The 57,671-nt window shown below is 60.9% G+C and carries 47 protein-coding genes, 1 tRNA gene and 1 pseudogene (1 of these 49 only partly in view); 33 read left to right on the forward strand and 16 right to left on the reverse strand.

The genetic code is table 11. The features are described 5' to 3' along the window. Positions 1 to 2,880: the 3' portion of a LamG-like jellyroll fold domain-containing protein gene (locus tag ACILSO_RS18850; protein WP_395738998.1), read on the forward strand. 294 nt of this gene lie to the left of the window's left edge; only the last 2,880 of its 3,174 coding nucleotides appear in the window; the start codon falls outside the window, past its left edge; its stop codon occupies positions 2,878 to 2,880. A 144-nt stretch (positions 2,881 to 3,024) separates the two neighbouring features. On the opposite strand, the gene ACILSO_RS18855 is transcribed toward ACILSO_RS18850, so the two are convergent. From ACILSO_RS18855 to ACILSO_RS18865, 3 genes are all read right to left on the reverse strand, one after another. Next, a complete protein-coding gene (locus ACILSO_RS18855) occupies positions 3,025 to 3,678 on the reverse strand; it encodes a hypothetical protein (RefSeq protein ID WP_395738999.1) in 654 nt (217 codons plus the stop codon). Between the two features lie 66 nt (positions 3,679 to 3,744). Further along, a complete protein-coding gene (locus ACILSO_RS18860) occupies positions 3,745 to 3,894 on the reverse strand; it encodes a hypothetical protein (protein WP_395739000.1) in 150 nt (49 codons plus the stop codon). Between the two features lie 85 nt (positions 3,895 to 3,979). After that, positions 3,980 to 4,054, reverse strand: a tRNA-Val gene (locus ACILSO_RS18865). 71 nt (positions 4,055 to 4,125) lie between these two features. On the opposite strand from ACILSO_RS18865, the gene ACILSO_RS18870 reads away from it, so the two are divergent. The 4 genes from ACILSO_RS18870 to ACILSO_RS18885 all read left to right on the forward strand — a co-directional run bounded on the left by ACILSO_RS18870 (position 4,126) and on the right by ACILSO_RS18885 (position 5,952). Then, entirely contained in the window at positions 4,126 to 4,545 is a 420-nt protein-coding gene (locus ACILSO_RS18870; RefSeq protein ID WP_395739001.1) for a hypothetical protein, read from the forward strand. A gap of 241 nt (positions 4,546 to 4,786) precedes the next feature. After that, a complete protein-coding gene (locus ACILSO_RS18875) occupies positions 4,787 to 5,296 on the forward strand; it encodes a ferritin-like domain-containing protein (RefSeq protein ID WP_395739002.1) in 510 nt (169 codons plus the stop codon). Between the two features lie 108 nt (positions 5,297 to 5,404). Continuing rightward, complete coding sequence (locus ACILSO_RS18880) at positions 5,405 to 5,680, forward strand: DUF2892 domain-containing protein (RefSeq protein ID WP_395739003.1); 276 nt, start codon at positions 5,405 to 5,407, stop codon at positions 5,678 to 5,680. Between the two features lie 29 nt (positions 5,681 to 5,709). Beyond that, positions 5,710 to 5,952, forward strand: coding sequence for a hypothetical protein (locus ACILSO_RS18885; protein WP_395739004.1), 243 nt, complete (start codon positions 5,710 to 5,712; stop codon positions 5,950 to 5,952). Between the two features lie 332 nt (positions 5,953 to 6,284). Here ACILSO_RS18885 and ACILSO_RS18890 read toward each other — a convergent pair whose 3' ends face one another. Beyond that, complete coding sequence (locus ACILSO_RS18890; RefSeq protein WP_395739005.1) at positions 6,285 to 6,590, reverse strand: hypothetical protein; 306 nt, start codon at positions 6,588 to 6,590, stop codon at positions 6,285 to 6,287. 128 nt (positions 6,591 to 6,718) lie between these two features. Continuing rightward, positions 6,719 to 7,456: pseudogene (locus tag ACILSO_RS18895) on the reverse strand (manganese catalase family protein); the annotation flags it as partial. A 317-nt stretch (positions 7,457 to 7,773) separates the two neighbouring features. Between ACILSO_RS18895 and ACILSO_RS18900 the strand changes: the two are divergent. The 3 genes from ACILSO_RS18900 (at position 7,774) to ACILSO_RS18910 (ending at position 10,050) form a co-directional block, all read left to right on the forward strand. Next, a complete protein-coding gene (locus ACILSO_RS18900) occupies positions 7,774 to 8,190 on the forward strand; it encodes a BON domain-containing protein (protein WP_395739006.1) in 417 nt (138 codons plus the stop codon). 34 nt (positions 8,191 to 8,224) lie between these two features. Beyond that, positions 8,225 to 8,749 carry a hypothetical protein gene (locus ACILSO_RS18905; protein WP_395739007.1) on the forward strand — a complete coding sequence of 175 codons (525 nt, stop codon included), beginning with the start codon at positions 8,225 to 8,227 and terminating at the stop codon, positions 8,747 to 8,749. 215 nt (positions 8,750 to 8,964) lie between these two features. Beyond that, positions 8,965 to 10,050 carry a hypothetical protein gene (locus tag ACILSO_RS18910; protein ID WP_395739008.1) on the forward strand — a complete coding sequence of 362 codons (1,086 nt, stop codon included), beginning with the start codon at positions 8,965 to 8,967 and terminating at the stop codon, positions 10,048 to 10,050. 299 nt (positions 10,051 to 10,349) lie between these two features. On the opposite strand, the gene ACILSO_RS18915 is transcribed toward ACILSO_RS18910, so the two are convergent. Together ACILSO_RS18915 and ACILSO_RS18920 are read right to left on the reverse strand one after the other, a co-directional pair. Continuing rightward, a complete protein-coding gene (locus ACILSO_RS18915) occupies positions 10,350 to 11,405 on the reverse strand; it encodes a sugar phosphate isomerase/epimerase family protein (RefSeq protein ID WP_395739009.1) in 1,056 nt (351 codons plus the stop codon). 275 nt (positions 11,406 to 11,680) lie between these two features. After that, positions 11,681 to 12,334, reverse strand: a complete 654-nt coding sequence (locus tag ACILSO_RS18920) for a hypothetical protein (RefSeq protein ID WP_395739010.1) — start codon at positions 12,332 to 12,334, stop codon at positions 11,681 to 11,683. Between the two features lie 629 nt (positions 12,335 to 12,963). Here ACILSO_RS18920 and rsmH point away from each other — a divergent pair. Genes rsmH through murG form a run of 10 tightly spaced genes read left to right on the forward strand, consistent with a single transcriptional unit; the run spans position 12,964 to position 25,079 of the window. Continuing rightward, entirely contained in the window at positions 12,964 to 13,896 is a 933-nt protein-coding gene (rsmH, locus tag ACILSO_RS18925; protein ID WP_395739011.1) for a 16S rRNA (cytosine(1402)-N(4))-methyltransferase RsmH, read from the forward strand. Continuing rightward, entirely contained in the window at positions 13,893 to 14,282 is a 390-nt protein-coding gene (locus ACILSO_RS18930; RefSeq protein ID WP_395739012.1) for a hypothetical protein, read from the forward strand. Before rsmH ends, ACILSO_RS18930 begins: the two co-directional genes overlap by 4 nt. Continuing rightward, complete coding sequence (locus ACILSO_RS18935; protein ID WP_395739013.1) at positions 14,279 to 16,141, forward strand: peptidoglycan D,D-transpeptidase FtsI family protein; 1,863 nt, start codon at positions 14,279 to 14,281, stop codon at positions 16,139 to 16,141. The genes ACILSO_RS18930 and ACILSO_RS18935 overlap by 4 nt, the downstream gene beginning before the upstream one ends. Then, the gene (locus ACILSO_RS18940; RefSeq protein ID WP_395739014.1) at positions 16,138 to 17,715 is read left to right on the forward strand and encodes a UDP-N-acetylmuramoyl-L-alanyl-D-glutamate--2,6-diaminopimelate ligase; all 1,578 of its coding nucleotides are present in this window, start codon (positions 16,138 to 16,140) and stop codon (positions 17,713 to 17,715) included. The genes ACILSO_RS18935 and ACILSO_RS18940 overlap by 4 nt, the downstream gene beginning before the upstream one ends. Beyond that, positions 17,712 to 19,076: a UDP-N-acetylmuramoyl-tripeptide--D-alanyl-D-alanine ligase gene (gene murF, locus ACILSO_RS18945; protein WP_395739015.1), complete on the forward strand. Its 1,365-nt coding sequence runs from the start codon at positions 17,712 to 17,714 to the stop codon at positions 19,074 to 19,076. The genes ACILSO_RS18940 and murF overlap by 4 nt, the downstream gene beginning before the upstream one ends. Then, positions 19,073 to 20,221: a phospho-N-acetylmuramoyl-pentapeptide-transferase gene (mraY, locus tag ACILSO_RS18950; protein ID WP_395739016.1), complete on the forward strand. Its 1,149-nt coding sequence runs from the start codon at positions 19,073 to 19,075 to the stop codon at positions 20,219 to 20,221. The genes murF and mraY overlap by 4 nt, the downstream gene beginning before the upstream one ends. Before the next feature lie 7 nt (positions 20,222 to 20,228). Beyond that, on the forward strand, positions 20,229 to 21,533 hold the full coding sequence (gene murD, locus ACILSO_RS18955) for a UDP-N-acetylmuramoyl-L-alanine--D-glutamate ligase (RefSeq protein WP_395739017.1): 1,305 nt from the start codon (positions 20,229 to 20,231) through the stop codon (positions 21,531 to 21,533). A 49-nt stretch (positions 21,534 to 21,582) separates the two neighbouring features. Then, positions 21,583 to 22,767 (forward strand): LysM peptidoglycan-binding domain-containing protein, encoded by a 1,185-nt coding sequence (locus ACILSO_RS18960; RefSeq protein WP_395739018.1) that lies wholly within the window; start codon positions 21,583 to 21,585, stop codon positions 22,765 to 22,767. Positions 22,768 to 22,785: 18 nt separating this feature from the next. Continuing rightward, positions 22,786 to 23,949, forward strand: coding sequence for an FtsW/RodA/SpoVE family cell cycle protein (locus ACILSO_RS18965; protein ID WP_395739019.1), 1,164 nt, complete (start codon positions 22,786 to 22,788; stop codon positions 23,947 to 23,949). A 14-nt stretch (positions 23,950 to 23,963) separates the two neighbouring features. Continuing rightward, entirely contained in the window at positions 23,964 to 25,079 is a 1,116-nt protein-coding gene (gene murG, locus ACILSO_RS18970; protein WP_395739020.1) for an undecaprenyldiphospho-muramoylpentapeptide beta-N-acetylglucosaminyltransferase, read from the forward strand. A 24-nt stretch (positions 25,080 to 25,103) separates the two neighbouring features. Here the strand turns inward: murG and ACILSO_RS18975 are convergent, their stop codons facing one another. Next, complete coding sequence (locus ACILSO_RS18975; protein WP_395739021.1) at positions 25,104 to 26,258, reverse strand: YhcG family protein; 1,155 nt, start codon at positions 26,256 to 26,258, stop codon at positions 25,104 to 25,106. 141 nt (positions 26,259 to 26,399) lie between these two features. On the opposite strand from ACILSO_RS18975, the gene ACILSO_RS18980 reads away from it, so the two are divergent. The 3 genes from ACILSO_RS18980 (at position 26,400) to ACILSO_RS18990 (ending at position 30,369) form a co-directional block, all read left to right on the forward strand. After that, positions 26,400 to 27,518 (forward strand): aldo/keto reductase, encoded by a 1,119-nt coding sequence (locus ACILSO_RS18980; protein WP_395739022.1) that lies wholly within the window; start codon positions 26,400 to 26,402, stop codon positions 27,516 to 27,518. A gap of 47 nt (positions 27,519 to 27,565) precedes the next feature. Further along, on the forward strand, positions 27,566 to 29,170 hold the full coding sequence (gene nadB, locus ACILSO_RS18985; protein ID WP_395739023.1) for an L-aspartate oxidase: 1,605 nt from the start codon (positions 27,566 to 27,568) through the stop codon (positions 29,168 to 29,170). Positions 29,171 to 29,382: 212 nt separating this feature from the next. After that, positions 29,383 to 30,369 carry a hypothetical protein gene (locus ACILSO_RS18990; protein ID WP_395739024.1) on the forward strand — a complete coding sequence of 329 codons (987 nt, stop codon included), beginning with the start codon at positions 29,383 to 29,385 and terminating at the stop codon, positions 30,367 to 30,369. A 36-nt stretch (positions 30,370 to 30,405) separates the two neighbouring features. Here the strand turns inward: ACILSO_RS18990 and ACILSO_RS18995 are convergent, their stop codons facing one another. Both ACILSO_RS18995 and ACILSO_RS19000 read right to left on the reverse strand, forming a co-directional pair. Then, positions 30,406 to 33,753, reverse strand: a complete 3,348-nt coding sequence (locus ACILSO_RS18995; protein ID WP_395739025.1) for a protein kinase domain-containing protein — start codon at positions 33,751 to 33,753, stop codon at positions 30,406 to 30,408. Positions 33,754 to 33,819: 66 nt separating this feature from the next. After that, positions 33,820 to 35,556, reverse strand: a complete 1,737-nt coding sequence (locus ACILSO_RS19000) for an Hsp70 family protein (RefSeq protein WP_395739026.1) — start codon at positions 35,554 to 35,556, stop codon at positions 33,820 to 33,822. A gap of 61 nt (positions 35,557 to 35,617) precedes the next feature. On the opposite strand from ACILSO_RS19000, the gene trpD reads away from it, so the two are divergent. From trpD to ACILSO_RS19025, 5 genes are all read left to right on the forward strand, one after another. Next, complete coding sequence (gene trpD / locus ACILSO_RS19005) at positions 35,618 to 36,655, forward strand: anthranilate phosphoribosyltransferase (RefSeq protein ID WP_395739027.1); 1,038 nt, start codon at positions 35,618 to 35,620, stop codon at positions 36,653 to 36,655. A gap of 67 nt (positions 36,656 to 36,722) precedes the next feature. Beyond that, entirely contained in the window at positions 36,723 to 37,613 is an 891-nt protein-coding gene (locus ACILSO_RS19010) for a hypothetical protein (RefSeq protein WP_395739028.1), read from the forward strand. A gap of 84 nt (positions 37,614 to 37,697) precedes the next feature. Beyond that, on the forward strand, positions 37,698 to 39,167 hold the full coding sequence (gene gatB / locus ACILSO_RS19015) for an Asp-tRNA(Asn)/Glu-tRNA(Gln) amidotransferase subunit GatB (protein WP_395739029.1): 1,470 nt from the start codon (positions 37,698 to 37,700) through the stop codon (positions 39,165 to 39,167). A gap of 87 nt (positions 39,168 to 39,254) precedes the next feature. Further along, positions 39,255 to 39,407 carry a small basic protein gene (locus ACILSO_RS19020; protein WP_395739030.1) on the forward strand — a complete coding sequence of 51 codons (153 nt, stop codon included), beginning with the start codon at positions 39,255 to 39,257 and terminating at the stop codon, positions 39,405 to 39,407. Between the two features lie 9 nt (positions 39,408 to 39,416). Beyond that, positions 39,417 to 40,424, forward strand: a complete 1,008-nt coding sequence (locus tag ACILSO_RS19025; protein WP_395739031.1) for a pseudouridine synthase — start codon at positions 39,417 to 39,419, stop codon at positions 40,422 to 40,424. Here the strand turns inward: ACILSO_RS19025 and ACILSO_RS19030 are convergent. Beyond that, positions 40,306 to 41,196, reverse strand: coding sequence for a diacylglycerol/lipid kinase family protein (locus ACILSO_RS19030; protein ID WP_395739032.1), 891 nt, complete (start codon positions 41,194 to 41,196; stop codon positions 40,306 to 40,308). The two genes, ACILSO_RS19025 and ACILSO_RS19030, sit on opposite strands and share 119 nt — an antisense overlap. A gap of 139 nt (positions 41,197 to 41,335) precedes the next feature. On the opposite strand from ACILSO_RS19030, the gene ACILSO_RS19035 reads away from it, so the two are divergent. The 4 genes from ACILSO_RS19035 (at position 41,336) to ACILSO_RS19050 (ending at position 49,630) form a co-directional block, all read left to right on the forward strand. Continuing rightward, positions 41,336 to 43,072 carry a molybdopterin-dependent oxidoreductase gene (locus ACILSO_RS19035; RefSeq protein WP_395739033.1) on the forward strand — a complete coding sequence of 579 codons (1,737 nt, stop codon included), beginning with the start codon at positions 41,336 to 41,338 and terminating at the stop codon, positions 43,070 to 43,072. Positions 43,073 to 43,108: 36 nt separating this feature from the next. Continuing rightward, entirely contained in the window at positions 43,109 to 43,645 is a 537-nt protein-coding gene (locus ACILSO_RS19040) for a hypothetical protein (RefSeq protein WP_395739034.1), read from the forward strand. Between the two features lie 56 nt (positions 43,646 to 43,701). Next, positions 43,702 to 47,124, forward strand: coding sequence for a tol-pal system YbgF family protein (locus tag ACILSO_RS19045; protein ID WP_395739035.1), 3,423 nt, complete (start codon positions 43,702 to 43,704; stop codon positions 47,122 to 47,124). Positions 47,125 to 47,194: 70 nt separating this feature from the next. Next, a complete protein-coding gene (locus ACILSO_RS19050; RefSeq protein WP_395739036.1) occupies positions 47,195 to 49,630 on the forward strand; it encodes a DUF3656 domain-containing protein in 2,436 nt (811 codons plus the stop codon). Positions 49,631 to 49,663: 33 nt separating this feature from the next. Here the strand turns inward: ACILSO_RS19050 and ACILSO_RS19055 are convergent, their stop codons facing one another. Beyond that, positions 49,664 to 49,954 (reverse strand): hypothetical protein, encoded by a 291-nt coding sequence (locus ACILSO_RS19055; RefSeq protein WP_395739037.1) that lies wholly within the window; start codon positions 49,952 to 49,954, stop codon positions 49,664 to 49,666. A gap of 151 nt (positions 49,955 to 50,105) precedes the next feature. On the opposite strand from ACILSO_RS19055, the gene ACILSO_RS19060 reads away from it, so the two are divergent. Further along, positions 50,106 to 52,049: a hypothetical protein gene (locus ACILSO_RS19060; RefSeq protein ID WP_395739038.1), complete on the forward strand. Its 1,944-nt coding sequence runs from the start codon at positions 50,106 to 50,108 to the stop codon at positions 52,047 to 52,049. Between the two features lie 8 nt (positions 52,050 to 52,057). Here the strand turns inward: ACILSO_RS19060 and ACILSO_RS19065 are convergent, their stop codons facing one another. Further along, complete coding sequence (locus ACILSO_RS19065; RefSeq protein ID WP_395739039.1) at positions 52,058 to 52,627, reverse strand: Maf family protein; 570 nt, start codon at positions 52,625 to 52,627, stop codon at positions 52,058 to 52,060. Continuing rightward, the gene (locus ACILSO_RS19070; protein WP_395739040.1) at positions 52,624 to 52,905 is read right to left on the reverse strand and encodes a DUF903 domain-containing protein; all 282 of its coding nucleotides are present in this window, start codon (positions 52,903 to 52,905) and stop codon (positions 52,624 to 52,626) included. Before ACILSO_RS19070 ends, ACILSO_RS19065 begins: the two co-directional genes overlap by 4 nt. Positions 52,906 to 53,003: 98 nt before the next feature. Between ACILSO_RS19070 and mtnP the strand changes: the two genes are divergently transcribed. Beyond that, complete coding sequence (gene mtnP / locus ACILSO_RS19075; RefSeq protein WP_395739041.1) at positions 53,004 to 53,876, forward strand: S-methyl-5'-thioadenosine phosphorylase; 873 nt, start codon at positions 53,004 to 53,006, stop codon at positions 53,874 to 53,876. A 63-nt stretch (positions 53,877 to 53,939) separates the two neighbouring features. Continuing rightward, positions 53,940 to 55,286, forward strand: a complete 1,347-nt coding sequence (locus tag ACILSO_RS19080; RefSeq protein ID WP_395739042.1) for a tetratricopeptide repeat protein — start codon at positions 53,940 to 53,942, stop codon at positions 55,284 to 55,286. A gap of 15 nt (positions 55,287 to 55,301) precedes the next feature. Here the strand turns inward: ACILSO_RS19080 and ACILSO_RS19085 are convergent, their stop codons facing one another. Then, entirely contained in the window at positions 55,302 to 56,126 is an 825-nt protein-coding gene (locus ACILSO_RS19085) for a transglutaminase-like domain-containing protein (protein ID WP_395739043.1), read from the reverse strand. 66 nt (positions 56,127 to 56,192) lie between these two features. Continuing rightward, complete coding sequence (gene purT / locus ACILSO_RS19090) at positions 56,193 to 57,374, reverse strand: formate-dependent phosphoribosylglycinamide formyltransferase (protein WP_395739044.1); 1,182 nt, start codon at positions 57,372 to 57,374, stop codon at positions 56,193 to 56,195. Positions 57,375 to 57,671: the final 297 nt, after the last annotated feature.

The raw sequence follows: 57,671 nt of genomic DNA on the forward strand, positions 1-57,671 counted from the left end.
CTGGAGATGTGGATCAAGCCGAAGGCGGAGTTCAAACCGGAGCTGCGATGCTTCCTGCTGGACAAGAAGTATGTGGATCACACGGACTACCAGTGGCAGATCGGAGAGGCGGACAAGGGCGGGCTGCGGCGGATGTGGGTGACGCTGGGGTTCGGTGCGGAATCAAAGACGATTTATTCGCTGCCGTTCAAGCTGGAGCCGGAGGTGTGGCAGCATGTCGCATTTACGTATGATGGCGCAGGAGAGGGCAAATTCTACCGTAATGGCACCTATGGGGGCGGGATGAGGCTTGAAGGGTATGGGGCGGTAAGGGTGGGGACGAAGGCGCTGAGCATCGGTGACAGGCTGGGGAGCAACTATGGCGGGTTTCCGGGGCTGATGGATGAGGTGCGGGTTTGTGACGGGGTGCTGAGCTTTGAGCGCATTTCGTTGCAGATTGTGGCAGGACGGAGCGTGTGGCGGCGGATGGAGACGGCGAAGCCCGTGGAGATCGTGGTGACGAATCTGAAGCGGGAGACGCTGAAGGGGGCGGCGTTGAAGGTGAATTTTGGGGGGCGGACGGAGGAGTTTCTTGTGTCGGATTCGGCAATGGGGAAGAGTTTTACGGCCAGGTATTCCCTGAACACAGCGCTCAAGGCGGGTGATTATGAATTGAAGGTCAGGTTTGAGGCGGGTGATTATGCGACCGAGCAATCGGCGGCCCTGAAAATCGTGGCGCGTGGACCGGAGCGCATGCCGGTGATCATGTGGGGCGGGGGCGGGGACGAGATGGAGAGGATGAAGGACATTGGCTTCACGCATTTCATCGGGCTGGGGGCGGACTATGGAGAGATGTGGAAACAGAAGAAGATCGCGCCGCCGGCGAAGCCGGAGGTGATTGCCAAGAACCGCGCGATGCTGGACCGGGCGTTGGAGAACGGACTGGCGGTCATTGCGGGTTTGTCGCCGGCTGCTGCGCTGGAGAAGGAGGAGAAGAATCTGAGAGTGGGGCGTGATGGGAAGCCCTATGCGCGGCAGGACATCTGTGCATTGCTGCCGGACTTTTCTTCTTTTTTTCAGGTGGTGGGCATGAGTGTGGCAAAGGCGTATGGGGACCATCCGGCCTTCACGACGGCGCTGATTGACACGGAGGTGCGGGACAACACGCAGGTGAGTTTCAATGCGGTGGATGTGGAGGCCTACCGGAAGTTCGCAAAGGCGGAGATTCCCGCGGAGGTGTCGGCGAAGTGGGGCGTGGACTGGACGAAGCTGAAGGATTTCCCGGCAGACCGGGTGATCGCAGATGATGATCCGATTTTAAAATACCTGCGGTGGTTCTGGACGGTGGGGGATGGATGGAACGGACTGCACACGGCGCTGCACAAAGGAGTGAAGAGCAGCAAGGTGTGGACGTTTTTTGATCCGGCGGTGCGGCAGCCGAGCATCGGTGGTGCGGGAGGCGGTGTGGATGTGATCTCGCACTGGACATACACGTATCCGGATCCGCAGAAGATCGGGATGTGCGCGGATCAGCTGTTTGCGATGAGTGCGGCGACGGGGAAGAACCAGCGGGTGATGAAGATGACGCAGCTGATCTGGTATCGCTCACAAACGGCGCCGATGGGCAGCAAGGCGCCGGGGGAGGTGGTGGCGTGGGAGGACCATGATCCGGAGGCGGCGTATATTACGATCGCGCCGATGCATTTGAAGGAAGCGCTGTGGACGAAGATTGCGCGGCCGGTACAGGGGATCATGTACCATGGGTGGCAGTCGCTGGTGCCGACGGACAGTCCGGGGGCGTATAAGTTCACGAACGCGAACACCGCGCCGGTGCTGAAGCAGCTGCTGCATGAGGTGATTGAGCCGCTGGGGCCGGCGCTGATGGCGATTCCTGATGAGCGGAGCGAGGTGGCGTTTGTGGAGAGTTTTACCTCGCAGATGTTTGCGCGTCGCGGTGGTTACGGAAACAACTCGGACTGGGCGGCGGATGTGTGGCTGGCGCTGCAGCATGCGCATGTGCAGACGGACATCGTGTATGAGGAGACGCTGCTGAAGAGCGGGCTGAGCGGCCGCAAGGTGCTCGTTATGCCGTATTGCGATGTGCTGACGAAGTCAGTCGTGACGCGGATTCAGGACTGGCAGAAGAAGGGCGGGAAGATCGTGGCGGATGAGTTTCTGTGTCCTGCGCTGAAGGCGGACTTTGTGCTGCCGAGCTTCAGGCGGGCGAAGAAGGCGGACGAGGACAAGGCGAAGGTGCTGGCGATGGCGCAGGTGGTGGGCGGCTTTGCGCTGCCGCAGAAGGCAGGGTGCGACAACGCGGAAATCATTGTGCGCACGCGGAAGTTTGGCGATGCCACGTATGTGTTTGTGGTGAACGACAAACGGGAGTTTGGCAGCTACGTGGGACAGCACGGGCTGGTGATGGAGAACGGTGTGCCTGCAAGCGGGGTGGTGAGCCTGAAGGGCGATGCGGCGAATGTGTATGAGCTGACGGGGACGCAGTTCATCGTGCCGAAGCGTGGCGATAATGGTACGGTGAGCTGGCCGGTGGATCTGGGGCCAGGGGATGGACGCATCTTCATGGTGCTGCCGAAGCCGCTGCTGGGCCTGAAACTGGATGTCCCAGATAATGCCGTGATGGGCAACTCCGCCAAGATCGCCGTCAACATCACCACCACTCAAGAGGCTCCAACGAAAGCGGTCATCCCCTTGCGCGTGGACATCCGCGATGCCAGCGGGAAAACTGCCGAAGGCAGCGGCTTTTACGCAGCTGAAAACGGCATCGTCGAACTCAAACTGGATCTCGCACCGAATGAAGAACCAGGAACGTGGGAAGTACGCGTGAAGGAACTGGCGAGCGGGATGGAAGCCCGGAAGTGGATGCGCGTGACCTCCAAGTGACCATCGTAAAAGACGGTGCGCGGAGAGGGATTCGAACCCCCGACCAACTCGGTGTAAACAAGAAGTGGCCATTCATCTGCTGTGCTTTATTTCAGCAATGTAGCTGTGCGCAGCTCGGGTGATCTCGTGGTCGGCTTTCAGAAGTCATTTTTTGTTTTCGGGAAATAAAAACGTCAGAAGGTCTCGAACCGCAGGGGCATATAGGGGAGCGCCCGGCCCCGACCATCCACTGAAGAAGCAATACGTGCGGCTCAGCCGCTTCGTCTCGACATCATAGAAGGTCAGAAAAAAAGTCTCGTTGCGCGATTCATAGCTACCTGCCCCGCGGCGGCCCTCCCGCCATTCGCTTGCAAATGATCTTAAGAGAACCAGTGTTTTGCACTCGTTTGCATGCTTCGGTTTGAGGTGTTTGGGTATATCTGCGGTGAAGCCCAATCCCATTGGGTCGTAGCCGAGATCTGTAACTGTAAAGTGATCCGACGCACCGGAGGTCTTTTCCGATATGACAATGGCGCAAAACGGCGACTGAAAGGTGCGGAGTTCCGCGGCAATGTCCGGGTTCTGTCGCACGCCCTCCACACCAAGCGCCTGCTTAAATGGCGACATTCCGGTGCCCTGAGGCTGTCGGCTGAGCATATTGACGCCCGAGGGGATTTCGGATTTGACCCTCTCAATCCAAGATGCGGCTTCGCGCTGTGCGCTGCAATTTCGCAGTATCAGCGCCAAAGGTACCACGATCACCAGAGCAAGGAGGCTCCACCCTTGAAGTTTGTCGAAATTAATCCGTCGAAGATTCATGTTGGGGACAAGCTTGGGTTGAGCGGCATGGATTAGGCAGTAATCGCGACAGCCTGGATGAAATTGTCACGTCCAAAGCTCATCGCGCAGGTGAGAGAGGAAGGGCCAGATGCTCGGCATGAGGAAAAGGGAGCCGATTAAAAGCAGGATCAAAAAAGCGACGCTCCCATGGAGCACGCGATCTGTCACTCCTCCGGGCAGGGATTTGGCATTCATGGAATGCGATGATGGCGATGAGGCGTGCGGTTGGCGATGAAAATCGCGGCGAACATCGACGGCCACCTTTTCAGCTCTTCAAACATGGTGCGCGGAGAGGGATTCGAACCCCCGACCAACTCGGTGTAAACGAGCCGCTCTACCACTGAGCTATCCACGCGTTTGATTGCTACTGCATGGTTCTTGCCGACAAACTCGGTGCTGTCAAATGCTGTTGAGCATGCGAGGCGTTTGAAAACACACCCTCCAGGGAACATCTCCTCCACCGATTTCAATGACCCCGGAGAAATCATCAGCGGCACAGCGGAAGCGCCCATGCGGACCGGCATGGCAGTTTTTCGCGATGCTGAAGACCGCCGCACCGCGCTGGTGGAAGGAATGCGCGCCTGCGGAGTGATGCTCAAAAACTGCCGGAGCGCCGTGACCGTGAAGGGGATGGTGGAGGACGCACGCTTCCTCAAAAATCGCGTTCATGCGCAGCGGCAATTTTTCAACATCGAACCGCCATGCAAGAGCCAGGTGACCGAGGAGCGAAATGAGTGCCAGATGTCCGGCAGCGAAAGCGGGCAAGCAAGAGACGGCCCGGTGAAGGCAACCCTCGAAGAGCGTTGCTTTCCGAAGCAGGCGCTGGTCACGTGCAGCCGCGCATGAGGAAAAGAATCAGGAGAATGGGAACAGGAACGCCGATCAGCCACAGCAGCGCCCAGCCAGCTTTTCCGGAGGTCCAACGATTGAGGTTAAGCGATTTCATGCCTCCAGTTCGGTGTGGGAAAGGTGCTCACGTTTATGAAAGGTCCATGAAAAAACGCCCGAGGCATGGATGCTCCGGCAACCTGATCCCATGGTGTGTGCCTGGCACATCCAATGACGCATGGTGGACGATGTGTTCTGCATGAAACTCGCAACCATCGAAGACCTCTTCCACCACGAAATCACTGATCTTTACAGTGCCGAAAAACAGCTGATCAAGGCGCTCCCGAAGATGGCCAAAGCGGCGACGAACGCCGACCTCAAGGCTGGGTTCGAGCAGCATCTTGAAGAGACCAAGGTGCATGCCGAACGCCTGGAACAGGTGGCTGAGGAATTTGGCAAGGCGCTTGGACGCCACAAATGCAAAGCCATGGAAGGACTTGTGGAAGAAGGGGCGGAACTGATCAGCGAAGATGCCCAGGACAATGTGCGTGACGCCGGCCTGATCGGGGCCGCCCAGCGCGTGGAGCATTACGAGATCGCCGGATATGGCACCGCCCGCGCTCTTGCCAGCCAGCTGGGTCTGAAAAAGGCCGTCAAGCTTCTGGAGCAGACACTGGCGGAAGAGAAGGCGACGGATGAAAAACTCACGGCGCTGGCCGAATCCGCCGTCAATGCTGAGGCGGGCCAGGCGGGCAAGGAACAGGAGTAAAACCCGAGCCCGTCGCAACGAGCAAAGCGGGTGCCTGATGTCCGAACGAAAGAAGGCACCCCTTTGCTGACGGAAAGACTTTTTCATCCATAAGTTACATCTGCTGCCATGTCTCTGACATACCAACCTTTTGACGGCCTTCCGAAGATCGAAGCATTGGCTGAGGAGTTAAAGGTCAACGTGACCGATCCTGAGCGAGTGGCGTCTGGAATCGCGGGCTTCAGCCTGTGTGCGCTCAGTGCGTTTGGTGCGGGAAGTTCCAAAGCGTTCAACCTGCTGTTGATGGCTGTCGGAGCCGCCTTGATACACCGAGGGACCAGCGGACACTGCCCCTTGTACAAGCATCTGCTGCATGATAACCGGCGGCATGAGGTTGTTGAATAAAAACAGTTTCATGCACCCTTTCGATTGCCATGCCTGATGTGGGTCTATGCTCTGCCACTGAAACCGCTGCCAAGGATGTGCCGGTGATCCTCCGGTATGAGGTCGAAGTGAGCGGTGAGCTGGAGAAGGACGGTGAAAAGGCGCTCGCTTTGTGGGCGCGGCGGCTGAAATGCGCTGTTGAGGCGAGGAAAGGGCCGGGGTTCAGCGCCGCCTGCACGCCGATTGACTCCATGGGTCTGCCTGAAAGCGGTGGGGAAAGGGAGGCTTCGTGATGGACTCTCCCATGCACCCGGAAACAAGCCCCAGCCTTCCTCAGGAGGTTTATCAGGCGCAGCTTCTCGACCGGGAAAGCAAGGTGATCGCCGCAGGCCATGTGAGGATCACAGGCGAGCTGAGGGGAGCGTTTGAGAAGAGTCTTCTGGATGAACCTGCACAAATCGCGAAGGACGCGGTCTTCCTAAGCTGGGGCACTTTTTCTCCCAGGAGACTGAAGTCACTTCGGTACTGTGCGGGCATGTCCTTTGGGCATTTTGATTTTGTTCTGGAGGCATAAGCCGCAGCCACGAGGGGTCAAAGCGGATGCCATGGAGCTCTGAGGCGCGGGCTAGAGCAAGGACATGGGCACAGCGCGGATCACGATTTCGTTTTGCTGAAAATGGCGCTCCAGCGTTTTTCGATAGTCAGCCCACCAGCCGGGATCCACCTGTTCAAGCATGACTTCATAGATGACGATATCGTCGATGACGTCTTCTCCTTCGTTGCTCCATCGGACTTCCGCAGGAGCGCGGAAGTAGCAGGTGATGCCGCCGAAGTGTCGCGTCAGCTCCTCCTTGATGCGGGCGAAAAGGCGTAGGTCCAGCAGGTAGCGGGCATTGTCGGCCAGCGGAAGAAGAATTTGAACCAGATGCATGGCAGCAACGGATCTGGCTGGCCGGCTCACCGGCTCTTGCGTTTACGCGGCGGAGTCGCGGCGGTGTCGGAGGCACCAAGTGTGGTCTTGCCATTCTTGGGTGTGGCCCTGAGGACCTGGAACTCGGAAATGGCGGGAGCTTCCACGATCTCCATCTGCTTGGGATCATTCCATGGTCCGCTGACGTCGATCTCACCTTGATCGCCTTTAGAGGTGGAGGTGTTGTAAAACTGATCGACGATCCCAGGAGTCGGAGGAATGAGGCCGACCGAGAGCGGCCCTTCGCCTGCGACAAGTTTGCCGCCGCTGGAGAAAGTGGTTTTGCCAAGGCTGTCGAGAGCCTGGATGAAAGAGCGCATGTGTGTGATCTCGCGCGTCATCAAAAACTGCAGCGCCTCCTTGGTGCCGGGGTCGTCACAGAAATTAATCAGGCGCTCATAGACGATTTTGGCCCTGGCTTCCGCCGCAACATTGCTGCGCAGATCGACATCAAGTTCTCCGGTGATCTTCAGGTAATCCGCCGTCCATGCGTTTCCCATGGAGTCGCACAGAGCCGCGCCGCCGCCGCCAGCAATGGCGATCAGCGGATCCTGGTGAGCCGCCTCACCGTCGGTCTTCATCGGCTTGAGGTGCATGCGCGCGAGCGTGCCAATGACCTCCAGGTGACTGAGCTCCTCCGTCCCGATGTCCATGAGAAGATCCTTGCAGGCCATGTCTTCGCAATTGATGCCTTGAATGGAATACTGCATGGCAGCGGCCAGCTCTCCATTTGCCCCGCCGAACTGCTCCAGGAGCATGTTGCCAAAACGTGGGTCGGGTGTTCCAACGCGAACCGTGAACATGAGTTTCTTGATATGGTGGTACATGATGGTGGTGGTTGAGGCGTTTTTTGTGCGGAGTGAATCGACGCTTCGCCGCGGTGTGCGTTTGTGGCAGCCGGCACCTTAGGCATCTCTCAGGACATCGCCCGAATGCCGCGCTTTTCCTGGATTGGAGATGCGGAGTCATGGGGGCTGCTTCGCTCCTGTCCCTGCGTGAAACGGAGGTGAGCCGCCTCTCTGAAGTGGCGTGGCGAAGACATGGCTGGCCTTGGTTGATAGCGTACTCACAACCCCAAGGAGTGAACCATACAACCGCTTCGTCTTGTGTTCCCGAATGCTCCTTGCCTCCAACCAGGCACTCTATGAAAATACTCAACCAACCTCTCCTCCTGCTCATGGCTGCGTTAGCTTTGAGCAGCATTGATGGCAGTGCAGCAGATCAAAAAGAACCTGCTGCGAGCAAAAAGGCCGATGCCGACAACACCGCTAAAAATGAGCGGGACCGGGATGGCAAAACCAAGACGCCGCTGGACCAGTCGAACAGGCCTGAAGACATCAAGGTCACCCAGACCATACGCAAGGCGCTCATGGCGGATGACGGCCTGTCCATGAATGCGAAGAATGTAAAGGTCATCACCACCGCCGATGGCAAGGTGACACTGCGCGGTCCGGTGAACAGCGAGGAAGAGAAGACGAAGATCGCCGACCATGCCAAGCAGGCCGCAGGCAGCGCCACCATCGTCAATAAGATCGAAGTCAAAGCCGCCAGCCAGAAGTAACTTTTTTTACAACCTTACATCCCCCCCCAATCTTATGTCCAAATCCGTATTCTGCATCGCCACCAGTGAAGCCCAGGCCAACCGCATCGTCGAACGCCTGCTGGCCAGTGGTTTTTCCAACTCAGACATTTCAGTGCTCCTGCCGGATGCCACCGGCAAAGGGGAGTTCGGACATGTGAAATCGACCAAGGCTTCCGAAGGCGTGGCCACCGGAGCCACGACGGGCGGTATTGCCGGCGGTGCCATTGGGCTGCTGCTGGGCATTGGTGCACTGGCCATTCCCGGCCTTGGTGCCTTCATCGCCGCGGGCCCGGTGATGGCTGCGCTCAGTGGCGCGGCCGTGGGTGCCGCAACGGGCGGAGTGGTTGGCGGACTCATTGGTCTGGGCATTCCGGAGATCGAAGCCAAACGCTACGAGACCCGGCTGCGCGAGGGGAACTTTCTGCTGTCTGCGCACACAGAAACCAGTGAGCAGATCTCCCGCGCCAAGGACATCTTTGAGGCTGAGAATGCGGAAGACATCAGTGTGGTGAACGAAGCCTCGGCACCCACGAAGTAATCCATTCCAGCGTTCATTCCACCAACAGAAACCCTGCGCATGACCTGTGCAGGGTTTTCTTTTTTTGCCGGGCATTTCGGATCGCTCGCAGCGGATACTGCGTGGCACAGGCAACAGAGAGAGCGCGAGTTCGGCGGATCTGACCGACCCTCTTTCGAGAGCGGGCGGACGCAAGCGGGTGTTGCGATGTGGTATGTTCTGGCGAGGGTGGAGAGATGAGAACGGCCTCTTTGACTTTCGTTTTGATGCTCTGGGTGTGCGTCTGTGGCGCGGCCACGGCTGCCGAAGGGAAGGCGTCTGCGCCGCCGGAGACGAATCTGCCGTGGGAGCATGTGGAGTCTGGACTGCGCCTTCCGGCGGAACTGGGAAAAATGAAGGCGGAGCAGGTGTTTCACTACGACGAGGCGGCGCTGGGATATTCGGTGCGGTATTCGGACGCGAAGGCGCGGCTGCGGGGAGATGTGTATGTGTACCCGTGCCCGAGCAAAGTGACGACTGCGGAGGAGATCAAGGAGGCGCTGCGCGAGACTGCGGGCGGCGCGGTGTGGGAGGTGGAGGAAATGGAGCGGCGCGGCCACTACAAGAAATTGAAGAAGGGAAAGGCGGAGTACCAGCCGTTTGACCTCATCCCTGAAAAGGCGGGTGTGAGCGGCATGCTTTCCCTGCCGATGGAAATGACCAAGGTGGAGCATGGAGAGGCCGGGGATGTGGAGGTCTCGGTGGGGAGCTTTCTGGGCATCATGGTGCTGAAGAGTTACTTTGTGAAAGTACGGATCACCTACCCGCTGGACGGGACGGAAAAGGAGCAGGCGAAGGTGGAGGAGAGGGTGACGGATTTTGTGAACCAGGCGCGGCGCTGCGTGCTGGATCCCGGGCTGAGGGACGAGGCGGCGGTGCAGATCGAGAAGTATCGCCGTGACTCGCTGTCTGAGGAGGGACGTGAGATGGCGGGAGGAGTCTATGCCTACGCGGAGGTCACGCCGATCATGAAGCTGACGATCGATGACACGATCGCGACACTGGGCGATGATTTGGAGAAGGTGTATCCGAAGGCTTCGCTGGAACTGGTGCGCGCCTTCATTGTGGGGGCGGTGGCGGAGTCACTGAAGAAGCCGGGGGAGAAGGCGCCGGATCTGGTGCAGGCAGGGGCGGCGGAGATGGTGCGGGTGTTTGCGGCGATGCAGAAGGAGAAGCCGGGTCTTTCAAGCACGCGACTGACGGAACTGGAGACGGCGGTGAAGGAGAAGAGGGCTGCGGCGTGGCTGAAGGAGCAGGCGAAAGCGGGGGGCGGTGGACGGTAATCGGTCGTCAGTGGCCGGAATGCGGTTTCCAGTTGGACTGAGGTCAGTCGAAGGGCAAAGAGGATTGATGATTGTCGAGCAATCGATTTTTGATTTTTCGAGGTTCCAAACGGGTGAGGCTCGAACGCGAATGGCCTCTGTGGGGCATTTGATTTGCCTTTCCACGCTGCAAGGACGGCGAACCTTTTTGAGAGCCCGCGCCATCACAGACCCGAAACTTCGGCCCCGACGCAGCGGTGCCCTACCGGTCCTAGGGCACGCGCTACGCTGGAAGGTGTCGATGTGAAGACGGCGTGCGTTTAAACATTGGCGCGGAGCCAGGCGAAGCTGCGTTCGGCTTCGGCTTTTTGGTAGGCGATCTCGGCGTCTTTTTTGGCGGGGCCGTCGGGGGCTTTGAAGGAGTCGATCTTGTGGCCGCGCTTGGCCATGTCGAGCCAGGCTTTGAACATGGGAGTGTCGCGGTGGTTGGGGAAGATGGTCCAGAAGTCGTCTTTCTTCCAGGAGAAGGGGCGGGCGAAGCCGGAGATGGTTTCGACCTGGAGAGGGACGCCGGGGGCGAGTTCGGCGAAGCGTTTGGCGTAGGCTTTGTAGTCCACGAGGCCTTCGCCGATGGCGGTCCATTGGACGACGGCGCCGTTGTCGTCTTCCCAGAGCATGCTGTCGCGGACGCTGCTGCAGACGGTGAGGGGGCCGAGTACTTCGAGATGCATCATGGGCTCTTCGAGGGCCCAAACGGCGTTGCCGGGGTCGATGTTGGCGCCGACGTAGCCTTTGCCGGCGGCTTCGATGAGGGCTTTGAGTTCGTGGGACTGCATGTCGCCGGCGTGGTTCTCGATGGCGATTTTGATGCCTTCGCCTTCGGCCTTGCTCTGGCAGGCTTTGATGGTCTTGATGACTTCCTCGATGTGCTTCTGGATGCCGCCGTCGGTGGCGCGGTCTTTCTGGTTGCCGAGGTAGCAACGTGCAACGGGGGAGCCGAGGGCTTTAGCGATGCGAATGGTGAGGCCGAGGTGCTCTTCGGGTGTGCCGTAGATGTCCTTCCAGGTGTTGGAGGTTTTGCAGACGCTGCCGGTGCCAACGTAGAGCTTCACTCCGGCGCGGTCGGCCTGTTCTTTGAGACCTTTGAGGTAGGCGTCTTCGAAGTTTTCAAACACGTGAAGCTCGGAGATGAACATGGTGTCCAGCTTCAAGGAGGCGGCGTAGTCGATGAACTGGGCGGCCTTCCAGCCAGTGGCGCGGACGGAGAAGTGATCGAGGCCGATGGCGAGCTTGGAGCCGGCTGCGGCAGCGCGGGAGAAGGAGGCTGCGGTGGTGGCGGCGGCGAGGGTTTGCGCGAGGAAGGAGCGGCGGTTCATGGGGGGAATGCTAGCGGAGGTGGGGGCGGTGTCGATGGGGAATCAAGGCGAAGCTTGAACCACGAGTGGGGACGCTTACGCGGGGGCGTCGCGGATTCTTAACCCGGGAAACTTCGAACTTAAAGTGAGCGCCTTGATCGAGGACGAGTTCGAGTAGGAGGACGAGGACGATGCTGGATAGAGCACGTCTGGACCGCTTCTTCACTCGAAGGCTTTGACGCGGTATGCGCCTTCAGGGAGGAGGAGTGAGAGGAAGAGGAGGAGGAAGATTGGGCTCAGCGAATGATGAGCTTCACGGCACCCTGGCCCTGGCGGTCGTCGGAGGAGGAGACGAGGATCTGGGCGAGGTGGTGGCCGGTGCGCCAGGGGGCGCCGTTGATGGGCTTGACCTGGAGGAGGTAGGCGCCGGTGCCGACGTTGCGGAAGGAGGTGATGTTATTGCTGAAGGGTGCCTGCTGTCCGGGGACTTCAAAGTACTCCATCAGGGTGAAGTGATCCTTGGTGAGATCGGTGACAGGCCAGCCGCCGCTGCTGATGAGGACGAGGATGTTGGCGGGGTGGGAGTTGCCATTGGCCGCCGCGCCAGCGGAAGCCTGGGCGGCAATGGTCAGGGCGGTGGCACCGGGAGCGGCGGTGGTTTTCGCGGGAGCCTTTGCGGCTGCAGGTGCAGGAGCAGAAACCGGTGCCGCTGGTTTTGGAGCAGGGGCTTCAAAAACGGGTTTCAGCACAGGTGCGGACTCAGGTTTTTTCGCGGGTGCGGCTGATGCGGGTTTGGGCGCGGGCTTGGCAGCGGCTTTGGGTTTGGGCGCATCAGGCTTTTTGCCGGCGGTCTTGGCTGGCTGAGGCTTTTTCTTCGCTATGGCGGTTTTTTTGGCGGCGGCCGCAGGCTTCTTGGCGGCGGCCTTCTTGGGAGCAGGTTTTTTGGCCATAGGGAGTGGTTTGGGTCAGAATTGTTTCAATTTCCGCGAGGCTAGCAATACTTCGGCCTCTCTGTCGAGATTCCTCTTGGAAGGCAGGTGCGAATATTAGAAGGACGGAGGTCCCCCTTTAGGGGTTCATGAGCCGCGGACCTGATGGATTGGCGGACAAGAAAAAGACGCTCGATTTGACGGTATCTCTAAAGGCTCTAGTTGCTCGAATGAACAGTATGTGAATAATTACTTAAAGGCTGAAAATTCTGAAAATAGGCGATTGCCAATGATATAGTCTCTCGATTATAAGGATTAGTTAGAATTTTAGATTTACGGTCTTTCTGTTACGCTTTGCACACTCGGCAGTATTTACAGGTTCCGTTTCCTTCATGAACGCGCTTGCATCCATTGGCTCTCCTTTGACGCGGCTCTCCCTTCGGTCGGTCCGACGGGAGCGGTCGTTCGTGGAGCGAGTGTTTGCTGAGATTTCCAGACTGATTGGATTTTTCCAAGTAGGCGGGCGGACGTGGTTCGGTGCCGCGGATGCGATGGACGACCTGATGCCGTGGGGCCGCGGGACTTTGGTGACGCGTGAGGGTGCGGGGGGAGGGGGAGACTCGCCTGAACCCGCTCCATCTGAAGTGACTATGCGTAATTTACCCTTTTATCATGCGCCTGTGCTGCTGGCGGAAGTTGTGGAACTGCTGCAGCCGGCGCCTGGTAAGCTTTTTTTTGACGGAACTTTGGGCGGGGGCGGGCACTCGGAGGCGCTGCTCCAGCACGGAGCGCGCGTGGTGGCCATGGACCAGGATCTGAATGCGCTGAAACATGCGACGGAACGTCTGAAGCCGTTTGCAGCGCAGTTCTGTGCCTTGCGCGGCAATTTCCGCAACTTCCCCCAAATCGTCGAGGAGACGGGTGTTTCTGGCTTTGATGGCATGCTGGTGGACATCGGGGTCTCGAGCCATCAACTGGATGACGCCGGGCGCGGGTTTTCCTTTATGAGGGATGGACCGCTGGATCTGCGGATGGACACGGAGGGCGCGCGGTCTGCGGCGGACATCGTGAACACTGAAGATGAACCGGAGCTGGTGCGCATTTTCTTTGAATATGGCGAGGAGCCAAATGCGCGACGCATTGCGCGGGCGATTTTGAAGGCACGTGCCGCAGCACCGATCCGCACCACTTTTCAGCTGGCGGAACTTGTCTCCACGGTGTCTCCGAAACGTGGCAAGCGGCATCCGGCGACGCTGGTGTTTCAGGCATTGCGCATCGCGGTGAACGATGAGCTCGCGGCGCTGCATGATTTTCTGGCAGCAGCGCCACGCTGGCTGAAGCCGGGCGGCAGGCTGGCGGTGATCTCCTTCCATTCGCTGGAAGACCGCATTGTGAAGCAAACGCTGCAGCATTTGTCCGCTCCTTACATCGACCGGCCGGAGTGGCCGGAGGCGCGGAAGAATCCGGACTGTGTTTTAAAGCTCATTACGCGCAAGCCTGTACAGGCGACGGCGCAGGAGATTGAAATGAACCCACGTGCGCGCAGCGCGGTGCTGCGCGTGGCAGAAAAACTACCCGCATGAAACCACTCAAGCGCAACCGCTACCGCAACAGCCTGGGCCTTTCCACGATCACGGCGATCCTGATCGTGGTGGCATCGCTCGCACTTGTGGGGCTGGGCATTGTGGTCAGCAAGAACCGGGTGCGGGCGATCGGAGAAGAGCAGCGCAAGGTGGAGTCCGAAATGCGCCTGCTGAATGCAGAGATCCTGGCGCTGAACAACCGCATCGAGACGATGCTGACGCGTGACCGGGTGCAGCCGCGGCTGACGAACGCAGGCACGCTGCTGCGGCCGATCACGAAGCACAACATTCTCCTCCTGAAACCGCTGACTGATGCGCCGGCGCAAGCCGCTGCGAAGCCGAGCGCGGAGCCCGCCCTAGCCCACAACATGCCGAAGAATCCGTGAGCCAGCCCCTGCCCAATCAAATTCAGCTTCGCCGGGACCGCCCGGTGTGCCGCCGCATGCTGCTGCTGCTGTTTGTGCTGCTGGCAGGGTTTTCCGTGGTGACATGGCGGCTGGCGGTGATCCAGATCAAGGAGTCGCCACGCCTGGCGACGCTGGCGGCGAAGAAGTACCAGCGGCACATCGTGCTGCCGGCGCACCGGGGCGCCATCAAAGACCTGAGCGGCGAATACCTGGCGCACGATGAAGACGTGAGGGAGCTTTACACCGACCGCACGCATCTGCGGGAGGTGATCACGGTGCGGCATCATCTGGCGGCCGTGCGTGGAGTGAAGGCTCTCGAGCTGCGCGAGAAGATGGGCGAGGCGGAGACCATCGCAGCGTACCATGAGCACGTGGCGAAGGTGCTGGCGGGCATTCTGCCGATGCCGGAACGGGAGATCCGCGAGCAGATCTCCAGCGACAAACCGGAGATCGTGCTGGCGAAGAAGGTGGACGAAGAGACGGCAAAGAAGTGGGAGATCCTGTTCAAAGCCGAACACATTTTTGGCATTCACATGAGGCCGACGGTGGCGCGCTGCTTTCCGGCGAAGGACCGCCTTTCTTTGGTGCTGGGAGTCACGGACACCAGCAACAAGGGACGCTGGGGCGTGGAGCGAATGATGGATGCAAAGCTGACGGGCGTGGCGGGCGAACAGTTGATCGAGCGCGACAAGTCCGGGCACGAGCTGCCCTCCTACCGCGGGCAGGTGACTGAACCGCAAAACGGCAGCGATGTGTACCTGACGATCGACATGCAGCTGCAGGACAATGTGGAGGCGATCTGTGAACGCGCCTGGAAAGCCAACAAGGCCCGCCGTGTGGTGATCGTGGTGACGGAGCCGACGACGGGGACGGTGCTGGCGATGGCGGCGCGGCCGCATCTGGATGCGAGCAATCCAGATGAGAGCACTTGGACGAATCACGTGATCGCAGATCCTTATGAACCGGGATCCATTTTCAAGGTGGTGACGCTGGCCGCAGGGCTGGACAACCGTAAGATTTCGCCTGGGGAAATGATCGACTGTGGCAACATGTATTACGAGGATCCTGTGCGCAAAATTAAGCTGAGTGACGACGAGCCACTGGGCATGCAGACCGTTAAGGGCGTGCTGGTGCATTCCAGCAACATTGGCATGTATAAAATCAGCAAACGAGTTGGACAGGACATGATGATGGACTATGCCACAAGGTTTGGATTTGGTGCTCCGACCGGCATCGGTCTGGTCGGCGAAAAAGCCGGACGATTCAATACCGGCAAATGGAGCAACACCACCTACTCACGCATGCCTATTGGATACGAAGTCTCAGTCACCCCGCTGCAAATGTGCATGGCCTACGGCGCCATTGCCAACGGCGGTGTCCTCATGAAACCGCGGCTCATTGACCGCACCGTCAAACCGAACGGAGAAACCGACGTGGTGCCGCCGCAGCCCGTGTGGCAGGCCTGCACCGCGAAGACCGCCGCCACGCTGCGCGACTTCCTGGAAGGCGTGGTGGTGGAAGGCACCGGCAAACGAGCTGCGATGGCGGAGGTGCGCGTGGGCGGAAAGACGGGCACGACGCGCCGGTATGATCCTGAGAAGAAGCGCTACATCGACGGCTCGTATCTCACGTCCTTCGTCGGCATGGCGCCGATCGACAATCCCCGCCTGGTCTGCCTGGTGATGCTGGATGATCCGAAGGCTGAAAGCTCCGCCATGGTGCGCGGCGGCCGCATCGCCGCACCGATCTTTGCCGAAGTGGTGCGCGAAACGCTGGACCATCTGGCGATCCGCAACGAACGCCCGATGAAGGTGGCGGTGAAAGGAGGTGCGCAATGAAACTGCGCGATCTTATTCCTCATCTCGACAAGCCGGCGGTCTCGGGCAGCCTGGACACGGAGATCACAGGACTGGCGTATGATTCACGCAAGGTCGGGCCGGGCATTGCCTTCGTGGCCATTCGCGGCACCCATGCGGACGGGAATGCCTTTGTTGGCAAGGCCATCGAACTCGGCGCAGCGGCGATCATTTCCGAACAGGCGCCGGCGGAGGATGCGACGGTGCCGTGGGTGCATGTCAGGCATGCGCGCATCGCCATGGCGCAGGCCGCGGCGGCGCTGAACGGGCACCCTGCCAAGGCGCTGACGATCGCCGCAGTGACGGGCACGAATGGCAAGACGACGACGGCGTTCCTTCTGCACCATCTGTTTAATACCGCACAGATGCGCAGCGGCCTGCTGGGCACGGTTTATTATGACCTGGGAGACGGGCAGCATGTGCCCGCCACGCACACCACGCCAGAATCCCTGGAGATTCAGGGCCTGCTGGCAAGCATGCGTGACAACGGCTGCCGTGCCTGCGCGATGGAGGTGTCCTCGCATGCGCTGGACCAGGATCGCATTTACGGCCTGCCGTTTGCGGCCGCCATCTTCACGAACCTGACGCAGGACCATCTGGACTACCATGGCACGATGGAGAAGTACTTTGAGGCGAAGGTGAAGCTGTTTCAGATCACCGCAGAGTCCTCGCCGCGGTCGGCCTTGATCATCAACGGGGACGACTCGTGGGGGCGCAAGCTGGTGCAGCGTTTTGAGCATACCGGGCGGGTGGTCCGCTTTGGTTTCGGCGTGGGGTGTGAATATCGCGCCATCAATGTGCGCTATGATCTCACGGGCACCACGTTTGAACTGGAGGCAAGAGGACGCAGCTTCCTGGTGCGGCTGCCGCTGATCGGCGACTTCAATGTGTACAACGCGCTCGGAGCACTGGCTGCGGCGCAGGGTGTGGGGCTGAACCTGCGTGAGGCGATCAAGAGCCTGCAGAACGCGCCGCAGGTGCCGGGACGCATGGAGCGCGTCTCCGAGAACTCGCGCTTCCAGGTCTATGTGGACTATGCGCACACGCCGGACGGTCTGGAGAATGCGGTGCGCACGGCGCGTGCGCTGCGGCCACGCCGTTTGATCACCGTCTTTGGCTGCGGTGGCGACCGGGATCGCACGAAGCGGCCGAAGATGGCTGCCGCGGCGGAAGCGGGCAGCGACATCTGCGTGCTGACCTCGGACAATCCGCGCATGGAAGATCCTCAGCAGATTTTGAATGATGCGAAGGCCGGCTTCGCACGGCCGCAGAAGCATGCGGTCATCGCAGATCGACGTGAGGCGATCCAAACCGCGCTGCAAAATGCGTGGGACGGAGACCTTGTCCTCATCGCAGGCAAGGGTCACGAGGACTACCAGGACATTCAGGGCAAAAAACATCCATTTGATGACCGCAAAATCGCCCGCAGCATTCTTCATCATCTCAAGGCTGACCGTGCTGCCGAACGCGAAGAGAAAGCAGCTGAACGCGAGGCGATGCGTGGAGGATTTGACCGTCCTGACAGACCCGACCGTCCCGACAGGCATAACCGATGATCCCCATTTCACTTCAGACTCTGGCCCAATTTGCCGCAGGCACCCTGCGTGGCGATGGCGCGCGCCTGGTGACGAATGTGAACACGGACTCGCGCAAGATCACCAGTGGCGAGGTGTTTGTGGCGCTGGTGGGAGACAAATTTGACGCGCACGATTTCGTCCCCCAGGTGGCGGAGTCCGGAGCGGCCGCCGTGGTGGTCAGCAAGGTCAATGCCGCGTGGGGCACGCTGCCATGCGCCGTGATCGAGGTGGGAGACACGCTGCTGGCGCTGCAAAACATGGCGCGCGGTTATCGCGAACATCATGCACCGCTGATCATTGGACTGACAGGCAGCAATGGAAAGACTTCGACGAAGGATCTGACGGCGGTGGTGATGGCACGCAAATGCCAGACGCGCGCGACGCTGGGAAACCTGAACAACCACATCGGCCTGCCGCTGACGCTGCTGTCTCTGCGTGAAGGAGACCAGTGCTGCGTGACGGAGATGGGCATGAACCATCCGGGAGAGATCAAGGTGCTCACCGACATCGCCCGGCCGGACGCCGGCATCATCACCAATGTCGGCATGGCCCACATCGAATACATGGGCACTCAGGACGCGATCGCGTGGGAAAAAGGCACGCTGGCGGCCAATGTGCGCCCGGGTGGAGAAGTGGTGCTGAATGCGAACGACAAGTATAGCGAGCTCATCGCGAGACATTGCCAGGCCAGCGTCACGATGGCGGGCGTGGGATGCGGCGACGTGGCTGCCTCCAATCTGCGTGCGGATGCAACGGGCACGACTTTCACGCTCGACTTTGCCGGTGAGAAAGTGGAGACGCGTCTGCCGATCCTGGGCGAGCACATGGTGGGCAATGCCGCGCTGGCGGCCTGCATGGGATGGCGGCAGGGCATAGCGCCAGCGGACATCGCGGATGCGCTGAACCAGGCAAAGCTCACAGGCGGGCGCGTGGAACCGAAGGTGGTGAAGGGCGTGAATTTCATCGACGACTCCTACAATGCGAATCCGGACAGCATGATCGCGGGACTGCGCACGCTGAGCACGCTGGGTTCCTTTGGCAGCCGCCGCGTGGCGGTGCTGGGACGAATGGGCGAGCTGGGACCGATCGCCGAGGCAGAGCACCGCCGGGTGGGCGAGTTTGCCGGAGGGCTCAAGCTGGATGCTGTGTTCAGCGTGGGCGGCAGCGAAGCCGCCTGGATCACCGAAGCCTCGAAGGCGGTGGCCTCCGAACATTTTCCCGATCATGCCACCTGCGCGGCACGACTGCGCGAATGGCTGCGTGAGGGAGACGTGGTGCTGCTCAAAGGCAGCCGCTCCGCGCGCATGGAACAAGTCCTCACGCATTTTTCCGCCTCATGATGTACTGGCTTTACGAATTCAGAGAATGGCTCACCGCTCATCAATGGATCAGCGATGACGCCGCTCTGTACAAGGTGCTGAACCTCTTCAAGTACCACACTTTCCGTGCCGGCGGCGCGGCCCTGACGGCGTTTGCCCTTTCGCTGATGTATGGCGAGCGTCTCATCCGCAAGCTGATCTCTCTGAAGATCGGCCAGCCGATCCGCACTGCGGAAGAAGTCCACAAGCTGCACGAACTGCACGGCAAGAAAGCCGGCACACCAACGATGGGCGGCATCCTGATTCTCTCCGCGATCGTGATCTCGACGCTGCTGTGGGCGAAGTGGGACAACATCATGGTGTGGACGGTGCTTTTCACCACCGTGGGCCTCGGGGCCCTGGGATTTCGTGACGACTACCTCAAGATCAGCAAGAAGAACTCCAAAGGCGTGAGCGCGCGCACCAAGCTGGTGTGGCAGACCTCGGTGGCGGTGGTGGCGGGGCTGCTGTTTGCGTATGCGGTTCCCGGAGACGAGAACGGTACGACGCTGCGCGCGCTGTACATTCCCTTTGTGAAGAATGCGGTGGTTTCCGACATGGGCATTTTCGCAGTTGCGCTGTTTGCGCTGATCATCGTGGGATCTTCGAATGCGGTGAATCTCACGGACGGTCTGGACGGACTGGCCACGGGCTGCTCGGTCACCACGGCGCTGGCGTACGCGGCGTTTGGCTACATCTGCGGGAACGCGAAGTACTCCGACTACCTCGGTGTGGCGCACAACAGCCTGGCCAATGAGTTGCCCATCCTGGCCATGGCGATGGCAGGGGCATGCCTTGGCTTCCTGTGGTTCAATGCGCACCCGGCCAAGATGTTCATGGGAGACACGGGCTCGCTGGCGCTGGGCGGCTGCATCGCGTCCCTGGCCATCGGCTGCAAGCAGGAGATCGTGCTGGCATTGGTGGGCGGTGTGTTTGTGATGGAGGCGATGAGCGTCATTCTCCAGGTGTGGAGCTTCAAGAAGCGCGGCAAGCGCATCTTCCGCATGGCCCCCATTCATCATCATTTTGAACTCGGTGGCTGGCATGAGAACCAGGTGATCGTGCGCTTCTGGGTGCTCTCGCTGCTGTTTGCCATGCTCGGTCTCGCCACGCTCAAGCTTCGTTGATTCTCTCATGCGCTTCGCCTCACAACACTTTGCCATTCTCGGTGCTGGACGCAGCGGCCTCGGTGCCGCGCGTCTGGCGCGCCTGCATGGCGCGGAGGTGACGATCTTTGACGAAGGAGACAAGGCGAAGCCGGTGGAGGATTTCCGCTGCGTGCTGGGCCAGGCGGCAAGAGATCTGGTGGTGAAGCCGGGTGAGTTTCAGCAGGTCATCATCAGCCCCGGGCTGGATGAACACTGGCCGCTGCCCAAGAAGTTCACGGACGCAGGTGTGCCGCTGGTGGGAGAGACGGAGTTTGCCTTTCACCTGACGGACATGCCGATGGCGGCGATCACCGGGACAAACGGCAAGAGCACCTGCACAGAGCTGATTGCGACGCTGTTCAACGGCTGCGACATGAAGTCGCTGCCCTGCGGGAATCATGGCGTGTCGCTGAGTGAAGTGGTGGCGAGCGGCGTGAGCTACGATGTGCTGGCCCTGGAGATCAGCAGCTTCCAACTGGAGACAATCCGCGACTTCCGTGCGAAGGCCACGCTGTGGCTGAACTTTGCGCCGGATCATCTGGACCGCTATCCAAACATGGAAGCGTATTTTGCTGCGAAGGCGCGGGTGTTTGAAAACGTCACGGCGGATGATGTGGCCATTGTGCGCGCAGGCGAAAGCGTCTCGTCCGGAGCGGCGCAGCGCTGGACCTTCTCGGCCTACGGCGCGGAGGCGGGCTACACCTACAAGGACGGAAAGTTTTATCATCTCGGCGAGGAGATTGGCAGTGCCAGCGGCCTGAAACTGCGCGGCAAGCACAACATGGAAAATGTACTGGCGGCGCTGATGACGGGCCGCGTTTTTGGACTTCAGTTTTCCAGCATGCTGAAGGCCATGGAGAGCTATGAGCCGCCGCGCCACCGCTGCGAGCTGGTGCGCACCCTGCGTGACCGCGAATACATCAACGATTCCAAGGCGACGAACCTGCATGCGCTGGAAGCCTGCCTGCGCTCTCAGGAGCGGCCGATCGTGCTGATCGCCGGAGGCAAGGACAAGGAGCTGGACTACACGCCGCTGCGCGCCGAACTGAACGGACAGGTGCGGGCGATGGTGCTGATCGGCGAGATCGCGAAGCAGCTGGAAAGCACCTTTGGCGACCTGCTGCCCTGCCAGTGCGCCAGCGACATGGCGGACGCCGTGCGCCGCGCCACCGAAGTTTCGCAGGCCGGGGATGCGATCATCCTGAGCCCGGGCACCTCCTCCTTTGACATGTACACCGGCTATGCGCAGCGCGGCGAGGTCTTTCGCGAGGCCGTGAACGCATTGAATTGAATTTTAAGAACCCAAATCCCGACAATCCCAGACCCCAGGTCCTATGAAGATGAAATCCAAGAGCAAAGAACCCAGGCTGCTGCTGAACCTGATGGACGGCGAGCGGCATCGCCACCGTGTGGCGCTCGTGACGGAAGAGGGTGAATGGAACCAGCATGAACCGAACTCCGGCATGGCGCGGATGTTTGTGGTGATGCTGCTGATCCACGTGGTCTTGATCGGCGGGATCATCATCTATGACTTCATGGGAGACGACGAGAAGCCGCAGCAGGCAGCGACCCAGGCGGCGCGTGCGGTGAGCACTGGCACCGGGCTGCCGGTGGCTGCGCCGGAAGTTGTGACCGCACAGGCGCAGGCGGCGGCGAATACGGAGAAGTTTGACAGCTACGAGATGCACTCGGGAGATTCGATCAAATCCATCGCTGCAAAGTTTGGAACCACAGAGGCGGAAATCACCAGGCTGAACCTGATCGACAAAGGCCTGCAAATCGGGCCTGGCACGATGCTGCGTGTGCCCAAGCAGGCAGTGCCCAGCGCCATTCCGGTGGACCCGAAGACGATGAAGCCGATGGTCGTGACTGAAGAAGTGCCGAAGGCAATTCCCGTGGTGAGCGACCAGCCGCCGGCCACAAAGGTGCCCAGCGAAGCCGTGAAGCCCGCGGATGCGCCGGCGAGCCTTTCTGCAGCCACCTTGTCGCCCGTGTCTCTCATGGCGCCGAATGAAGCACCACCTGCGACCACCTCCCTCGTGGCCGCTGCCGACACGCCTGCGACTGCAACCGCGTCCAGAGTGGCTGCGCTGCCGCCGCCTAGCAATCCGCGCGCTGTGTCCCTGCTGACGGAAAACGCACCGAAGGTGGAAGACAGCAAGCCTGCGACGACCAGACCGCGTGATCGTGACGAGCCGAAACCCGTGGCCAAGGCGGAAGCCCGGCCACTGGCGAAGCCCAGCCCGGTGCCGCCACCGACGCAGATGCTGAAGAAGATCGCGGACACGCCGCCTGCAACGAAGAAGGAGAAAACAGAAACCACGAAGAAAGTGACTGCAGAAGCACCGCCGAAGCCGGCCACGAAGGCCGTTGCTGCACGCTCCCACACACTGAAGTCTGGCGAGACGCTCTACCGCCTGGCCTCCAAATACGGTGTGTCGGTGGCTTCGATTCAGAAGGCAAACAACATCAAGAACCCGAACTCCATGCGGGACGGGATGAAGCTGGTGATCCCGGCGAAATAAACGTCCGCATCCGGAGGCATGGCTAAGTATTCCATCATCCTTTTCATTCTCGCAGTGCTGTCATTGATCGCGCTGGGGATCACCATGCTGGCGAGCACCACGTTTGAAGTGGCGCAGGAGGGCGGGGAAGACTACGTGACGCTGTGGCGGCAGCTGGGGTGGCTGGGAGTGGCGACCGTGGTGTGTGTGTTCATGGCCATGGTGGATTACAATGTCTGGATGCGCTGGCGCTGGCATATTCTGATCGCTGCTGCGGTGCTGCTGGCGCTGTGCTATGCTGTGCCATGGGTCGGTGTGAGGATCAATGGATCGCGGCGCTGGATCGGCCTGCAGGCTCTTGGAGTGAGCGGGTTCCGCGTGCAGCCTTCGGAGTTTGCCAAGATCGCGCTCGTTATCGCCCTGGCAGGCTGGTTTGGGACGCATCAGGCGCTGACGCGCACGTTCTGGCGCGGCTTTGTGCTGCCAGGCCTCATTCTGCTGGGGATCGTGGCATTGATCGGCTGCGAATTTGACCTGGGGAGTGCATTGCTGGCGTCTGCGGTGGGCCTGGGGGTGATGTTTGTGGCGGGCACGAAGCTGCGGTACCTTTCGATCATCGTCGTGCTTTGCATCGGCGGCCTGGTGGCGGGGGTGAAGTTCCTGCCGAACCGGTTTGACCGCATCATGGTCACCTTTGACTTGGAAAACCACCGGGAGGACCTGGGTCTGCAGCAGTGGGTGTCCAAGCTGGCATTTGGCTCAGGCGGGCTGGAAGGTCGCGGACTGGGGGAGGGGCGCATGAAGCTCTCCTACCTGCCGGAGGCGCACACAGACTTTATTTTCCCGATGGTGGGGGAGGAGCTGGGCCTGCGTGGAACGGCGGCCGTGGTGCTGGCTTTTGCGGTGCTGGTGATGGCGGGAATGGTGGTTTCCGCGTATGCGCCGAACCGGTTTGGGAAGCTCCTGGGGGCAGGGCTGACATTTTTGCTAGGGATGGAAGGGCTCTTGAACATGGGGGTGACCACTGCTTTGCTGCCAAACAAGGGGTTGCCGCTGCCTTTCGTAAGTTACGGAGGGTCCAGTCTCGTCGCTGCGATGGTCGCAGTGGGCATCCTGATCAACATCCACCGCCAGGGCGTGCATCTGACCTGGGATCAGCTACCCGTGATCCGCAGAAAGCGCCGCTGGACACCCCAGCTTTAGCCTTTTGAATCGCAGTGAAACAAAAAAATTCGAAGTCCATCCACGTGCTAATCGCGTGCGGTGGCACCGGGGGGCATTTGTTCCCTGGAATTGCCGTCGGTGAGGTCCTGGCCTCACGGGGCCACGAGGTGACCCTGCTCATCAGTGAAAAGAAGATCGACACCCTGGCCGCTTCGGGGCACCCGGAGTTGCGGTTTGAGAAGATGCCGTTTCTGGCCATGCCGAAACCTTGGTCTCCCAAGATGTTTGGATTTCTTAAAGGCCTGTGGCAGGGCACGAAGGCCTGCCGCAAGATCATCCATGACCGGGGGGTGGATGTGGTCCTGGGCATGGGCGGCTTCACTTCCTTCGCCCCGCTGTATGCCGGGCGCAAAGAGGGCTGCCGCACGCTCATTCATGAGAGCAACGCCATCCCGGGCAAGGCCAACAAGCTGAATGCACGCTACAGCGATATCGTGCTGTGCGGCCTGGAAGCGTGCAAGGAGCACTTCCCCAAGCACGGAGACGTGCGGGTGGTGGGCACGCCGATCCGCAGCAGCATGCGCAAGCAGAACAATGACGACCCGAACGCCTTTTTCAAACTGGACAAGGACAAGCGCACCCTGCTCATCATGGGCGGCAGCCAGGGGGCCCGGGGTGTGAACCGGGCGGTGGGCACGGCGTTGGAGCAGTTTGAAAAAATGGGCATCCAGGTGCTGCACATCGCCGGACCGACGGATTATGAGGAGGTGCGGGATGTGTATGCGAAGATCCCTATGCTGAAGCAGCACGTGGCGGCCTTCTGCCACCGGATGGATCTGGCCTACCGCGTTGCTGATCTGGCGATTGCGCGCTCGGGAGCGTCCTCGATGTCTGAACTGGCCTACTTTGGCGTGCCCAGCCTGCTGGTGCCGTACCCATTTGCCGCCGAGGATCATCAGACGCGCAACGCGGAAATCTTTGACCAGGCGGGAGCAGCCAAACTGATGAAGGAAAGCGAGCTGAACGCCGACACGCTGGCGGATGCCGTGCGCAGCGTCTTCAATGATCCGCGCAAAGCGGGAGAAATGAAGAAGGCGGCGCAGAAGCTGGCAGTGAAAAACTCCGCGGAGAAGATCGCTGATCTGCTGGTGAAAGCGGTGCAGGATTAAGGATGCCGGCGGTGATGGCGGTACTCATCCCATCGCCGCAGCGCTCCATTCGTCGAGTTTTTCCTTCAGCAGTTCCTTGGAGGGCAGGTAGAGGTTGTACTCTTTCGCATGGATGTTGCTGTCCTTGGGCAGGGTGAGCTCGACCACGGTCTTTTTTGCGGACTTGCAGAGCAGGAGTCCGATGGTGGGGTTCTCGTCGGGGAGCTTCACCTCGCGGTCGTAGTAGTTCACGTACATCTGCATCTGGCCGAGGTCCTGGTGCGTGAGCTTGTCGAGCTTGAGGTCGATGATGACGTAGCTGCGGAGGAGACGGTTGTAGAAGACCAGATCAACGAAGTAGTGGTCTTCATCGAAGGTGAAGCGCTTCTGACGGGCTTCGAAGAGAAAGCCTTTGCCGAGTTCGAGGAGGAAGTGCTCGAGGCGGTTGGTGATGGCGTGTTCGAGATCGTTTTCGGAGTAGCTGGCCTTTTCATCGAGACCGAGGAATTCGAGGACGAAGGGTTCTTTGAGCAGGTCCTCCGGCCGGACGACGACCTGGCCTTCGCGGGCGAGCTTGCGGATGCCTTCCTTGTCCCGGCTGAGAGCGAGGCGCTCGTAGAGGCAGGAGGCTTTCTGGCGTTTGAGTTCGCGCACGTTCCAATTGGACTGTGCAGATTCGATTTCGTAAAAGCTGCGTTCGTCCGGGTCTTTGATGGTCATGAGTACGACATAGTGCGACCAGCTGAGGGTGAAGGGCGGTTTGAATTCCCCAGACGGTGTCTGGGAAATCTCTATCAGCGCAGATTGTCCAGACGCTGTCTGGATTATTTCTTGGCCGTCCAATTTCCCAGACGCCGTCTGGGAAATTGGAGCACGCTTTTGCCATTCGAGAAAAAACTTCCTCATGTACTCGAGATTTGAGCGCGAAAAGCCCCCACCAAACTCCTCCGTCAGTCTCTCCGACAGCTCCTTGAGCAGCTCCGCACCATAAGCGGCACGCTTCGCGCCCTTCTGCTCGTGTTCCACGATGCGCCTGCCGATTTCGAAGTTGGTCATCACCTGAAAGGTGTCCACGATGGTGGAGACGTTGCGGCGGGCGCTTTGGATGAGGTGGCGGACCTCGGTGAGGAGGGTGGCGAGGCTGGTGGGCTTCGCGGGGGCCGGTTTGCTGGTTTTGCGCGGGGCGGACGGCCTCTTCATGGGGAACGCCGATGGAGCCTGTGGCTGATTTTGTCAAATCCTGCGCCACGGCGGCCCGGGATGTGATCGGTGTTTGAAACCCGGGGCGGAGTCGTTATGTATCTGCCCCTCAAAATTCCAACCTGACCCTCTTTCCCTTTTATGAATCTCACACGAACAGCCTACGGCACCTGGAGCGGCGGACGCTTCATGCACTACGGAGAACAGCTTTCCGAGGAGCATTACAAGCAGCTCATGCGCGACTCTTTTGACAAGGGGGTGCGCACCTTTGTGACGGCGGACGTGTATGGCGTGGGCCGCGCGGATGCGCTGCTGGGCGAGGCGCTGCAAGGAGTGCCGCGGGAGGAATACTGCCTCGTGGGCATCGTGGGGCATGACATTTACGAGGGCATCCGCCAGGGATCGCGCGGCTACCCACGCTTCACGGACCCGACACTGCGCGGGCCGGAGAAGTATTATGATTATCTGAAGATGGCCACGGAGAAGAGCCTGGAGCGCTGCAAAGCCTCGAAGTTTGACCTGCTCATGCTGCACAATCCGGACAGCATCAGCTACACGAGCGAGAAGGTGTGGGATGCGTTCACAGCGCTGAAGACAGACGGCCTGACGGACCGGCTGGGCATTGCACCAGGGCCGGCGAACGGCTTCACGCTGGACATGATCGAATGCTTTGAGCGCTTCGGCGATCGCATGGACTGGGCGATGATCATTTTGAACCCGTTTGAACCCTGGCCGGGCCAGCATGTGCTGGGTGCGGCGGCGAAGAACAACGTCGATATCCTCGCCCGTGTGGTCGATTACGGCGGTTTGTTCCACGACGATGTGAAACCGGGGCACAAGTTCCGCGATGGCGATCACCGCACCCATCGCCCGGGCGGATGGATTGAGCATGGGGTGGAGAAACTGGAGAAGGTGCGGCCGATTGCCGAGAAGCATGGGCTGTCGATGCTGCAACTCGCCTGTCTGTGGACGCTGGGCAACACGGCGGTGAAGAGCGTGGTGCCGACGCTGATCCAGGAGCACGGCGAAGGGGCGCGCACGATTGAGAGCAAGCTGGACGATCTGGCCGCGCTGCCGGAGCAGTGCCTGTCCACGGAGGAAATCGAGACGATCCGCCAGATCGGGGACAACACCGGCTGCATGGCGCTCAAGGGGGCCAGCCACAGGCATGAGGGGCAGGAGGCGCGTGCGGACGAGTGGCCGATGCGCCCTGACCTGCTGGACCTGGCGACGCGCTGGAGTTTGGGAACAAGCTGGTAGCGCATTTGCATGTTGACGGTTCCGCGACGAAAGAGTCACCACAATTCATGATTGAGGCAGACTTTATCATCGTCGGAACCGGAGCCGGAGGGCTGGTCGCGGCGCTGCATGCCGCCGAGCATGGCAAGGTGGTCATGATCACCAAGCGCGGGGCGCTGGACTCCAACTCAAACTGGGCGCAGGGCGGAATCGCCTGCGTGACGGCGGAGAATGACTCCATCGAAAAGCACGTCAGCGACACCCTCATCGCCGGCGCGGGCCTGTGCAAAGAGGATGCGGTGCGCACGATCGTGAGCGAAGGGCCGGCACGCATTGCCGATCTGGTGAAGTGGGGGGTGCATTTCGACCAGCGGGAGGCGGTGAACGGACACTTGGAATTTGACCTGACCCGGGAGGGCGGTCATACGGCCCGGCGTGTGCTGCATGCGGCGGATGCCACGGGGCGGGAGATCACTGAAAAGCTGCTGGCCACCGTGCGGGCCAATCCGAACATCAAGATCTACGAAAACCATTACGCCATCGACATCCTGACGACGGCCAAGCTGGGGCTGGTCTCCGAGGACCGGGTTCTGGGGCTGTATGTGCTGGATGAAGGGAGCGGGGCGGTTTACACCTTCCGTTCGGACCGGGTGATCCTCGCGACCGGGGGCTGCGGGCGAGTCTATTTATACACGACCAACCCACGCGTGGCGACGGGCGACGGCGTGGCCATGGCTTGGCGCGCGGGGGCGACGATCTCGGACATGGAGTTCATCCAGTTCCACCCCACCTGCTTGTATCATCCACAGAATCGCTCGTTCCTGATCAGCGAGGCGATGCGGGGTGAGGGGGCGCGGCTGATTGGCAAGGACGGGCAGGAGTTCATGCAGCGCTACGACGCGCGCGGCTCGCTGGCGCCGCGTGACATTGTGGCACGGGCGATCGACCATGAGATCAAGAAGACCGGCGGCCCCTGCGTCTATCTGGACATCAGCCACCGGCCGGCGGAGTTCATCGCGAGTCATTTCCCGAACATTCAGAAAGCCTGTCTGGACGTGGGGATCGACATCACGAAAGAGCCGATCCCTGTAGTGCCAGCGGCTCATTATCAATGCGGCGGGGTGCTTACGGATGTGAACGGAGCCACCAGCATCCGCGGCCTGTGCGCCGTGGGGGAGGTGGGCTGCACGGGGCTGCACGGGGCCAACCGTCTGGCAAGCAATTCACTACTGGAGTGCTGCGTGACGGCGCAGCGGGCCGTGGCGCACCTGATTAAAAAGATCCCGCCGGGGAAAGTGGCCGAGCAAAGCTACGAACTGCGGCCATGGGAGACCAGCGGCGTGGTGGAAAACGACGAACTGGTGGTCATTTACCACAACTGGGACGAAATCCGCCGCCTGATGTGGGACTACGTCTCGATCGTGCGCACCAACAAGCGCCTGCAGCGTGCGGCAGCGCGCCTGCGCAACCTAAAGCGGGAGGTGCAGGAGTTTTACTGGAGCAACCACGTGACCAGCGAGATCCTGGAACTGCGCAATCTGGTGGAGACCGCTTCTTTGATCGTGGAATGCGCCATCCGGCGGCACGAAAGCCGGGGGCTGCATTACACGCTCGACTATCCCAAAGTGGACGACACCCGCCCGCCGCAAGACTCCACACTGCGCCGTTATTGAGGCGTTTTGCTACCTCCCAAGGTGGGGCGGAAAGAAGCAATTTCGACATTTTGAACACGCTTCAGGCGCCTGTGTCCGAATGATCTGCGCTGCAATCGAGGTGGGAATGTCCAGTCAAACCTGCCTGTTTGAAGCGAATCCAACCCTTGAATTACAGATTGCAGTTTACCCTGTGAATCTGCTACATTTACCGTAAACCGGTCCCCCCACCCATGCCCGTCAATCGCGTCATCAAGCCATTGATCGTCGCCGCGTCCCTCGCGACGGCGGTTTCGGCAATTGGACAGGGAGCCTCCAAGGTAACGGCCACGGGTGCTGCGGCGGCCTTAAAAAAAGGCGGCTCGGGCTCGGCGGGAGGCACGGCTACGAAAAGCAAAACCCCGGCCAGCCCGCCAGTGGTGAGCCGGCCGGTGTCTCAGCCCCCTCCGCCCCGCTCCCCTGCGCCTGCAGTGCCGAGTTTCAACGCAAACGCCATGCCCCATCTGGGTTACGCCCGGTATCCATGGAAGCTGGACATTGTGGCCACGGTGTTCTGGGTGGGAGAAGAACCCACGGAAAACAATCCGACTCCCAACGACAAAAGCTCCTGGGATACGCAGTGGATGCAAAACTATGGCGGGTATGACGATCCGGACCCTGCAAAGCGGAAGGAGAACTTCACGCCGATGGGATTCACGCCGAAGCAGAACCCCTTCTATGTGGCCCTGCCCTACAACGATGTGATCGACTACGACTCCCACAAGCCGGAGGCGTCCCGGGTGATCCCGTGGTTCAAGCAGAAGTTTGTGCGTTCCGGCAAGACCGTGCTGAAGGGGCAGTGGATCGCCATCCGCTATGGCAACCGCGTCTGCTATGCCCAGTGGGAAGACTGTGGGCCGTTCGTGACCGATGACCACGAGTATGTGTTTGGCAACTCACGGCCGAAGAACACTAACAACCGTGGCGCGGGCCTGGACATCTCCCCGGCAGTGCGTGACTACCTGGGCATCTCCAGCAGCGGACGCTGCGACTGGCGTTTTGTGGACGTGAGCGAAGTTCCCGCCGGCCCCTGGCGCAGTCTGGGGAGCAACAATCATTTTGTGACGCAGCAGAAGGTCGAAAAGGCACGCGAGCACACGGAAATCTCCAACCGGCTGGAAGAACTGCGCAAGATGCGCGACGCCTACTTCCAGCAGGGCGGCAACGGGGCAGGGCGCTGAGCGTAAAGGACGTTGGGAGCCGCCCGCTGCTGACGATCAGCGCGGCGGATTTTGGAAATCGAGCCTGCCGTTGGTGAACACAAAGGGCAGGGAGGCTCCGGTATTGCCACTGAACTCTGAGGCGGGGTGGACCTCGATGGAGCGTCCCGTACCGGTCTTGGGCTGGTTGGTGCAATCCTGGACGTAGATGACGGCATCCAGCGGAGCTTTGGCCAGGAGCTTTGGTTCCGGCTCGCCGAAGGTGCATTTTTCAAAGACACAGTTCTTGGTGGCGAGCGCGAAGCTTTCAGGGACGCGGCAGTTGATGAAGCGGCAGTTTTGAATGGTGAGCCAGTCCTTGCCGACCTCTTCACTGGCGTCCTCCTTGAACAGGACGGGGTTCAGATCGATGTCCTGGAGGGTGCAGGATTCGAGCTTCATGCCCACGTCTCCCAGCTTCCAGTTCTGCATGAACGAGCCTGTGATCACACAGTTGGTGAAGTGCCATTTGCTGCTGAAAAGGGCGATGTACCACACCCCTTCCTTGGCGAAGATGCAGTCCTGGAACACGCTGTCTCGTGCTGCGAAGCTGCCACCGAGGTCGGCAGTGATCTTGACGTCCTGGAAACGGCCGCCCACTCCCTGCCATGAGCCTTCACGCAGATGAAAGCGCACGTTTTCGATGCGCATGCCCGGCTGGCTGACGACATCACCGCGCTGTTCATCGTTTTGCGCATTGTTTCTGCCTGCAGCACCAATATCAATGCGGCGCAGTGGACGATAGGTGCCCGCAGGAATGGTGAGCTTTCCAGTCCACACGGCTTTGTTCAGCAGGGGCTCGCGCATTTGAGGTGCGCTGGAGACCTGGTCCTCCAGCGTCTGAAGATCCAAGACCTTCGCCTTCACGGATTTGATCGTGACCGGGTGTTTGAAGGGGAAAATCTCCAGCGGGTTGTTCACCCGGGAGTAGTCGCCGAAATGCAGGAAGCGGCGTTTTCCATCCACCGAAATGCTCTGCATGTGTGGCAGAATGCGCCAGTGGATGGTGACGAAAGTGTCTTCCGGAATGCGTCCCAATCCGGGCAGATGGTGGGCGCCTCCGGGATCACTGTCGATGCGGAGTTCGCTCGGGTTGGTCTCCCAGTTGAAGATCAACTGCTTGGCGGTATAGGCCAGGCGCAGATCATCTTTTCTCGTTTTCACCACGAGAGTGAATTCCACGGGCGGCTTGAATGAACCCGCCGTGGTGAAGCGCGCAGGCTTTTCCAGCACGACCTCTTTTCCGCCCGGCAGGAGTTCCCTGGCCTCATTGAACAGATCGGCGCGTTCACGCCCGAGACTGGCGAGCCGCGCACTGGCAAGCTGGGCGTCTTCGAGCTTGGAGGCCTTGGTCCATTCCGCCTGCTCTCCTTTCAGGACGTCTTCGTATTTCTGAAACAGACTGTTGATGCCGGTGAGACGCGCGCTCTCGATCGGACGCAGGCTGTTGCGGTAGGTGGCGCGCAAGGTCTTCAAAGTCGCGGGGAGATCAGACTCGTCCTCGGCAGGCAGCGGACTCTGGCTGCTGATGCGCTGCTTTTCCTCGCGTAAAGCCAGCGCCTCTTCCAGGTGGGCGGACGTCATGGCTGCGGACTGGGCACGCTCCAAAGCGGCGAGATACTTGGTGTTCAAGTCTGCCAGTGCGGTGCGGTGAACGGCCAGGACATCGCGCTCCAGGGCTGCGTGGAAGCTGGTGTCCAGCTCGCGCAGGCGCTTTGCGCCCTCGCTTTCAGCCACGGGTGGTGGCTGCACAGCGGGCCTGACTGGCTGCGAGGGCGGGCCATCCCATTCCAGGAGGAAGGCGCGTCCGCCGGCCTCGCTGCCCACGCCCCAGTGAGTCAGGGCGGGGCCTTTCATGTCGAGTTTAAGAATGAGCTTTTTCTCCGGATCGGCGGTGGCAGCCGCAGGATCGTTCCAATGAGTGTATTCAAAGGCTTCGTCGGTGACCCACTTCCACACCCCCTTTTCGCGCACGCCGCCGAGGGTGGCGTGCAACAGGCTGACCTGCTTCAAGAAAGGCGGCATCGTTTTGTCCATCCAGTCCTGCTCCTCCTGGCTGTTGATGGTGGCCAGATGGGCGCCAAGGCTTAGCGCATGTTTTTGGGCGTCGGCCTGGTTCCTGCCTTCGCCGACGAGCTGGTAGAAGTGCCCCTTGAACTCCATCACCGGCATGGTGGACCAGGGGCTGCCTTTGGGGGCCCTGGGGTTCACCGAAGGCACGGCGGTCCCGGGCGTGACGGCAAGGGCCGGCTTTTTGCCAGCGGGGGGGGGAACTGGCTTGGATGTTCCCGGCTCGTTCTCATCGGCAGGGCGGGGTGCTTCAGCCGTCGTTCCAGAAGCTGCAGGTGGTGCCTCCGAAGGCCGCAAGAAAAAGGCGGCGCCGCCCGCGAGAACGATGACGGCAGCAGCGATCATGCCCCAGGGCGTCGGTGGCTTGGGCGGTGGAGGCGGTGGCAGGCGGGGCTGCATGCCACCTTGGGGCGCCTGCCGGGCCGGCTTGGCCTTGGCAACCGGGACGGTGAGGATTTGATCCAGGTCCCGCCGGATCTCGCGGGCGGTCTGGTAGCGTCTGCTCAGGTCATGCTCCATGGCCTTGAGCACAATGGCGTCGTAGCGTTTGTCGCAGCCGATTTTCTCGCTGGGAAGCTGAAAGCTGCCGCGCGGGATTTTACCGGTGAGCATGTTGTAGAGCATCACGCCCACGGCGTAGAGATCGGCACGGCCATCGACCGGCATGCCAATGATCAGCACTTCGGGAGCCACGTAGTCCGGAGTTCCCATGGTGGTGCCTTCCTCGGTAAGGAAGCCGCCCTGGCTGGGATCGTGCACGCTGGCCAGGCCGAAGTCCGCCACCTTCACGGCTCCTTCCATGTTGATGAGGATGTTGGCCGGTTTGATGTCGCGGTGAATGACACCATGCTCATGCGCGTAGGCCAGCGCGTCACAAACGTGAGCGGTGATGGCCAGGGCGTGCTCCACCGGGAGCTTGCCCTGCGCATGAATCATTTTGAAGACATCGGTGCCGTCGATGTACTCCATGACGATGTAGAGAAGGCCGTCGCGCGTCTCTCCGAAATCATACACCGCCACGATGGCCGGATGATTCACCTTGGCCATGGTGCGCGCCTCGTTCTTGAAGCGGGTGATGTACTCGGCCTCTCCCTCCGCCACTTGTGGCGGCAGAACCTTGATGGCGACGAGCCGGTCGAGCGATATCTGGCGCGCTTTGTACACCGCGCCCATGCCACCGCAGCCGATCATTTCCCATTGATCATACTGAGGCAGAATGGCTTCCAGATGATCCGGTGCCGGAGGTGTCCACCCCGCGCCGCCGGCGGCAGCAGGGCGTTGGGGATTTTCATTCATGTCCGGCTGAAACGCTCATTAAGTGGGAAAACGTAACTGGCGGTTCATCTATTGGGAATCAAAAAATCAAATCAGACCACGGCGTGCGAGCGATTCTTCCATGGCACGGTCGATCAGCATGACGGCGAGAGACTGAGTGGCGTCGTCCAGCAGTTGCGTGGCGGCCTTCAGGGCTTTCGCATCGTGATCGGTAGCAGCGAGCAGGGCACGCACGGCAGCGGCCTGGCTGATGACACCGGCTTTTTCCTCGCTGCTAAGCGCATCGCCTAGCTGCGAGAGGGCCGCGTCGACGGCGGGAAGGAGTTCCTCGGCCTTGAGCCGCGCTTCGGTCCAGATGCGTTCATTCATGTCTTCGAACGCGAAATCCACGCTCTCGGCGATCATCTGCTCCACGCGTTCGTCGGCCACATCCACGGCGGTGCCGGTGATTTGCAAGGTGGTGTCCTTATTCGTGGCGGTGTCCCGGGCCAGCACGTGAAGGATGCCGTCGGCATCGATGCTGAACTGCACGCCCACACGCGCGCTGCCTTTGGGGCCCGCGGGAAAGGGGACCTCGATGCGACCGAGCTCCCAGTTGTCCTTCGCCAGTTCGCGCTCGCCTTGGAGAATACGGATGAGCATGCTGTCCTGATTGGCCACGGCATTCGTAAACATCTCGCCGGCCTTTGCAGGAATCGTCGTGTTGCGCGGAATGATGATGTTCATCAGCCCGCCGAAGGTTTCGATACCGAGGGAGAGCGGCGTGACATCCAGCAGCAGCACCTGACGCAGGCTTCCACCGAGAATGCCCGCCTGAATGGTGGCGCCGAGGGCGATCGCTTCGTCCGGATTCTGCGAGGTGTTCGGCTCGCGGTCGAAGAGCTCGCGCACGTAGTCACGCACCAAGGGCATGCGCGTGCTGCCGCCGACGAGGATGACTTCATCAAGCTCCTCCGCTTTGATGCCTGCATCGCTCAAAGCACGCAGGCAGTGGCTGCGTGTGCGCTCGATCCAGGGACGGGCGATTTTTTCCAAATCGGCGCGGGTGATGTCGAGGCCGTTGTAGGAAGCGGTGTCATCGGTGGAGAGACGTTTCTTGACGGCTTCCGCCGCTTCGATGACGCGTATGTCGTTAGCCGGGAGCTTTAAACGCTCCGCGATGAATTCGGCCAGCAGGCGGTCGATGTCATCGCCACCAAGCTGGGTGTCGCCGGCGGTGGAGAGCACCTGGAAAGTGCCATCGCGCATTTCGAGCACGGAGATGTCAAAAGTGCCGCCGCCGAGGTCATAGACGGCGATCTTTTGGTGCTCGGAGAGTTTGTCCAAGCCATAGGCAAGCGCCGCCGCCGTGGGCTCGCTGAGGATGCGCAGCACTTCGAGGCCCGCGAGTTCGCCGGCACGCTTGGTGGCATTGCGCTGGGCGTCGTTGAAATAAGCGGGCACGGTGATAACGGCCTGCGAGACCGACTGCTCCAGCGCCCGCTCGGCGACGGCCTTTAGATGCTTGAGGATCTCCGCAGAAACTTCGACGGGGGAGGTTTTCAGTTCGCTGAGAGAATACGGCGGCGACCACCCGGCCTCACCCGGACGGCGGCCAATGAGACGCTTCACCGAGGTGATGGTGCGCGTGGGATGCAGGGCACGCTGGCGCAAAGCCACAGCCCCGACCGCGATGCTGCCATCCGCGGCCATGCAAACGGCGCTGGGCGTGCTGCGGCTACCGTTTTCATCGGCCAGGAGAATGGGAAAGCCGCTATCCACCACACCGACGAGGGAGTTGGTGGTGCCGAGATCGATGCCGAGGATGGGAGAGGAAGGATTCAACGTTGCAAGAGGTTCACACGGGTGGGCTTGCTAAACACTGCGCTTTGGCCAAAATCAAATCATGGAATTACTGACCCAAGGACTGAACGCAGGCGTGCACCTCATGGAAAACCAGATCGCGGAGGCGGCGATGCAACTCGTGGATGCTGCCGTGACGGCTGCGGCCAAGGCGGATTTCCTGCGTGCGCTGGCCAGAAAAGGCGAGACGCCGGAGGAGATTGCGCTGTTTGTGAAGGAGTTTTTGAAACTGGCGGTCGATCCGGGCCTTGATCGTGCAAAGCTGCCGGGGCCGATGCTGGATGTCGTGGGCACGGGCGGGGATCAGCTGCACCTTTTCAACGTCTCAAGCACGGCCATGTTCATCCTGGCTGCCGGCGGGGTGTGTGTGACGAAGCATGGCAACCGCGGCATCACCTCCAAGGCAGGCGGTGCGGACGTGCTGGAGGCGCTGGGCATCAAGATCGATCTGCCGAAGGAAAAAGTGGTCGCAGGCATCCAGAGCATTGGCCTCGGGTTCTTCTTTGCGCCGCTGTATCATCCCACGTTCAAAGCGGTGGCGGAAGCGCGCAAGCTGCTCGCGGCGGAGGGGCAGCGCTCCATTTTCAATGTGCTGGGGCCGCTGCTGAATCCAGGGCGGCCGGACTACCAGCTGATCGGTGTGTTTGATCCGAAGCTGACGCGGGCCTTCGGCGAGATCCTGGTGCAGCTGGGCCGCAAAGGCGCCTGGGTGGTTCATGGCACGGCGGCGGACGGGCAGGGGATGGACGAACTCTCCACGCTGGGGGTGAATGATGTCTGCCAGGTGAGCGCGGGGAAACTCAACGAGACCAAGGTTGATCCCAAGGCGCTGGGTTTCGGCAAGGCCGTGCTGGAAGATCTGGTGGGCGGGGACGCAACGGAGAATGCCGCCATTCTTGAAGGCGTGCTGGCCGGAACGATCAAGGGGGCCAAGCGCGACATCGCGGTGCTCAATGCTGCGGCAGGATTTGTCATTACGGGGAAGGCGCCAGAACTCTCTGCGGGGAAGGCTCTGGCCGAGGAGCTTTTGGATCGTGGTGCGGCCCATGCCAAGCTGCGGGCCATGCAGGATCTGGTCTAGGGCCCAATTCCTGCAAGACAGGCGGGGGAAAGATGTTAAGTTATCCTAATAATCTTGTCGCCTGTCCATGCCTCACCCCAGTGAACTGCTCCAGCACGCTCAGAAGGTGCCCCACACCATGTGGGCCTCCATCGCGATCGTGGGCTTCTTTGCGTTCGCGGCGGGGCTGGCGTTTGCGAAGGGGGTGGTGCAGCAGATCATCAATGTGGCCACGCTGGCGCTGTGCGCAGCGGCGGCGTGGTATGTGTACATGCACCGGACGGTGATTTTTGGCGCGGCGGGGATGCAGATCACGACCAACCGCATGGTCATCGCCTCTCTGATTGCAGCCGGGATGATGTTTGCCGTGTGCAAGGTGGGGAAGTCTTTCCTGGCTGCCTTTGGTCTGTTCAGGCTGCTGGGCGGGTTGACGGGGTGGAAAGGGTTGATCGTGAGCTTCCTCCCCTCTGGCGCTCTGATGTGGATGGGCAGCGTGGCACTCCGCATCGTGGGCAGCCTCTATGGCATGGAAAACGCTGCGGAGATTGTGAAAAAGGGCGGCGAGATTGAGAGTCAGGCGAAGTCCATTTTTTACAGCCTGAGCCAGAAGATCGACAACAGCGCCTTCGGCGGTGTGGCCAAGTGGATGGATCCTTATGACATCAAGCCGACGGCGAATCTGGCGCGGCTGCTGATCCTGTGGCCTGAAGGGAGCATGTGGCAGCGCCTCGCCGCGCAAAGCCCGGCCACGGCCAATGCGCTGAACAACAAGATGGTCTATGAACTGGGCTATGATCCAGATGTGAGGAAGGCCATTGCGAGCAGGGATTTCGCGGGGCTGATGCAGCTGCCCAAGGTCGAGAAAGTGGCGAACCACCCCGACCTGCGGCCCATCTTTGCCAGCATGGAACTGGAGCAGGCCATGGACTCCGTGGTATACCGCCAGCCACCGCCCCCGCAGCCGGTGAGGATGCATTGAGCAGCCAAAAAAACCGCCAACGGCACGTTGCCCCGGGCGTGGCTCTCGCTTTGATCTTCCGCCACTCGTCCTTTTCTTTTCCGCATGCCCAAATACATCGTCACCATCGGCCTTGAAGTTCACGCGCAGCTCACGACGCGCAGCAAGATGTTCTGCGCCTGCCCGGTGGAGTATGGGGCGGAGCCAAACACCCACACCTGCCCCACCTGCCTGGGCCTGCCAGGTGCGCTGCCGGTGCTGAACCAGGCGGCCATCGAGAAAACCATCCTCACGGGGCTCATGCTGGGCTGCACCACGCCGCCGGTGGTGAACTGGGATCGCAAAAACTATTTCTACCCGGACATGCCGAAGAACTACCAGATCACGCAGATGCCCTTCCCGCTCTGCCTGGGCGGCGGTGTGCCGCTGTATGATCTGGCGTACCCGAAGGACGCGCAGAAGAGCATCGCCAATCCTGGCAAGGTGGTGAAGCTCACGCGCATCCACCTTGAGGAGGACGTGGGCAAGTCCACGCACTACGACAAGTTCAGCGCGCTGGATTTCAACCGCGCCGGCACGCCGCTGATGGAGATCGTCAGCGAGCCGGACATCGACAGCGCCGAGGAGGCCTTCGCCTACATCACCAGCCTGCGGCAGATCCTCATCTACGGCGGTGTCAGCGATGCCGACATGGAGAAGGGCAACCTGCGCTGCGACGTGAACATTTCCGTGCGCCCCGAAGGCCAGAAGGAGCTGGGCACCAAGATCGAACTGAAGAACATCAACTCGATGTCCGCCGTGCGTCGTGCCATCAAGGCGGAGACCGAGCGTCAGATCGATGTGTTGGAAGGTCGCAACCCCGAGAAACTGGTGCAGAGCACCCGTCGCTGGGACGATGACCGTGGCGAGACGACCCTGATGCGCTCGAAGGAAGATGCGCACGACTACCGCTACTTCCCCGATCCTGATCTGCTCCCGGTGCGCACGGCGGACCTTGTGGCCAAGATGCGGTCGCAGGTGCCAGAACTGCCGCATGAGAAGCGCGCACGCTTTGAAAAAGACTACGGCTGCAGCGCCTACGATGCAGGTGTGCTCTCGAGCGAAAAAGAACTCGCCGCCTGGTATGAAGCGGCTGTGGCTGCCGACACGGCGGTGCCGGCCAAGAAAGTCGCCAACTGGGTGATCAATGATCTGCTGGGCGTGCTGAACGAGCGCAGTCTGAGCATCGGCGACTGCCCGGTGAAACCGGACGCGCTGAGCGCCCTTGTGGCCACCGTTGAAGCGGGCAAAATTTCCAACAACCAGGCCAAGGAAGTGTTCGCCGAGATGTTCGAGAGCGGCAAACCAGCCGCCGAGATCATCAAGGCCAAGGGCTTCGAGCAGGTCAGTGATACGGGCGCCCTGGAGGCAATCGTGGAAAAAATCCTCGCGGACAACCCTGCCAAGGTGGCTGAAGTACAAGCCGGCAACGAGAAAGCCATGAACTGGTTCACCGGCCAGGCCATGAAGGCCAGCCAAGGCAAGGCGAACCCGAAGATGGTGACGGAGATTGTAAGGAAGAAGGTGCTGGGGTGAGCCCCAACGCACAAACCCCTTGCATCCCACCCGGTGGCTGCTACCCTCTCCGCCCCTTTTCAGAACACTCAGCCCAATTTTAGAATCATGTCCCAGCATAGCAGCCTCAAGTCCTCCGGCTCCGTCGGCACCAAGCGCAGTGTCCTGAAGCGTGGTGAGCGCGTCAAGCTTCTCAAGGCCCGTGGCCAGTGGAAGGAAGGCCGTCTGCCGACCAATCTGCCAAAGACCAAGCCGGAATAAGGCTTTCCCGTGCGTCTTAACCGATATCTGAGCCAGTGCGGCGTGGCATCACGCCGCGGCGCTGAGGAGATCATCCTCAGCGGACGTGTGTCGATCAACGGCCACATCGTCACCGAGCTGGCCACCCAGGTGCAGCCTGAGGACAAAGTCGTTGTCGATGGCTCATCGGTACGCACCGAGACGCCTGTCGTGCTCGTTTTGAACAAGCCGAAAGGCTACATCTGCTCCCGTGGCGACAAGCACGAGCGGATGACGATTTACGATCTCCTCCCGCTCAAGTACCAGAACCTGCACCACGTGGGCCGTCTGGACAAAGACAGCGAAGGCCTCATTCTCCTGACCAATCGCGGAGATCTTTCCCATCGGCTCATTCATCCGAGCCAGGGCGCGGAGAAGGAATACGAAGTGGTGGTGGACCAGGCGCTGAACGCTGAAGTCATGGCCAAGCTCGTCAAAGGCATGATGACCGAAGAGGGTTTTGCCCGGGCCGAACGCACCTGGATGGACACCGATTACCGCGCGCACATCGTGCTGAAGATGGGGCTGAAGCGGCAGATCCGCATCATGCTCTACCAGCTTGGCTACGAAGTGACACGTCTGACCCGCGTCCGCATTGGCTGGCTGAAGCTCCATGGCCTGGCCAAGGGTGCCTACAAAGAACTCACGCCCACGGAAATCGAACGCTTCTTCAAGGAAGAGTCCAAGCCGAAGCTGGAGCGCAAGCCCGCAGGCGCAGGCGAAGACGACGGCATCGAAGATCACCGCCCGGCACGGAAACGTGCAGCCGAGTCCCGTGGGCCGCGCAGCTTCAAGCCCGGCGCTGGCAAAAAGAGCGGCCCTCCAGGTCGCTTCTCCGAAGAAGGTGGAAAGCCCTCCGGCTTCCGGCCCAAGTCCAAGTTCAGCCCGCGCTCACGCTCAGGCGAAACGGGGCAGGACGAAAGACCACGGGGGCGTTCAGGTCCGCCAGCTCGCCGTCCAGCTCCACGGGGGCCTCGCCGAGGTCCGTCGTCACGGTAAATTCGCTCGTCTGGATGTAGTCCAGGTATTCGCACTCCTGGTAGCCGCCCAGCAGCATGCCACGTAGCAGCTGAATGAACTCCATGCCACCGAGGCCACGGAAGATGAGGAGGTCGAGCTTGCCGTCAGTATTTGACGCATCGCGGAAGAGCGGAAACGGGCCGCCGTAGTGCCTGCCATTGCCCACCAGGACCACAGTCCCTAACAGGGGAGCTTTGCCCTCGATCTGCACACTCAGCGTCGGCGGCGTGCGCATCAGCACGTTCACCGCGCTCATCACGTAACTCAGAGGGCCGTATTTTTTCTTCGCCTCCCAGGAGGTCTCCTGCACGATCTGGGCGTCCAGGCCCACGCCCGCGAGCTGGGCAAAGTACATGTCATTGGCCATCCAGAGATCCACCTCGCGTTTCTGGCCGCTCGAGATCTCGCGCCAGCAGGCCTCAATGTCGCGTCCCGGAAGCTTTAGCTCCACGGAAAAAACATTCATCGTTCCCAGAGGCAAAACACCGAGCGCCGTGTGCTTTTCTCCCGGCTTGCGTCGGGCATTGGCGCGGCAGATGCCCTGAAGGACCTCGTTCATGGTGCCGTCACCGCCCGCGGAAACGACAAGGGCGTGCCCCGCCTCCGCCAGTTGTTCGGCGATCGCGGACGCATCTCCGGGACCTTTGGTGAGGTGCAGCTCCGGTTCCGGAGACAGCCTGCGCAGCGTGTCTTCCAGGCTGGCGGCCTTCGTGCTGCGGGCGGCGGGATTCAGAATGACCGGGATGGGCATGAGGGCGGCATTGATGACACGTTGCGACGACTTCGCAAAGTCTCATGCCAGCCCGCTTGTGAAACTTTTCACAAATTGCGGTTGCCCCTCCGCATGCGGCTCCGATAATCCGGCTTAAGCCCCCTTTTCCCCTTCGCTCATGCCTGCCCCCGCCGAAGCTCCCGCTCCTGTCGCCGCCCCGACGCCTGCCGACCTCGTGAATGTGCAGATCGACGGCGTCTGGCACAAATTCCCCAAAGGCATGCGCATGATCGAAGCGTGCAAGCAGGCCAAGCAGGAAGTGCCGCACTACTGCTACCACCCCAAGCTCTCCTCCCCCGGCAACTGCCGCATGTGCCTCGTGGAGATGGGCATGCCCCCGCGTCCGGCTCCCGGTACCGAGCCGGAGAAGGACGAACACGGCATGCCAAAGATCGGCTGGATGCCGCGCCCCGTCATCGCCTGCGCGAACACCATCGCGGAAGGCATGGGCATCCGTACCAACTCCGTCCTCACCCAGGAATGCCGCAAGGGCGTGATGGAGTTCCTCCTCATCAATCATCCCCTCGACTGCCCCATCTGCGATCAGGCCGGCGAATGCCGCCTCCAGGAGTTCAGCGTGGAGCACGGCAAAGGCGAGAGCCGCTTCCGCGAAGACAAAGTCAAGAAGCCCAAGAACGTCGATATCGGCCCGCGCGTGCGTCTCGATGACGAGCGCTGCATCATGTGCAGCCGCTGCATCCGCTTCACCGCCGAGATCGCCGACGAGCCTGTGCTCGGCTTCACCGAGCGCGGCAGCTTCACCACGCTGGCCGTGCACCCTGGCAAGCGCCTGGAGCACAACTACTCGCTCAATACCGTGGACATCTGCCCGGTGGGCGCCCTCACCTCCAATGACTTCCGCTTCCAGCAGCGCGTGTGGTTCCTCAAGGAAACGAACAGCATCTGCACCGGCTGCGGCCGTGGCTGCAACATGGAGATCGGCGCCCGTGGTGACGCGATTTACCGCCAGACGCCGCGTGACAACAACGACGTCAATTCCAGCTGGATGTGCGACAGCGGCCGCCTGGATTTCCATTTCGTGAACAGCGAGTTCCGCCTCACCGACCCGATGACAAAGTCCGGTGGTAAACACCAGATCGCCAGCTGGAAGGCAGCGCTCAGCTCCATCGCCACCGCCCTCGCCGGCAAGAAGGGCGAGGAGATCGCCATCATCGCCAGCGCGCGCATGACGAATGAAGAGCTGTTCTTTGTGAAGCATCTGGCTGCGCAGCTCGGCACCACCAATCTGGACGTCATCCCCCGCACCGGCGGCGCTGACAACTACCTGCACGCCGACGACCTCAATCCGAACACCAACGGCGCCAAGCTCATCCTCGGCATCGAGCCCGGAGCGAAGCTCGCCGAGATCACCGAACTCATGAGCCGCGGCCGTCTGCGCGTCGTCCTCGCCCTGGGTGAAAATCTCCTAAAGGTGGGCTTCTCCCAGCGTGACCTGGAAAAAGTGCCCTTCATCGCCTCCCTGCACATCCTGGCCAATGCGAGCGCTGAGCTCAGCGATGTGGTTCTTCCCGGCTCTGCCTACGCAGAAAAGCGCGGCAGCATGATCAATGTCACCGGCCGCCTCCAGCGCCTGAACAAGGCCGTCAAAATCCCCGGCAACGCCCACGACACCTGGGAAATCCTGCGCGACCTCATCGTCGCCTGCGGCGGTTCCAACGGCATCCACACCGTGGAGGACGTCTTCAAGCGCCTCAGCGCCGAAGTGCCCGCCCTGAACGGCCTCACGTTCTCGAAGATCGGTGATCTCGGTGTGCAGGTGCTCGAAACCGCCGAGAAGATCCCGCTGCTGGAGCGCGAAAAAGAGCGCAAGGCCAAGGGCATCATCGTCGGGTAACAGACCTGCGTCAGGCCTTCGCAACCCTGCCTTGTCATGAAGCCTTCCGCCACGCAGTCAATTCTTGCGGGGCTGGTCGGCACGGCCCTGTTCGGCTGGGTCATGCTGTCGTTGTTCGTCCTCGATCCTCCCGGAAAGCTGACGAACGCCGATTTGAAAACCATGTCTGGCAAAGTGGTGAAGGTGGAGAAAACGAAGGGCAAAGGCGGCGGAATGCTGGACTTGTGGATTGCAGGGCAGGACGTGCCGTTTCGTGCCATCGATGGTCCTTATCCGCGCAGCTTTGACGCCGGAGTACTGGAGAGACTGCTGCCAGGTGCGGAAGCCCGCGTGAGCGTCCGGAGCGCTGACATGACCGCTCCGCGCCGCAATCTGGCGCAGAACCAGCTTTTCTATCCCTTCGTCGCTCTCGATGTGGACGGCAAAGCCGCGCTGACCCTTGAAGCCTACAATCAGTGGTCCGTGGACAATCAGAAAGTCGCGAAGTGGTTCCTGCCCCTGATGTTTGGCGCGAGCCTCTATCTTTTGATCGCAGGCATCCGGACCCACCGCACTCAGCCAATGGCTTATTAAGCAGTGAGCCACAGAGTTATGGCAATGCACGTAGGTGTTCTGCTATGTTCCACTCCATGCGTCTGAATTTCGTGCTTTGGTGTTTGCCCGCTTTGTTGTGCACCTCGATTGCCCGAGGGCATTCGGCTGCTTTGGAGGAATACCCCGAACGATTTCCCGGCAAGACACTGCAGGCCATCGTACGTGAGTGGGAGCCACCGGCAGAGGACGGCCGGGATGAAAACTCGCTGCTCAATGCGGTTCTGCAGCTGGCCTACCAGTGGACGAAGCTGCCGACGGACGAACTGAAACAACGCACGGCTAGACTGCTGGAGGAAAACCGCCGCGGTGAGTATCGCAAGCGTTTCGCCAACGTCCTGCATGAGATGGAGGAGCTTGCCGCCCAGGGAGAAGCGGGCCATTCCGAGGAGGTGGCGGATTATCTGGACTGGCGCATGGAGCATCTGAGCTCAGATGACGGCTACTTTGACAAGATGCCTTCCGGCAGCTGGGATGAAACCAGGCAAAAGGCCGAGGAACGGACGCGGCAATGGGAAAGCGAGCGCAACAAAGCCATGTCAGAAATCCGTGTGAAGGCGGAGACAGCTCCAGCAGTATTGCGGCCGCACTGGCTGGTGCAGTGCGGTGCCATGGAGTTTCACCACCGGCGCTATTTGCTGGCGGCGGACTACTTTGGAAGAGTGTGCGAGGCCTATCCTGAACATTCACGCACAGAAGTGGCGGTGCTGATGCTGGCGCGGATGAAGTTTGATGAGTGGAAGCAGGAGCGCCAGAACTGGCAGCGTGATGAAACCAAGGTGCGCCGAATGGAAAACGAGGCGGAGGAGGGATTTGAGAACTACCTCAAACGCTATCCCAAGGGGCGGTTCACCGCGGACGCCATTGGCTGGCAGGGTGGCATCATGCGTGAGCGGGGCTACCTAGGCGGCGCAATGGAGAAATTTTTGCTCCAGGCACAAACGCCCGGACATCCAGAAATCCGCCGCCGGGCCTTTCAGCAGATCGAGTGGCTGCTGCGCGACTTTATCGAGCGTCCGGACCAGCTGGATGAATATCAGTTTCCATGGGCCAAGGTCGCCGCCGAACCCTGCGTTGCGCTGCGGATGGGCTATTTCATGCTCGACTGCGAAGGGGAAACCGACCTCGGTGCGCTCATGCAGCGGAGGTCAGGCGGAGACCATCGGGTGCTGGAATCACTTGTCCCCCGGCTTGCCGCGATCCGTGCGGCGGCGAAACCAATGTGGAAGAGGTTTGATGCGGCGCTGGCCGCCAACGACGCGGCGTACCGGGGAAGCCGGAGCATCGTTCGCGATGTGCTGCATGCGTGGTCGGCCGTGGTGCGTGGCGAGGCTGGTCTGGTGGCCGGACTGGTGCAGGAGCGGAAGCAGGGCGCAGGTGCGGACGATGCCCTGCTGGTGCGGGCCATCGCGCGATTGAAAATGGGAAACGCCAGCGAAGCCATTCGTGGCCTGGACCTGCTGGATGAATCCTGTCCGCAGTCACCGCTGCGGAGAGGTGGTGATCTACGTCGCGTGGACGCCTGGCTGGAACTGCACCAGCCCGCAGTGGCGATCACCTTGCTGTGGAATTCCACCAAAGAAACGGCGGTGTGGAAGGAGGAAATTGAGGAGAGGCCGCCGCTGCATTTGAGCGGAGAAGTGGACCAGCGCATGTCGGCCCTTTTGACCTTCGCCCCTTTGCCTGAGCTTGAGAAAGCGGCTCTCGCCGACGGCGTGACGCCAGGTTTGAAAACCGCGCTGCGTTGCGCCCTGCGTGTGCGGCACCTGAGCGAAGGACGCTTTGGTGAAGCTCAGCGTTTTGCAGAAGAGGCCGATTTTGAAGGGTGGGAGGGCAGGCATGCCAGCTGGAATGAGAAAAAGGAAGAAGCATCAAGCACGTGGAGGGCGAGTGTGTCCGAACTGCAGAAACTGAGCAATGCGGTGGAGCAGGCCAGTGGTGAAGCCAAAGCGGCGGCCTGGATGGCTCTGGGGGCTGCCTGGGAAAAACAGCTGTGGCGTCTGCTGGATGGCGGGACCGCCTATGCGAAGGAAGGCTTTGGCAGCGCCGACCTGCCGCCCCCGTCCTATGAACTGCGGCACCACGCACGCATCGTCGGGCTGGGCGATGCCACTGCTGCGGCCATGCTCGACCAGCGGCAGGAGACGGCACAAGCCATTCGCTGCTATGAAGAGGCGCTGAAGCTTGCCTCGAAGGGAAGCGCTGCTTCGCTGCAGGCGATGCAGGCCATCCAGACCGCTTTGCGCACTCGTGCGGAGTTTTCCGCCTACTTCATGGACCGCTCTGTGGAAACCGACGTGGCTGCGCAGTCCAGATTGCTGCATGACCGCATCGTTGCCGAACATCCCGGCACCGATGCCGCGCGGCAGTCGGCGTGGTGGACTTTTCGTCCATCGCGCACTTTGGGAGAGTGGCAGCCTGGAGACTACGGCCTGTTCGGACGCGAGGTGGAGCTTGCACAATGGCTGACCGCTGCTGAAAGAACAGATTTCTGGACTGACGATTGGCAGACGGCCGCGACGATCAAAACGATCGCCGACAAACTGAAGGCCGCCTTCGCGAGTGAAACCAGTGTCACGCAATTGCGTGCGGCCGTTGCAGGCTTAAAGCGGGACATTCGGCGCGAGGCGCCGGTGGCGAAGGCAGGAGCTATGATCAATCATCTCGATGATCTGGATCTGCTGCTGACGGCTTCTGGTGTCAGCGAGGAAGCGCGGAAGGCTTACTTCGATGCCCGAATGAGCGGCAGTCCGCTCGATGCCAGCGCAGAGATTTTTGCGCCGATGCAGGACTTCGTGGCGTTTTGGAATGCAGCCATCACGCCCTCGACGACGGCTCTGACTGTGGCGGAGCAAAAGCTCATGGCAGAGCATCCGGCACGCGGCGCCCGGCAGCGCATCGCTCAGGCGCAGGTCTGTCGCATGCAGGAGTTTTTGGCGAAATTTCCGCAGAGTGTGAAGCGGGAGGCGGCGCTCGCTCGTCTGGCCATCAATACGCTGCGCCAGTCGCGTTGCCACTGTGGCATGAGTTATGTTGATGAGCGGGAGCAGGCCACGACGGCCTACGTGCGCTTTGATATTGAGCGCGGCATTCCTTTTGACCGTGCGGCGGTCACTGCGGCGCTGGACGCCTATGACCGCGATTTTCCGCAGGGGCGCTATCATTGGGATGTGCTGCTGATGCGCGGCATCGCCGCCGCGGAAGCCCACGACTGGACCGCTGCTGTGCGCGATTTGATGGCGGTGCTTCAAAACCCTGACCAGCGCAGCCTGCATCTGGATGCCAGCAACAACCTCTGCGCCATTTTCATGGAACTGCTCACACCCGGGCAGCGTCCCGCCGTCATCCAGGCAGTCAAATCCACGCCCGGTGCATGGCAGAAGCTCGACACTTTCATCCTCCGCCCCACCTGTGGCTGGCGCCTGCGTGTGCTGCTGGGGTGGCTGGAGACGCAGCGCTGAAAAGCGGACGCCGGAAGAAGGAGACAAATGCAGTGAATCTGCGGCAAATCTGGCTTATAGAAGCCGGTACATGACACCCCTCCCCAAACCCGAACTTCTCTCTCCCGCCGGCAACTGGGACTGTGCCCGCGCGGCGGTGGCGAACGGGGCGGATGCGATCTTTTTTGGCATGCCGCGCTTCAATGCACGCCTGCGTGCCGACAATTTCACCGAGGAGGACCTGCCGGAGCTCATGAAGTTCCTGCACGAGCATGGGGTGAAGGGCTATGTGGCCTTCAATACCCTCATCTTCACCCGTGAGCTGCCGGATGCGGAGAAGCAGCTGCGGTATCTGGAAGAATGCGGGGTGGATGCCGTGATCGTGCAGGACCTCGGCCTCGCGCGCATGGTGAAGGCGCTGACGCCCAGGCTGCGGCTGCATGCGAGCACGCAGATGACGATCACTTCCCCCGAAGGGCTGGAGTTTGCCAAGCAGCTGAACATTGATCAGGCGGTGCTGGCGCGTGAGCTTTCTCTGCGTGAACTGGAGCGCTTCAAGGAGGCGCAGGTGCCGCTGGAGGTGTTCGTGCATGGCGCGCTATGCGTTGCTTACTCGGGGCAGTGCCTCACCAGCGAGTCGCTGGGACGGCGCAGTGCGAACCGCGGTGAATGCGCGCAGGCCTGCCGCATGCCCTACGAAATGATTGTGGATGGCGAGCCGCGTGATCTTGAAGACAAGCGCTACCTGCTTTCGCCGCAGGATCTGGCTGCTGTGGATGAGATTCCGCGTCTCATCGCGCTGGGCATCCGCAGCTTCAAGATCGAAGGCCGCCTCAAAACGCCGGAGTATGTGGCGGGCGTCACGCAGGTGTATCGCAAGGCGATCGACCGCGCCCTGGCCAGTCAGCCCGCACCGGCGAGCGAGGAAGATCGCTATGCTTTGGAGATGACTTTTTCCCGCGGTTTGTATCCGGGCTGGATGCATGGTGTGAACCATCAGGAGCTGGTAGGCGCCTACTACGGCAAAAAACGCGGCCCCTACGTGGGGCAGGTCACGCGCATCCTGGGCGCGGACACATTGGAGCTGGATGACCTTCACATCGCCATGAAGCCGGGCGATGGCGTGGTCTTTGAGAATTTGGCGGACACAAATCACGAGCAGGGCGGCAGCGTGTATGAAATGCGCGGACGCGTGCTCAGCTTCCGCCACGGCCACCTGCGCATGGAGGACCTGCCCCTTGGCACACGTGTTTTCAAAACAAGCGATCCCGCGCTCAATCGCGCCCTGCGTCAGTCGTTTGAAGGGGACATCCCCATCCGCAAGCAGCGCAAGCTGGACCTGCACGTCACCGGCAAAGTCGGCGAACCCCTGCGCGTACAAGCGGGCGCCAACGAAGTGACTTCCACCATGCCGCTGCAGGCCGCGATGAAGCGTCCGCTCACACCTGGGGCATTCATCGAGCAGTTCAGCCGTCTGGGCGGCACCGAATTCGAGCTGGGCGAGGTGCAGTTCGATGTCATCGGCGAGGTCATGCTGCCCATCAGCGAGCTGAACCGCATGCGGCGGGATTTAATTGCTTCATGGAGCGAGGCCGCTGCACCGCCTGCATCTGCCGTCCCGGTCACAGCGACGCTCGATTCCCTCATGCCATCCCGCGGCATCGTCGATGACACCCTGCCGCTCCAGCTTCACGCCCTGTGCCGAACGCAGGCGCATGTGGATGCCGCCTTGGTCCTCGGGGTGCAGCGCCTCTACCTCGACTTTGAAGACATCCGGCTTTACGCGGACATGGTGAAGCAGATCAAGCAGCGCAGCGATACGGCGCAGGTCTGGCTGGCAACGCCGCGCATTCAGAAGTCGGGCGAAGCGGGATTCTTCAAACTCATCCAGCGCGCCGAGCCGCACGGGGTGCTTATTCGCAATCTCGGCGCCATGGCTTTCTTCCAGGATGCCGGCATTCCAATGACGGGAGATTTTTCGCTCAACGTGGCCAACCCGCTCACTGCGGAGATGCTGAAAAAGTCCGGGCTGGAGCGTCTAACGATCAGCTATGACCTGAACATCGAACAAGTCGTGGATCTTCTCGCCGCCGCGCCGCCGGCTTGGTTTGAGCTGACGCTGCACCAGCACATGCCCATGTTTCACATGGAGCACTGCGCCTTCGCGGCCTTTCTCAGCAAGGGGACCGACTTCACCAATTGCGGCCGTCCCTGCGACCGGCATCGTGTGCACTTGAAGGATCGCGTGGGCATGCATCACCCGCTGAAGGCGGACGTGGGATGCCGCAATACTTTGTTCAATGCGGTGGCGCAGACGGGCGCGCAGTTCTTCGATGAACTGCGCGAGCACGGCCTGCGCTGCTTCCGCGTGGAACTACTCGAAGAAAACGCCGACGAGGCCATGATCGTCCTTCGCACCTACCAGGAACTGCTGGCGGGCCAGCGTGATGGCGATGAGATCTGGCGCGATCTGCGGGCACACAGCCAGCTCGGGGTGACGCGCGGAACTTTGACGGAACTCGCTTGAGACAGGCGAGCCGGAAGTCCCGGGCGCCAGTGGTCAGCAGAACTTGTCGTGAACAACCCTCTGGATCTCTTCGGAGGCGGGAAGCTGGTTCTGGTAAAACGTGTATGAATTGATGGCGGTGAGGTAACCGTCGTTCTTCGTTGCGGAGCCGACCCAGGCTCCCGGAGGCAGCCTGCCCACAGATCTTTTGACGAAATCCGCATGGGAAAGGGAGACGTTTGCCGTGAAATGACTCACACGCCCCTCCTGCACGATGATCAGGAAATAGAGGCCATCCCCAATGAAAATCTTGTCCGTGTGTCCCGTGTCGGTGGCTGGTTGCATAGGGGGCTGGCCGGTTGGACGTTTGCCGCTGTCAGGTTGTGACAAGACAGCGTGGAGGTGGCGGCAGGCGGGGTCAACTGGCTGGACTGGTTTTGATCCAGGATCGGAACTTCCTTGAACCCCGGCGGTTTACCACGACAATCCCCCTCTCATGGCCCGCCACGTCCCGGACGATTTTAGTTTCCTGCCGACCGTCGATTCGACGGAAGAGGACATTTTAGAAAGGGAGGCCCTGTGGAAGGCCGCGAAGCAGCAGCAGCAGCAGCCGGAACCAGAGGCGCACGAGTATGAGGCAGCGTCTCATGAAGGGGCGCACCATGAGCCGGTGTATGAGGAGCCGGTGTATCAAGAGCAGGTCTATGAAGAGGTGCCGGTGGTGGTGCCGCCACCGCCACCGCGGTCAGTGCAGCCGCCGCCTCCCCCCAGGTCGGTCCAGCCTCCACCTGCGCCGAGGTCTGTCCGGCCGCCGCCGCCCCCTCGCTCCACGCAGGCGCCTCCACCGCCACCACGGTCGGTGCAGGAGCCTCCGGCAGAGCCGGCGGAAAAAGTTCGTTTGTTTGAGCCGGGTTCGGCCCGCGTGGCGCCATCTGCGCCCTCGGAGGAGCGCTCGAGCCAGGTTTCTCCTCAGGAGGTGGCGCTATCGTCCGCCAAACTGCTTCCAACGAAACAGCCGCCGACCGCCCCCCCTTTGGAAGATGATGCCCCCCCTCCGGCACTCAAGGAGCCACGGGCTATGCGCCCGCGCACGGACGGTGACGCGGGAGCGGCCTCACCACCCCCGCCGCCGGTCAAGGCACCTGCGGCCTCGGCATCACCAAAAGCACCGGCGTCTTCGGCGCCAGAGCTGCCCCGAAGCGATGATGCGCCTGCGGAAACGGCAGATGCAGGCGAGAAGTCAGAAGCGGACAAAGAAACCACGCCTTTCACGGCCCCCAAGCCACCCTCAGAGGAGCCCTTGGATCCGGATGAGGCCAAGCGGCTGCGCTGGAAAAAGCTGGCGGACAAAATTGGCCTTCGCACGCTGGGCATGAGCTTTGGCGTGCATGTGTTTCTGCTGCTGATCGCCTGCTTCATCGGCGTCAGCGGAGTCATGGAAAGCCAGGTGGACTTTCTGCCAGGTGGAGACTCCCCCCAGGCACAGGCCGCCGCCGAAGTGCTGACACACAAGATTCAGCAAAAGAAGAACCCCTGGCTGAAGAACAAGCCGACCATGCGCAAACTTACGGTCCAGTCGGTCGCGTCCAACATTGTGCTTCCGGAAATGCCGCCGATGGACATGACGGACTTTTCGAAGATAAACAACCGCATCGAGGTCAAATCTTCTTCCCTGGGAATGGGGCAGCCCCTGGGCATGGGAACGGGAGGCGCAGGCGGAGGTTTCGGCGCGGGCATCGGACGTGGCGCGAAGTTTTCCTTCCTGGGGCAGACTGCTCTCGGGCGGCGGGTGATCTATGTCGTCGATGTTTCAGGCTCCATGTCTGCCATCGGGCAGGGAGAGAAGATCTCACGCTTTGATCTTCTGAAAAAGGAGCTGACGAAGAGCATCAGCCAGCTTCCCGCGGGCACGGCCTTCCAAGTTTTGTTCTTCTCGGATTTCGCCTGGCCTCCCGGCGAGGTGAACAGCCGAAACAGTGAGGCATTTGGCAAGTACCGCTGGCCGACCATTGACGGCACCTACGACACGCTCTCCGCCGAAAATTACAAGAAGGCGAAAATCCCCACCTTCAAATACCTGCAGGTCACTCCGTTCTCGCTGCAGGACATGAAAAAGATCATCGACGAGGCGGACAATCCGGGCGGCACAAACTGGGGTTCAGGGCTGCTGATGGCGCTGAATGCCAACCCGAAGCCCGATGTGATCTTTTTCATGACCGACGGCAACCGCTCCGACGAGATGGGCTGGATTGACGTCGTCACCGCTGAAAACAAGCGCAAGCTGCCCATGACCACCATCCACACCAGTGCCATGCAGCAGCCGGACGCCGCCATCGAACTGGACCTTCTGGCCAAACGCAACAACGGCAAATTCACCGTCGTGCTGGGCGAGGGCAAAGTGGTGAAGGGTGAGGACTACTTCAAAATGAAGAAGAAGTAGCAGCAGTCTCAAGACTGCAGCTCATGCAGCGCCGCAGACACTTCATCCACAGGCAGTCCCACGACGTTGGTGAAGGAACCTTCCATGCGCTCCATCACCATGTCCGTGCATTCCTGGATGCCGTAGGCACCGGCTTTGTCGAGCGGATTGACCCGGCGGTGATAGTCGCGGATCACCTCATCCGTCAGAGGCTTGAAGGTGACGTGAGTGATGACGTGCAGTTCTCTTGCGACTTCGCCGCCGCAGGCAAGAGCCACGCCGGTGCAGACCTCATGCGTGCGGCCGGACAGGCGGCGGACCATCTGCAGGGCTTCCTCCATGTCGGCCGGTTTGGCCAGGGGATCGCCATCCACATAGACAAGGGTGTCAGCACCGATGACCAACGCGTCCGGGCGGGTGCGGCTCACGGCCAGTGCCTTGCGGCGGGCGTTTTCCACCGTGAGCTGTTCGGGTGTCAGGGCGGGATCATGCGCCTCCTCGACCTGCGGCAAAACCACTTCAAATTCAAACCCTGCCTGGCGGAGGAGATCCACCCGGCGGGGAGAGGCAGAAGCCAGCAAAAGCGGGCGCCCGATCACGCGCGCTGCTCCACGATGGTGGCCACATCATCCGCACGGATCACCGCATCTCGCTTGTCCGGGGTGCGGTAGCGATAGTAGCCGGTCTTTTTCTGATACAGAGGCGCGCCTTCGCAGGGGACCTCCCGGCCGTCCTTCAGCTTGATCTTGTGCGGTGTGGTGGACGCGAACATGTCCGGCATGGAGCAGGAGATGAGGGAAAAGGCTGGCAGGATCAGCAGGAGACGGCGCATGGCGTTCATGGCGGATATGGCAGGATAACGGAACAGTTCAGACATGACTTTCGGGCTTTTTGTTCATCCATCAGCAAGGTGACATTTTCAAGCGCCACAAGGTTGTCGGTTGAAGCAGTGTTCATGCCTTTTACCCTGCCCGCATGAGTCAAAATCCCCCTCCTGCCATCGGAATCATCGGCGGTTCCGGCCTTTATGATCTTGAAGGATTTGAAAATCGTGAGGAAATCATTGTCGAGACGCCATTCGGCCCGCCCTCGGACGCGCTGGTCACCGGCACGCTGGCGGGCCGGCGGGTTTATTTCCTGCCACGCCACGCCAAAGGCCATCGCATCCTGCCCACGGAGCTGAACCACCGTGCCAATCTCTGGGCGCTGCGCAGCCTGAACGTCCGCTGGGTCATCGCCGTCACCGCGGTGGGCAGTTTGCAGGAGCAGTACCACCCGCGCGATATCCTGCTGCCAGATCAGTTCTTTGACCGCACCAGCCGGCGCGACCAGCACACCTTTTTTGGCAAAGGCATTGTGGCGCACGTGGCCTTTGGCGATCCCATTTCCGACGGACTGCGCGCGCTGCTGCATGACGCCTGCGTGGCCCAGGGGCGCAAGGTGCACAATGGAGGCACCTACGTCTGCATGGACGGGCCTGCTTTTTCCACGCGGGCGGAGTCCAATGCGCACCGCCAGCTCGGCTTTGACGTCATCGGCATGACAAATCTGCCGGAGGCCAAGCTGGCCCGGGAGGCGGAAATGGCGCTGGCCACGCTGGCGATGGTCACGGATTACGACTGCTGGAAGGTCGAGGAAGAAGCGGTCACCGCCGAGTCGGTAATCGGCCACCTGCATGCCAATGTGGCCGCCGCCAAAGCCATCCTGGCCCAGGTTATTCCGAACATCCCAGCGGAACCCGGCTGGCCGGAGCATCGTGCACTGGACACGGCGCTGATGACCGACCGCAAACTGTGGCCGGAGCAGACGGTGGAAAACCTGCTTCCGCTGCTGCAGCGGTTTCTGTGATTTTTCAGGCGGGGAGAGTGACGGTGCTTGCATGTGCAACGCCCTCTGTCGAAGTTTGCGGGCATGAATTCGCCTGATCTCCCGCCGCCTTTTCCACATCTGCCGCCGGTTGCCCAGGCTCCCCGAAAAGGCATGGGTGCGGGGATGATCGTGCTGATCATCCTCGGAGTGCTGGTGCTGTTTGCAGGCGTGCTGGCTGCGCTGGCAATACCCGTTTACAAGCGGATGCAGGGACTGGCGCAAGGCGCGAAAGATTCTCTGCAACACAAAGCACCGGCGCCTCCGGCCAAGGAACTGACCGCATTGCAGAAGCTGGAACTCAAGGCATTCGGCGAGCGGCTCGCCGATGCTTTGACCGCCGGAGACGCAGAGACAATCAAGAGCATGCTGGACTCCGAAGGAATGGCAGACCGTGTGTTTGATGAGCGGACATCGGGCTTCCCCCAGGTCAGCGAAATGCGGAAGGGATTCATCAGCGGGGCGACAAAACCTCCGGGCGGCTGGCTGCGGAACGTCATGGGCAACAAGACCAAGGCCCTCCACTACCGCGAGCGCGACGGTTATCCCGCCATTGTGATGCGCCTGACGCCTGAAGGCGGCGGGGTAAACTATGTGGACATTGTGGTGCGCCCTTTTGGTAAGTCTTTCCGCGCGGTGGACATGTTCACCTACATGTACGCCAGCTACTTCACCGATGAGACGCGCAATCTCATGGCCACGATGCTGCCCAGCTCAAGCGTGGGAAAGCTGGCCTCCCTGATGGGGGCCACGAACTTTGACAGTGAAATGATCAATCTTCTGAAGAAGGGCGGGGAGCTTATCAAGGCAGGCAGGTACGCCGAAGCTCTGAGCATTTGCGAAGCCCTGCCCGAAAAGTACCGCACGCACCGCATGTTCTTCATGCTGCGCATGCAGGCGCTCATGCAGCTGAACGATGCGGAGGAAGGGAAATACGATGCGCCGTACCGCGAGATGCTGCGCTCCGCGCCGGACATTCTCGGAGCAGACAGCACCACGGATCTGCTCATGATCGATTTGATGTTCCTGGACAACCAGCTCGCAGAGGCTGACGCGTGCATCCAGCGTGTGGAGAAGGTGGTGGGAGGAGACCCTTATCTCAAAGTTCTGCGTGCCAACACCCACCGCATGATGAAGGACTATGAAGGCGCCCTCAAGCTGGCGACCGAGGCGCAGAGCGAAGAGCCTGATTTATTTGAAGCGGTGGACGCCCGACTGACCATTCATGTGGAACAGAAGCACTACCCCGCCATCGTCGAAGAATTCCGCGAGCTGAAGAAGAAGGGGGTCATCATGACCCGCCAACTGCTCATCGAAGATGGCGTTTACGAAGACTTTCTCGCCTCTCCCGAATTTGCCGCGTGGGAAAAAGAGAGCGGTGCGCAGCGCTGAGACGGCTGCCTTGCCCTAATCTTCCATCAGTTTCACCGCCAGACGGCGCATGAACTGTCGCTCCTGCAGCAGGCCGATGCGTTCGTAGGCCTCGTCAAGATTGCGCAGAATGCGAAGAAGTGTGGCCTCGGCGGTGGCGGGCTCATGAATGAGGTCCTCCATGCCGGGATTGGCGGCAGGGTGGTGCTTGGCTACGTCGGCGGCCAGCATGAACCGCCCGCGGTTGAAGCAGTCCACCAGCCAGATCTTTTCACGGTATTGCACACGGGAAAGGAAGTGGCCGGGGAAGTTGCAGCCCTCGATTTCAAGGCCGAAGCGGTGGCCGAGGAGGCGGTAGAGGCAGCACAGGCTGATGGGATTTCCCAGGCCGGTGTCAAGCACCCAGAAGAGATTGCTGTTGGCCGGGGAGTAGTAGTCTTTGCTGTTCCCTCGGAAGCGGGTGATGCCACCGTGCGCTGCAAAGAGCCACTGGGCGAGTTCATGCGCATCCATGCGGCCTTTTTCCGCAAAAGCCTCTTCTGCGAGGGCATCGAGGCGCTTGGCCAGATCGGCGGACTGAGATTTCCAGCCGTTCAGAAAGGCGGAGAGCTGGCTGAGGCCTTCTTCGAGCTGCGCATCCGGGCCTTCCATCCAGCGCCAGCGCATCCAGGTGTCTTCCAGCTCAAGACGGCGGGCGGGCTCCAGCAGCTGGGCCACCAGTTTTTCTTCGTCGGCGGAGAGAGGAGTCTCCAGCGTTTCGATGTGCTGCGGCAGCTCGCGCCGCATGCCCGTCAGCTCCTGCCGCACAGCCTGCCGCACGACCTCAGAGTCGTCGTCGAGCAGTTTGATGAGATGGCTCAAGTGAGCGCTGGAAGGCATTTGTAGGTGATAACATGTTCCACGCGCCGGATGCAATCACGAAATGCACTAGAGCCGGATCTCCATGGCCTTGGCGGCGCGGTGGGCTTTGGCGCGGGCTTCGTTGATGGTTTCGGCGCGGGCGAGGGTGACAGCCATGCGGCGCTGGCCGGAGACGCTGGGCTTGCCGAAGAGACGTACTTGTGTGTCGGATTCGGCAAGAACCTGGTCCAAAGAGCCAAACTGGACATTGGCGGACTCGCCTTCGACCAAAACGGCGCAGCTGGCGCTGGGGCCGTGCTGGCGGATATTCGGGATGGGGAGGCCGAGAATGGCGCGGACGTGGAGGGCGAACTCGGAGAGGTCTTGGGAGATGAGGGTGACGAGGCCGGTGTCGTGGGGGCGGGGGGAGACTTCGCTGAAGATGACGTCATCACCCTTGATGAACATTTCGACGCCGAAGAGGCCGCGGCCGCCGAGGGCTTCGGTGATGGCGCCGGCCATGTGCTCGGCGGAGGCGAGGGCTTTGGCGGACATGGGGTGGGGCTGCCAGGATTCGCGGTAGTCGCCTTTGATCTGGGTGTGGCCAACGGGGGCGCAGTAGGAGGTGCCGCCGGCGTGGCGGACGGTGAGCATGGTGATCTCGTAGTCGAAGTCGACGAAGCCTTCGACGATGACTTTGCCTTTGCCGGCGCGGCCGCCTTCCTGGGCGTATTGCCAGGAGTGGGGGATGTCGGCTTCGGTTTTGACGACGCTCTGGCCTTTGCCGGAGCTGCTCATGATGGGTTTGACGACGCAGGGCATGCCGATTTGGGCGATGGCGGCGCGGAATTCGTCTTCGGTGGAGGCGAAGATGTAGGGGGAGGTTTTAAGGCTGAGGTCTTCGGCGGCGAGGCGGCGGATGCCTTCGCGGTTCATGGTGAGCTTGGCGGCGCGGGCGGTGGGGACGACGCGGAAGCCTTCGCTCTCGAGTTCAAGGAGGGTGTCGGTGGCGATGGCTTCGATCTCGGGGACGATGCAGTCGGGTTTTTCGACTTCGACGAGGCGGCGGAGGGCTTCGCCGTCGAGCATGGAGATGATGTGGCTGCGGTGGGCGACCTGCATGGCGGGGGCGTTGGCGTAGCGGTCGACGGCGATGACTTCACAGCCGAGGCGCTGGAGCTCGATGACGACTTCTTTGCCGAGCTCGCCGGAGCCGAGGAGCATGACTTTGGTAGCGGAGGAGGAAAGGGGGGTGCCGATGCGGGACATGAGGTCGGGGGGAGTTTGCGGTGGTTTACAGTTGTTGACGGTTGTTTACGATGGTTTGTCCGGAGTTCCAGAGGAGAGATTGAGGGGGAGTTTGCGGTTGTTGGCGATGGATTGCCGTAGTTTGTCCTGAGTTCCGGAGGGTGGATGGCTGGAAGAGTGGAAGAGTTGACGGTGGTTTACGGTTGTTGACGTGGCTGAACGTTTGTTGGAACGCCGGAGGGGGATGGCCGAAAGAGGGGAAAAAGTTTGGAGGACTGAAAACTGGGAATTGGAAATTGTCGGAGGAGGGAAAGGAAG

The organism is Prosthecobacter sp. (genome assembly GCF_044226605.1).
In the GTDB taxonomy this organism is placed as follows: Bacteria; Verrucomicrobiota; Verrucomicrobiia; order Verrucomicrobiales; family Verrucomicrobiaceae; genus Prosthecobacter.

Bases quoted from the DNA above. Each gene is read 5' to 3' on its own strand.
- ACILSO_RS18855 (WP_395738999.1), bottom strand. From the start codon at position 3,678: ATGAATCTTCGACGGATTAATTTCGACAAACTTCAAGGGTGGAGCCTC.
- ACILSO_RS18860 (WP_395739000.1), bottom strand. From the start codon at position 3,894: ATGAATGCCAAATCCCTGCCCGGAGGAGTGACAGATCGCGTGCTCCAT.
- ACILSO_RS18875 (WP_395739002.1), top strand. From the start codon at position 4,787: ATGAAACTCGCAACCATCGAAGACCTCTTCCACCACGAAATCACTGAT.
- ACILSO_RS18880 (WP_395739003.1), top strand. From the start codon at position 5,405: ATGTCTCTGACATACCAACCTTTTGACGGCCTTCCGAAGATCGAAGCA.
- ACILSO_RS18885 (WP_395739004.1), top strand. From the start codon at position 5,710: ATGCCTGATGTGGGTCTATGCTCTGCCACTGAAACCGCTGCCAAGGAT.
- ACILSO_RS18890 (WP_395739005.1), bottom strand. From the start codon at position 6,590: ATGCATCTGGTTCAAATTCTTCTTCCGCTGGCCGACAATGCCCGCTAC.
- ACILSO_RS18900 (WP_395739006.1), top strand. From the start codon at position 7,774: ATGAAAATACTCAACCAACCTCTCCTCCTGCTCATGGCTGCGTTAGCT.
- ACILSO_RS18905 (WP_395739007.1), top strand. From the start codon at position 8,225: ATGTCCAAATCCGTATTCTGCATCGCCACCAGTGAAGCCCAGGCCAAC.
- ACILSO_RS18910 (WP_395739008.1), top strand. From the start codon at position 8,965: ATGAGAACGGCCTCTTTGACTTTCGTTTTGATGCTCTGGGTGTGCGTC.
- ACILSO_RS18915 (WP_395739009.1), bottom strand. From the start codon at position 11,405: ATGAACCGCCGCTCCTTCCTCGCGCAAACCCTCGCCGCCGCCACCACC.
- ACILSO_RS18920 (WP_395739010.1), bottom strand. From the start codon at position 12,334: ATGGCCAAAAAACCTGCTCCCAAGAAGGCCGCCGCCAAGAAGCCTGCG.
- rsmH (WP_395739011.1), top strand. From the start codon at position 12,964: ATGCGTAATTTACCCTTTTATCATGCGCCTGTGCTGCTGGCGGAAGTT.
- ACILSO_RS18930 (WP_395739012.1), top strand. From the start codon at position 13,893: ATGAAACCACTCAAGCGCAACCGCTACCGCAACAGCCTGGGCCTTTCC.
- ACILSO_RS18940 (WP_395739014.1), top strand. From the start codon at position 16,138: ATGAAACTGCGCGATCTTATTCCTCATCTCGACAAGCCGGCGGTCTCG.
- murF (WP_395739015.1), top strand. From the start codon at position 17,712: ATGATCCCCATTTCACTTCAGACTCTGGCCCAATTTGCCGCAGGCACC.
- mraY (WP_395739016.1), top strand. From the start codon at position 19,073: ATGATGTACTGGCTTTACGAATTCAGAGAATGGCTCACCGCTCATCAA.
- murD (WP_395739017.1), top strand. From the start codon at position 20,229: ATGCGCTTCGCCTCACAACACTTTGCCATTCTCGGTGCTGGACGCAGC.
- ACILSO_RS18960 (WP_395739018.1), top strand. From the start codon at position 21,583: ATGAAATCCAAGAGCAAAGAACCCAGGCTGCTGCTGAACCTGATGGAC.
- ACILSO_RS18965 (WP_395739019.1), top strand. From the start codon at position 22,786: ATGGCTAAGTATTCCATCATCCTTTTCATTCTCGCAGTGCTGTCATTG.
- ACILSO_RS18975 (WP_395739021.1), bottom strand. From the start codon at position 26,258: ATGAAGAGGCCGTCCGCCCCGCGCAAAACCAGCAAACCGGCCCCCGCG.
- ACILSO_RS18980 (WP_395739022.1), top strand. From the start codon at position 26,400: ATGAATCTCACACGAACAGCCTACGGCACCTGGAGCGGCGGACGCTTC.
- nadB (WP_395739023.1), top strand. From the start codon at position 27,566: ATGATTGAGGCAGACTTTATCATCGTCGGAACCGGAGCCGGAGGGCTG.
- ACILSO_RS18990 (WP_395739024.1), top strand. From the start codon at position 29,383: ATGCCCGTCAATCGCGTCATCAAGCCATTGATCGTCGCCGCGTCCCTC.
- ACILSO_RS18995 (WP_395739025.1), bottom strand. From the start codon at position 33,753: ATGAATGAAAATCCCCAACGCCCTGCTGCCGCCGGCGGCGCGGGGTGG.
- trpD (WP_395739027.1), top strand. From the start codon at position 35,618: ATGGAATTACTGACCCAAGGACTGAACGCAGGCGTGCACCTCATGGAA.
- ACILSO_RS19010 (WP_395739028.1), top strand. From the start codon at position 36,723: ATGCCTCACCCCAGTGAACTGCTCCAGCACGCTCAGAAGGTGCCCCAC.
- gatB (WP_395739029.1), top strand. From the start codon at position 37,698: ATGCCCAAATACATCGTCACCATCGGCCTTGAAGTTCACGCGCAGCTC.
- ACILSO_RS19020 (WP_395739030.1), top strand. From the start codon at position 39,255: ATGTCCCAGCATAGCAGCCTCAAGTCCTCCGGCTCCGTCGGCACCAAG.
- ACILSO_RS19030 (WP_395739032.1), bottom strand. From the start codon at position 41,196: ATGCCCATCCCGGTCATTCTGAATCCCGCCGCCCGCAGCACGAAGGCC.
- ACILSO_RS19035 (WP_395739033.1), top strand. From the start codon at position 41,336: ATGCCTGCCCCCGCCGAAGCTCCCGCTCCTGTCGCCGCCCCGACGCCT.
- ACILSO_RS19040 (WP_395739034.1), top strand. From the start codon at position 43,109: ATGAAGCCTTCCGCCACGCAGTCAATTCTTGCGGGGCTGGTCGGCACG.
- ACILSO_RS19045 (WP_395739035.1), top strand. From the start codon at position 43,702: ATGCGTCTGAATTTCGTGCTTTGGTGTTTGCCCGCTTTGTTGTGCACC.
- ACILSO_RS19050 (WP_395739036.1), top strand. From the start codon at position 47,195: ATGACACCCCTCCCCAAACCCGAACTTCTCTCTCCCGCCGGCAACTGG.
- ACILSO_RS19055 (WP_395739037.1), bottom strand. From the start codon at position 49,954: ATGCAACCAGCCACCGACACGGGACACACGGACAAGATTTTCATTGGG.
- ACILSO_RS19060 (WP_395739038.1), top strand. From the start codon at position 50,106: ATGGCCCGCCACGTCCCGGACGATTTTAGTTTCCTGCCGACCGTCGAT.
- ACILSO_RS19070 (WP_395739040.1), bottom strand. From the start codon at position 52,905: ATGTCTGAACTGTTCCGTTATCCTGCCATATCCGCCATGAACGCCATG.
- mtnP (WP_395739041.1), top strand. From the start codon at position 53,004: ATGAGTCAAAATCCCCCTCCTGCCATCGGAATCATCGGCGGTTCCGGC.
- ACILSO_RS19080 (WP_395739042.1), top strand. From the start codon at position 53,940: ATGAATTCGCCTGATCTCCCGCCGCCTTTTCCACATCTGCCGCCGGTT.
- purT (WP_395739044.1), bottom strand. From the start codon at position 57,374: ATGTCCCGCATCGGCACCCCCCTTTCCTCCTCCGCTACCAAAGTCATG.